The sequence below is a fragment of the Collimonas humicola genome (genome assembly GCF_018304945.1).
Taxonomy (GTDB): domain Bacteria; phylum Pseudomonadota; class Gammaproteobacteria; order Burkholderiales; family Burkholderiaceae_D; genus Collimonas; species Collimonas humicola.
Genome location: NZ_JAGQEE010000001.1, coordinates 913,469 through 971,139, shown reverse-complemented (window position 1 = coordinate 971,139; position 57,671 = coordinate 913,469). Strand labels below are relative to the sequence as shown.

Sequence of the window (57,671 nt, the reverse complement as noted above, 5' to 3'; positions counted from 1 at the left end):
TCCCGTCCGTCGCGCCGCAGCTGATCGGCTTTCAGTATAAGCAGCGGACCCTGGCACCCATGGTGATCGAGACCATCGGCGAGCCGATCGATGCCCCTATCAACCAAGACGGTTATTACACCGAAATCACCATTCCCTTAACGCTGGCGACCTTGACCGCGCTGGATCGCGACGACCTGAAGAAGTTCATGGCACCAGGTTTCTATTCGTCCAATTAACTAAGGATTATCGAATCATATGATTGCTTTCTCACCCCTTAGAACACGCCGCCTCGCCGTCAAGCTGCGCGAGCTCTCCATTGTGAACGCCGGCTTGCTGGCCGCCGTGCCACCCGAGCGTTTTGAAGAATCGACCACGACGTTCCTGCAGATGGTCATCGAGTCCGCTGACGCGCCTACCGAGCGCCATGTCACCGATCCGAAAAACTGGACGGTGCAGGAGCGCATGCTGGTGGTGGGTCACTACCTGGCCCATACCACAGGAGAAGAGGGCGGCGGCGCCAATTTCATGCTCGGCGACGGCCATTACATGGACTACCTAAATGCCAGCCGTGACACACCTGATTTCCCCATCGCCCTTGGCAGCCATGGTGGCGACGAATGGCAGATCTCGCCGGTGACGGGCGCAATGGCGGAAGCCATTGAGCAATTGCACGGACACATCCCGAAGGTGGCCGGCCAATTGCATTGGATGCTGGGTGCCATGGCGGCGCAACTGTTACGTGTGGGCGAGCTTGCGCCGGATCCTGCACTGGATTCGTTGAAGTATCTGGAGTGGCTGAAAAGCCGCATGCTGGTGATCAGCGAGTACCCGGAGTCGGAATTCTTGGGGTTATATGCGATGCGCCACCGCGGTAACAAGCTGATGATGCATTTCTTCGAGACAGTCGAAATTGACGAGGGATTTGTGGCATTGCCGCATAAGGAGTCGGAGGCGAAGTCGTTGCCTCCGGCCCGATTTCCAGTTTCAGCCTGTGTCAGTGAGTTCGCGAAGAGAGTTACTGGAAAACCTACGCAATATGGCAGTTAGCTTGAGTTTATATTCAAGCACCTCGTACCCGGAGGCGATGCACATGGGGATCTCGGATGCACGGGATTTCCTGGAGTCGAAAGCGTTTGATACCTGGGTGAAGCATCGGGAGCTGGAGCAGAAGGTGCAGCTTGCCTTAGTAGGACGCCTGGATGGGGTGATCAAGGGGATAGGGGCACTAGGTAAGGCAATCAGTCGATAGGGGCAATGTGGTTCTCCTGCCGGCGCAGATCATTAATGGGAAGAGGCATGGCAGAACCAACAAGCACGCTAGCGGCGATATGGCTGGCAATCACGAAATACCTATTGCCGCTGCTGCCCGGGGCGGTGGGATCGGCGGTTGCCCTGAAATTTCTGGGGGATGGTTTGAACTGGTGGCAGAAACTGTCCAGTTTTGCCGCCGGCCTGGCGTGTGCCGTCTACATTGCTCCGGTGCTGATCGATTGGTTCGTCATCACCGGCGCGCGGACCCATTCCGGTATCGAGTTCCTGGTTGGTTTGTTTGCGCTGGCTACGGCGCGCGAAGTATTTAAGGAAATTAACGAAGCGGACATCATCGGCACGTTGAAGCGCCGCTATTTGGGAGCCAAAAATGATCCAACTAATTAATACGCTGGCTAACCTGGTGTTGCTGGTGTTTTGTTTGTGGGCGGTGCTGAACAGGCATCTGGAAACGCGGGCACTGGGTACTTCCGCACTGTCCCTGGTGGCGATCACGTCCTTTGTGAACATCATGCGGCCGGATGTCTTGGGTTTCTGGAGCGAGCAATCTGAGGTGGTGTCAAATGTGGCTGTCGCGATTCTGGCTGTCTGGTTCTGGCGCCGGTGGCGTCAATGCAACTACCTGAGGAAGCGATGAATCTCTCCGCTTTCCAGCTCTCGACTGCTTTGCTTATACCTACCGCGCGTGCCACGGATTGGGCGACACCGATCAATGCGGCAATGAGTGAGTTCGGCATCAGCACGCCGGCACGATGTGTGGCTTTCATTGCGCAGATCGGTCACGAAAGTGCTGGGCTGTCTCGCTTGTCCGAGTCGTTTGACTATTCGGTGCAGGGATTGATTGGCACCTTTGGCAAGCGCATTGCTGCCCACGCCGCCGTGCTCGGTCGCCAACCAGGAGAAAAGATGGTGCCGCTAGAACGCCAGATCCGGATCGCCAACATCGTCTACGCCAATCGCTACGGCAATGGCGACGTCGCCTCCGGCGATGGCTGGCGCTATCGAGGTGGTGGTCTGAAGCAGATCACGTTTCGCGATAACTACGCAGCGTGCGCGGCGGCACTGGGTATTGATTGTGTCGCGGCCCCGCAGCGGCTTTCCACGGACTGGGCGCTGGCGGCTCGCTCGGCGGGTTGGTTCTGGCTTTCGATTGGTGGCAATGCCTATGTCGATAGAGGGGATTTTGATGGGCTGTCGACGCGGATTAATGGTGCCGGCATCACAGCTGAGAGCCTGTCCGCGCGGCACGCGCGTTGGGTGGCGTGCAAAAGCGGCTTGGGAGTCGTATGAATCTATTGAAAGAAATATTGCCCTGGTGGGTGCGCTGGTTGGCGCTGGTTTCGGTCGCCGCCGTGTTCGGGACGATCTGCTACAACAAAGGCAAGCAACACGAGGGTGAAAAACACATTGCCTACGTCAATCAACAGGCCGAGCACTCAATCAAAATCGCCAAGGCACAGCAGATTGTCGTCACGAAAACGCAAATCAAGTACGTCGATCGCATCAAGACCATTTACATCAAAGGAGAAACCATTGAAAAACAAGTGCCGATCTATATTACGCAAACGGATAATGTTCGCTTTGCTGTTAATGCTGGCTTTGTGCGCTTGTACGACGCCGCCTGGTCAGGTGAGGATCCCGGACCTGCCGCCGATTCTGACCGAGAACCCGCCGGCGTTTCGCTTGCTCAGGTCGCTGCCGTTGAGGCCGGTAATGCCGCCAGTTGTCGTGCCTGGCGAGAGTTGGCGTTAGGGCTGCGCGAGTATTACGCACATCTGCAAGTGACTACAAATATAACCAATCAATTTTAGTGGTTGTTAGACGTAAATCGATTCCTGGAATGGCTATCAACAGGAGCGGGCGGCGACGAGGCGCTCCGGATGCGCCGATGTTTGACGCATCTGCTTCATCGCTCTTGCCACAGTCAATGCGACGTGATATGCATTGTTATACATTGTTAAGCTATTGTTAACTAGACATCTATTTCACCAAACTTTATACTGAACTGTCTGTATTTACTCTCCCGGGTTAATTTGGTCCGCTGCCACGGGTTTGCGGCTTTTTTCCTATTTACGTTCACGACTACGGTTATCCACGCCCGCCCTGGAAGTTAAATGCGCTGCTTTAACGCAGTTCGCAAAAACGTCAAGTCCTCAGCTGGCAAGGGTTCGCGAGGAAATTGGCCGCATCAACACGACGCAAAATAATGCGGTTTACATTTTAAATTGAATGTATTACATTGGTCCAACCATTAAACCAGTGCGCAAACTATCTGTTGAGTATTGGTGTTAAAAATGCAATGTTTTCGGGCAGTCATGAGTCTGGATGAAACACAAAATTTCCTTGGTATGGCAATTCATGTTTTTTGTACACATTCATAATTTTTGCTGCAGCGGGTATCGCAATAACGAAACGGGCACTTAGGACAATAACGGAAATACTCTCGCCCCCATTACTCCGACAACCGAAAAGGAGGCACAGGCCAGATTAATCCTGAATAACTTAGAAGCTGCAATTAAGAATGAGGCAGCATTCGATGCAAAATTTGGGGCAGCATATAATGCATGACGACAATATCCAAAAACTTCACCAATCAGATGTTATAACGGGATTCACGTCTAGTGGTTTTGTACGTTTACTATTTGAATATCTGGAAAAGCAAGATATAGACCCTGAGGCTCTTCTCGGCATCCCACCTCCTGAGCCACTTGATCGCGGCTTGCAGCGCTATCCGATGGTGCAATGGCGGGCGATGCTGCAACTTGCTTCCGACCGATTGGATGATCCTCTTTTAGGTCTGCGACTCGGCAAGAATATTACGACTGCTCATTTGGGAGTAATGGGATATATATTGTCATCCTGTCAGAATTTGGCTAGTGCTATGATAAGGATGAGAGAATATGAGCGTTTGATACATGAAACGAGCCAACTTCACATTAACGTTCTAGATTTTGATTTGACTCTCACATGGGGTGCAGATCGCGGCCATCATGGGCCGCTTGTAGATGAATGTGGACTCGCATCATTCATTCAGATTGTCAGGAATATCGCAATCAAGACATCTCCATCAATTCAGGTTTGTTTTACAAACAAAACTCCACCGGATATTCAGCCCTATATCGATTTTTTTGGTTGCCCAGTGCTATTTGAACAGCCAGTGACTTCTATACGAGTCGGATTATGGCAGCTGGCCACAAAGCTACGTAAGCCTGATGAAATTTTGCTACAAATGCTTGAACAGTTAGCCGACATGATGTTAGAGGAGCTACCTCAAGTCAGTAGTAACATTGAACAGTTGGTCCGACAGTCTATAGCTCGATTAATCTACAATGGGGAGCCCCAATTAGAACAAATAGCTACGGAACTGAATATAACTCCGCGTACTCTTCGACGTCGTTTAGATGAAGAGGGGCTAAATTATCGGGCATTGCTAGACGATGTACGTAAGCATCTCGCTGAACGTTATTTATTGGATCCTCGCCTACGATTGGGCGAAATTGCCCAATTGCTTGGCTATTCCGAGCAAAGTGCTTTTACTCGAGCGTTCCGTCGTTGGACGGGATACACACCTCATGAAAGGCAGCAACAACTTTTACATGGGTATAAGCGGCAGTAGTCACGATCTGATCTGACATCCCTCCAGCAGACACTGGAGGTGCTCACCGATGTATTGAGAGCCTTTGTATGGCACAGCTCGAGAGCATCCTCTGAGAAAGACGGCAATCAGCAATGCATCCATCACCAGCCGTGCCGTCATTGTCGACTGCACCGAGCAGCCTACGATATGCCTCGAATGTCAGCCCAGTACGACCGCGATAAACAGCCAGCCTTCGCCATCGTACCTATCGAAAGTGTTTGTTGCATTGGAGGCATCAGGTTCATGTGCAATTGCACAACACTGAAAGTGTCATCACACCTATCGAAAGCATCCGTCACTCTGGGAGAGGGGTGCTAGGCTAATGTGCAGCCGCACAACACTAAATGTTAAATTATGTCATATGTAGTTTTTCTACATTTTAGAGCATTATTATTTCTCTTGGGAGTCTGCCGTGGAGAATTAATGTGAAAAATATTAACTTGAAATTAAATGCTATTAAGAAACAAAATCTCCTGGTGGAGAAGAAGAGCCGCGACCAACGCTTAGCCCTTGTGTTTGAATCTGAACAATATTTGCTAGGTATCGGTGCACCTGTCAATTATTATCGCTATGGCATTCTTATGCTACAAAATGTTCCTAATGGCCAAAATAAGAGCGGGGATGAAATAATTCCTAAATCTGCCTATAATTTTAAAGATTTAGTTGCTTTTCTCGCCAAAACATAAGTTTTGGAAATTCAATTATCCATCATATATATTGAGTTTCGCGCATTAATGAATATTTTGAGAGTTTCCGATTTTTCACGCATCGGCCCAATTTGTTTTTAGGCAGGACACGGTGTTTGGCGTGGCGACATGGTAGGCCACCGACTTGCTTTGATTCTCTTCACGCTTCTCGACGCCCGGTCGTGGGTCTCCAACAGGCGCCGAAATTTCAGCAACGTCCTCGCATCAGGCACCGACTCACGATTCAGAGCGAGTCAAGCAAAGCCCCGAATGGCCTGACTGTCGCAGATCGCATCTTTCATATCCATATCGGACAGGTCGAAACACTGTCGCACCACGTACATCCACAATACCCGCGCTAGCCCAATCGGCGGCAGGTCAGCGTCTTCTGTTTTCGGCTGAAGCGGCGCAATTCCTTCCTCAGTGCCGCCCACATTTTCACAGCATCAATCTCTGCGAAGAAGTGGTCGCGCCGTATCAACTTTTTCTTCGAAACATATTCAAGATCCAAAAAACTCCTTCACATGCTCATCCTGCTTGTTGTCAATTGTAGACAATTTTTGTAGCTATTGTCCAAATTGAAAATTTGACGCTATCGGAGAAATCAGAGTCTCCCTGGGGATTTTATAAACGAACGACCGTTAGGTCAAATATGGTAATTATTTGTCCGTTAATGTCAATGTTAAAGAATGACATTTCTTTAGAATTTGTTCGCAGGGGATTCCGTTGATAAAAAATTGAATCAATTATTTAATTTCTCTGAGGAAATGAAAAAAGATGTCGGGTAATTGTGGTTCGTGCATATAGGAATATTTATGTTTATTCGAGATGACCAATGGTCGCAATTAAATCCATTGCTATTGGGAAATAAATTCAGCGGAGGAACCATTGCTAAAGATAATCGGCTTTTTGTAGAGGCCATATTGTGGCACGTCAATAATCAAAGGCGGTGGACTGATTTGCCAATTGAATATGGTAGTTGGAGTACGTGTTATGTGCGGTTTAGGCGCTGGAACGAGAGCGGTGTTTGGAAAGATTTGGTTATTGCGATGAGCGATTTTCCTGAATTGGCGCGTGAATTTCAAAAAATTGCCGATTATGGTGCTCTATATGATGCTTTGGCTATAGCAAGATTGAAGCGTAAAGAGAATCGAAAAAGACGAGTAGATCAAATTCTTTCACCAACGAAAACTAAAAAAAATACTGTCGATTGATAAATATTTTTGATTCGCCGTTGAATTAATTTATATGGAAAATTAAGAATTTAAATATTGCAACGCACTATCTTTCCCAATATAGCGACGGGTTATGGCCATTCTTTTTAGACAGAAATTTGATTTTAAAATATAAAACCGAGGATATATATTATGAATAGAATTTACCGTGTGGTCTGGAGTAAGGTAACAGGTCAGCTATGTGTGGTTGGAGAGTTGGCAAAGAATTCCGGGAAAAGTAAAAAAAATACAAGTTGCAGCATCGTGATCGCGTCGATTTCGGTTTTGATCGGCATGGGAGCGTGTCACGATGTTCTTGCCGGCATAGCTGGAACGAATTGGGGAATGACCACAACGGATGGTAATGCGAACAGTCCTTCTGTCCGCGGTTCGTCTGTCGCTTCATCGTTTAATGGCATTGCCTTATCTGGTGCGGCTGATTGCGGAACGATATCTCCCATGAACGCCGCTGCTGTTTACGGCACGGGCACAAATAATACTGGTGGTTTCTACGGTTTTGGTACACAGACTTCAGCCGCCAGTTGGGGCACCCCACAAGGTGCTGGTGCTGGTCAGCCAGCAGGTTTAGTTCCTTGGCCAGGCGGTGGTACGTTTGGGAACGTTACGGTTTCAAGCGGTGATGTCGCGGGGATTACTACGCAAGCATATGGGATGAATTCGTTTGCGACAGGATGTGGTTCGCAAGCAAACGGAATGGGCTCTACAGCGTTGGGCTGGAATGCTTCCGCCTTGGGAGCCGGTGGTATTGCAATGGGTGTGAATGCGAATGCCGCAGCGCAAGGTGGAATTGCGCTAGGGACGCAAACTACTGCGGCGGCAATGGACTCCATTGCCCTGGGAGCGCTTGCCAATTCGGCTGCAGTTTCTGCTGTTGCCATCGGTGCCCAAGCTAACGCGTTGTATGCAGGCAGCGTGGCAATAGGCTCTGGTTCGACGACCGGCGCCGCAGCACCGACAGGCGCAGGGTTTCTTACTGGTCAAGCCGCGCCGCTGTCAGAAGTGTCAGTCGGTAGTGCGACGGCGCTACGTCGCATCACCAACGTGGCCGATGGTGCTGCTCCGCAAGACGTGGCGACAGTCGCGCAGTTATCAACTGGTGTGAGCACAATAAACAGCAATGTGAAATCGTTGTCAACTTCTACTTCTACTGGCCTGAGCACCGCCAACAGTAGTGTGTCCTCGTTGTCGACTTCTACCTCAACTGGTCTGAGTACAACGAAAAGCAACGTTACTTCGTTGTCTAGCGGTCTCAGTACCACCAACAGCAGCGTGTCGTCCTTGTCGACTTCGACTTCGACGGGCCTGAGCACGACGAACAGCAACGTTACGTCGTTGTCCAGCGGCCTCAGCACGACCAACAGCAGTGTGTCGTCCTTGTCGACGTCGACTTCGACTGGCCTGAGCACGACGAACAGCAACGTCACTTCGTTGTCCAGCGGTCTCAGCAGCACCAACAGCAGCGTGTCGTCCTTGTCGACCTCGACTTCGACGGGCCTGAGTACGACGAACAGCAATGTCACTTCGTTGTCCAGCGGCCTCAGCAGCACCAACAGCAGCGTGTCGTCCTTGTCGACCTCGACTTCGACGGGCCTGAGCACGACCAACAGCAACGTTACGTCGTTGTCCAGCGGCCTCAGCAGCACCAACAGCAGCCTGTCGTCCTTGTCGACGTCGACTTCGACGGGCCTGAGCACGACGAACAGCAACGTCACTTCGTTGTCCAGCGGCCTCAGCAGTACCAACAGCAGTGTGTCATCCTTGTCGACCTCGACTTCAACGGGTCTGAGCAGCACCAACAGCAACGTCACTTCGCTATCCAGCGGTCTGAGCAGCACCAACAGCAGCGTATCCTCGCTGTCGACGTCGACTTCGACAGGCCTGAGCACGACGAACAGCAACGTCACTTCGCTATCCAGCGGTCTGAGCAGCACCAACAGCAGCGTATCCTCGCTGTCGACGTCGACTTCGACAGGCCTGAGCACGACGAACAGCAACGTCACTTCGCTGTCCAGCGGCCTCAGCAGCACCAACAGCAGTGTGTCGTCATTGTCGACGTCGACTTCGACCGGTCTGAGCACAACCAACAGCAACGTTACGTCGCTGTCCAGTGGTCTTAGCACCACCAACAGCAACGTCGATTCTTTGTCGACTTCGACTTCAACTGGTCTGAGCACAACCAACAGCAACGTTACGTCGCTGTCCAGTGGTCTTAGCACCACCAACAGCAACGTCGATTCTTTGTCGACTTCGACTTCAACTGGTCTGAGTACAACAAACAGCAACGTTACTTCGCTGTCTAGTGGCCTCAGCACTACCAACAGTAACGTCACTTCGCTGTCCAGCGGTCTCAGCACCACTAACAGCAGCGTATCCTTGCTGTCGACCTCGACTTCGACGGGCCTGAGCTCGATAAACAGCAATGTTATTTCGCTGTCTAGCGGCATTAGCACCACCAACAGCAACGTCGCTTCCTTGTCGAGCGGTCTGAGTTCGACGACTAGCGGTATTGCTTCCCTGTCAACCTCGACCTCAACTGGTCTGAGCACAGTCAACAGTAGCCTGCATTCGCTGTCGGCCTCGACCTCGACTGGCCTGAGTACCACCAACAGTAACCTCACATCGTTGTCGACTTCGACCTCGACCGGCCTGAGCACTACCAACAGCAGCGTCACATCGTTGTCGACTTCGGCCTCGACGGGCCTAAGCACTACCAATAGCAACGTGACTTCGTTGTCGACCTCGACTTCGACGGGCCTGAGTACTACTAATAACAGTGTGGCTTCGTTGTCGAGTTCAACTTCAACGGGAATCTCATCGTTGTCGACGGGCTTGAGTCAATTAACATCTCTCTCCACTGGTCTGAATGGCATCCTGACATCATCAACATCTCTGAAGCCAATCGTGGATGCATCGGTAGCCGCCAGTGGAAATGGTGCGACCGTTGGAGTGACAACAATTGGCGGTGCCAACGGTGATGGTACAGTACAGACGCGTGGTGCTAGCGGCACTGGCATCAGCAGTGTAGTTGCAGCTACATGTACCACCGTCAAGGGGGTGGACGCTACTGGCTCCGGCTTGTGTGCTCAGGCGACCAAGGATGGCGCGACGGCATTTGGTTCTAATGCGCAAGCGACCGATGCCAATACCACCGCCGTCGGTTTCCGTGCTTTAGCTTCGCAGGCAGGATCAGTGGCGATTGGTAATAATGCGCAGGCTACCGGAGATCCTACTGTAGCGATTGGTCAAAATTCGCTGGCTTCAGGGAATAATTCGGTCGCGACTGGTGCGGGGGCGCAGGCCACCGCAAGCAACTCGGTAGCCCTGGGCGCCGGTTCGATAGCGGATCAAGCCAATACCATGTCTGTAGGATCTCCCGGCAGCGAGCGTCGCATCACCAACGTTGCTGCTGGTGTCAATCCGACCGATGCCGTCAATGTCTCGCAACTCAACAATGTGCAAAATCAACTGGGCAACGTTCAGCGTATCGCTTACTCCGGTGTTGCTATGGGCGCAGCGCTTTCGGGTGTGGTGATGCCGACTGTGAATCCTGGGAAAAGGGGGGTAGGGGTAGGATTGGGTTCGTATCAGGGCTATAACGCGCTTGCATTGCAATTTAAACAGGTTAGTGCAAGCGGCAATAGCGCGTGGGGAGCGGGTGTCAGTACCACAGGTCAAAACACCGTCCTCCAGGTTGGATACGGTTTCACCTGGTAAGTTTTGCCGGCAGCACATCATATTGATGTGCTGCCGCCGTTATTCTCAATTTTCGTGCTTAGATCTCGATAGACGTCGGGCGTAGAAGGCGGCGGACTCGAACTCGCGACAGCAGGAATCACAATCCTGGACTTTACAAACTGTACATGGTTTAGCGCCAGTCGCATCGGCAGCAGGTTTATGGGCGACCCGAGCGCACATGGATAAGCAACGCGAGCGACGTTTTTGCGGAGCAAACCTAGGATTGCGGAGCGCAATAAAAAAGGCTCTCATCGCTGAGAGCCTTTTAGTAATTGGTGCCCGAGGCCGGACTTGAACCGGCACACCCTTACGAGCGAGAGATTTTAAGTCTCTTGTGTCTACCGATTTCACCACTCGGGCAAGTTTGCGGGTTTGCATGAAAACCGCAAAAAGTATCGACAGAAACCGCCTGCGATACTGGGCAGGGCCGAATTTTAACAGGTTCTCCCTGCCAAGGCCATCTTCTCGTAAGCAGTTGCTTTGACAATAAATTGTCTGCCTAGCCTAGACGACGAAACTGACCTCAGCCGTCGCCACCGCCGTGATTTTCGGCCCAAAACTGTCGACGTTTTGCAATGTCGCATTTTCATGCGTGCGTATCTGCAGTCCTGTAGCGTGCGGTTTGTCATGGGTGGTGTGGGCATCGGACACCAGGGTGACCGGGTATCCCAGCGCGGCGGCGCGCCGGACGGTGGTGTCGACGCAGAATTCCGAGGCGTAGCCGCAGATCACCAGGCGATCGATGTTCCATGAGGTCAGCAGATCCTGCAACTCGGTACGGAGGAAGGAATCGCTGGTCTTCTTGCGCAGCTTGGTGTCGCCTTCTTTTATCTGCAGGCCAGCTTGCAGTTGCCAGCCCGGGGAATCGTACTCAAGCGGACTGGCGGGCTCCTCATGCTGGATAAAAACCACCGGGGCGCCGGCGGAGCGCGCCTTGGCGGCGAGGGCGTTGATACGTTCGACCACTGCATCGGCTTCAAGCGGCCGCCTGGCGCCTTCAAAAAGATCGTGCTGGACATCGATGATTAACAGAGCGGATTTCATATTGTCCTGCTGATGAAAGATGGGTGATTCCGTCAGATTTTCATTGTGCGGCATCCGCCTGGGTGGAAGGCGGGCGCCGTTGTTCGCCGGATTTTCAGGTTTCCGGCAGTGCCTGGCTGGCCGGTGCCGAACCGAATCTGTTCGGTTCTTTCGGTTCCTGGATCAGGAAGTAGATTTCGATGATCCAGCCCAGGACCGGGACAAATCCCAGCAACTGCCACCAGCCGCTACGATCTGTGTCGTGCAAGCGGCGTGTTGCCACAGCGATGGAAGGCAGCAGCGTGGCGAGCGAAAAAAGCCCGCTCAGCTTATTGCTGACGACGCCTGTGGCAACCGTCCCCAGTACGAGAAAAAGAATAAACCACCAGTATTCGGAGCGCGATGCTCTGCCATTGAAATCGACATACTTGGAAAAGCAGATCTTGATTGATTCTGTAAATGTCATGTTTATCCCCTGAAGTTGTGCCGGCATGGGCGAGACCTCCGTTTGTGACGGTGCCGATGCCCATGGAGTTCGGTAAGGTTACCGGGGAGTAATAATAACAAAAGCTGCCGCAATTCTCGTAAAAAGTTAGTTGATCGTAAATTTGGCGGCTTCGTCATATTTCATCCATTCCCCTCGTCAAGACTTCTCTCGCGCCATCTGCTTTGTGTGGTTATCTGGCCGCATAAATGTATCCATGTAGAAATATTTCTGTGAAGTAATGAAATGTAGGAAAAAGGCGCGCATACTTTAATTGCCCAATGGAAACAATGGGACTTATTACTATAGATGCACGACTGAGTATGTGAATGCAGCAGGCCGATATACCGATCGCTGATCGGGTTGAAGTTAATGCACATATATGTGGGAGGCGTTATGGGAAAAGAATTGTCTCGCCAGAATTCGCTGTCGATCATCTCGGTTGCTGTATTGCTAATGATTTCAGGTTGCGGCGGAGGCGGGGGTGGCAGCAGCAACCCGAATCCGGTCGCAACCCCCGTACCCAGCGTCCCTCCTGCTCCAAGTCCTGCGCCAGCCCCTGCTCCTACCCCGCCCGGCAATACCAGCTCCGTAACTCCACCGCCAGTCGCGCCGCCGCCAGCCATGCTGAATGTACTTGACCCCAGCAATGTCGCTGCCGCCCGCGCGCAGGGAATCACAGGCGCAGGCATTACCGTAGGGGTGATCGACACCGATTTCGATGTCAGCAATCCACAGTTTGCCGGACGCATCAGCAAGACGGTGTATAACGCCAGCGGCGCGGACGGCAATATGCACGGCACTGAAGTGGTGGAAGTGCTGGCCGGCAACACCCTGGGCGTGGCTTCCGCCGTGCGGATACAGGCAGCCGCAGCCGGCACCACGGACAATAACGTGCTGTTCAGCAGCCAGATGTACCAGGACATGTTCGCCAAGGGCGTGCGGATTTTCAACCAGTCCAGCGGCATCAGCAGCAGCGGCGCGACAGTCGGCCAGGCGCTGGCCTTGCACGCCATGTACCAGCCGCTGGTGGCGCAGCAGGGTTTGTTCGTCTGGTCCACCGGCAACGATGGCGGCGCGCAGCCGAACCTGAACGCCAGCCTGCCCAAGCTCTTTCCAGACCTGCAAGCCGGCTGGCTGGCCGTGACGGCCGTCAATGCCGCCGGCGGCAGCAACGGCTACAGCGCCAGCGATACGGTGCCGGGCATGATTTCCAGCTACGCTAACCGCTGCGGCGTCGCCGCCAATTGGTGCCTGGCGGCGCCCGGCGACTTCATTTCCAGCAGCAGCGGCGGCCGCGTCTTCGGCACCTCCTTCGCCGCACCTGCCGTGACCGGGGCGGCGGCGCTGGTGCAGCAAGCCTATCCCTGGATGAATGCCGACCTGATCCGCCAGACCATCCTGTCGACCGCGACCGACATGCACGATACCGCCACCTATGGCTGGGGCTTGCTGAACGCCAGCAAGGCGGTCAACGGCCCGGCCTTGTTTGCCCAGAGCCTGGCGCTGGGGCCCAACGTCAATGTCCAGTTCGACAGCGCCTCTTCCGTCTTCAAGAACGATATCGGCGGCGATGCCGGCCTCAACAAGAGCGGCAGCGGCCGGCTGACCCTGGCCGGCAACAATACCTATGCAGGCGACAGCAATGTGCTGGGTGGCAGCCTGAACATCACCGGCGCGGTTGCTTCCAATGTGAATGTTGCCAGCCTGGGCCGGCTCTCTGGTGTCGGCGGCACGGTACATGGCAATGTCAGCAACAGCGGCCGCCTCGACAACAGCGGTGCCGGACTGACGATCGGCGGCAACTATGTGGCCACGCCAAGCGCAATACTGGCCAACCAGCTCAACAGCACGCTGACAGTAGGCGGCGCGGCCATCCTCGGCAACTCGCACCTGATCGCCACCACGCCGGCCGGCAGCAGCGATCCGTCCGGCTATATGACGCAACAGGCGGGCGTGGCCAGGGTGCTGACGGCTGCCGGCGGCGTCAGCGGCCAGTTCGGCACGCTCAGCTTCGAAGCCGATGGCGTCAGCTTTACGCCGGGGGTGTTCATCGCTGCGAACCTGTCGTACCAGGCCAAGGAAGTTGACCTGCTCATCAGTCGCACCAATGTCGCCGCCATGGCGGCGCAGTCTTTCGCCGGCGACGCCACCCGCAACAATGCCGCCGCGGCCCTGGAGAGCGGCTTGCAGGCGGCCGACCGGATGGTCGCCAGCGGCAATGTCAGTGGCGTGAACGGGCAATTCCTGGCCAGCGCCGCCGCCGTGCAGAAGAGTGCCAGCGTGGCGGTCGCGGGACAGGTGCTGGACAGCCTGTCGGGCCAGATCCACGCCTCGGCGCAAGCCTTGACCTTCCAGCAATCGCAGGCCATCAACCGCGACCTGGCCAACCGCTTGTCGCTGCTGGGTAACCAGCCTGGCGGGCATGACGGCACAGGCCTGTGGGTCAGCGCCATCGGCGCCTCCGGCAAGCTGAGCCAGAGCGGCTACGCCAGCGGCGATACCTCCCTGTGGGGCGGCCAGTTCGGCGTCGATACCCGGCTGGGCGCCAATACCATTGTCGGCGTCGCCATCGCCTATTCGGACAGCAAGGCCAGCTTCGACCGTTTCGGCGGGCAATCGAAAAGCCGCGATACCGGCATTTCGCTATACGGCCGCCAGGCGTTTGGCGCGCAGGGCTGGTATGTCTCGGGACGGGCCGGCGTAGCGACAGTCGACAGCACGGTGACGCGCGAGGCGTTGATCGGCAGCAGCACGCAGAAGCTTGACGCCGAGCATACCGACAGCCTGTGGTCGGCCTATGCCGAAAGCGGTTATGTTTTGCCCTTATCCGGCAGCACGCGGCTGACGCCCTATGCCGGCCTCGCCTATGACCGCCTCAAGCGCGGCGGCTTTACCGAAAACGGCGGCGTGTTCGGCCTGTCAGCGGATAGCCGGGCTTACCGGCAGACGGCGGGCTTGCTCGGCGTGCGCGGCGACACCAGTTTCCAGTGGGCGGGCGGCGACAGCATGCTGCAAGCTTATGCGGCCTGGCAGCATGCCTTCAACGACGGCAATCTGGATTTCAATGCGGCTTTTGCAGGCGCGCCGGGGGCGGGCTTTACGGTGCAGGGAATAGGCTTGGCGCGCAGCAGCGGCTGGCTCGGACTGGGTTTGAATACGGCGGTGGATAAGCGCTGGGGCTGGTATTTCAACTACGATGCGCAACTGGGGGGCGGCGGCTTGCGCAATAATGTCTTTGCGCTGGGCTTGCGTTTTGCGTTGGATTGACATCAGGCGGTTGCCGTCGAAGGCGACCGCCTGATGTCAATCGCAGCCGTCAATCACATATCGCTGCCGGCGGGCGTTTCTTCAGCTGCAGGCGTCATTGCCGGCGCTTCGTCTGCCATCGCCGGGGAAGTTTTCATGACGCGCTTCTTGCCCATCAGACCCAGGTCCGCACCGGTAATGCCATATTCCTGCATCTTGGTTTTAATTTCGGTGATCACGTCAGCGATTTCGGCCTGACGCAATTCTTCTGCCTGTTTCCTCAATTGCTCGATTTGCGCTTGCAGTTCTTTGTAGGTCGTCATTTCTATTGCTTTCTTTCTGCGTTTTGGACGAGCAAGTATACCGTAAGCGGAGTGCGGCATGAAACGTCCGCCGGCGCCCGGTCTTGCCCCGTATTTTTTGCGTCCTGATACATGCTGTTGCAAACATTACTGAATTGTATCGACCATTCGGTTGCCGCAAACTATATTGAATACAGGGAGACACTGTTGTGGCGCCGCCCGGGGCGGCGGCATGGGAAGTAAGAGGTCTTGCTATGAAAAAGTTTTTGATTTTTTGGTTGGCTACGCTTGCGCTGCTCTTGTCCGGCGCCGCCGGCCCGGCGTTTGCCCGCAACGGTGACGGTTTCCATGGCGGCGGCATGCACAGCAGCGGCGAATTTCATGGCGGCTTCCATGGCAATAACGGCGGCCAATTTCATGGCAACGGCCCGCAAGCGCGCCACGGATTCCACCGGTTCAGGGATTTCCATGGCCGCGCCGTGATCGTGATCGGCGGCCCGTTCTTCTGGGGGCCTTACTACTACGATCCGGCGCTTTATCCGATGGGCACTGTCTATACTGCGCCTGACGGCAACTACAGCTACTACTGCAACGATCCTGTCGGCTACTATCCTGAGCTTTCCAGTTGCCCGAGCGGCTGGTTGCGCGTGGTTCCGGGAGAGCCTCCTGGCTATTGACGACCGGCGGCTGCCTTGAGCGCCATCGAGCAAAAAACGCTGCCCAGAAATTGGGTGGCGTTTTTTGTATGTCGAGGCAGAAAGCTTCAGCGAATTTCTCGGCGCGTATCTTGCTGCCAGCTAACATGGCAGGTAACATGAAGCTCTGAATAACCAGACCTTCTATCCCGGAGAAATACATGTCGATTCATATGATTGAAGCAGTGCGTTTTAATGTCGAAGGCGACCGGGTCGAAGAAGTGCGCTGGGGACGGGCCAAGCCGCAGGACGATGGCTCTATCGGCTGGGAACACAAGACGTCGGAGCAGGACGTCAGCCTGGTGGTCGACGCGCTGCACTTCGGCGATGAAGTGGCGACAGCATTTTCCGTGGATGGCAAGATTGTGCGTGGCCCCAGCATCGCGCTGGTGATCCATGAGCACGGCATCGAAGGCATCGGCATAGCGGAGCGCGACGCCTCCGGCCGCACCCTGGCCGATTTGCCGCGCTTTTAACCCTTGGCTGGCGGCGTCAGAAGCTGTTGGATGAGGCCGGATCCTGGCTTGTGCCGGTGTTGAGCGGATTGCCGGCGGTCGTTGCTTCACCGCGGTTTTCCCGCCACTGCTGGCGCTGCCATTCGAGTTCGCTCCACTGATCTGTGCGCCGTTTTGCCCAGTCGTTGCGTTCACGCCAGGCCGGCGCTATTCTCACCGACGGCGGCGCCATGAATAACGGCTGCACATGCATGTCCGCGCCATACGGAGGCGGCGCAAACAGCGGCGCCTGGCCCGCAATCGGCAGGCCGGTGCCATTGTCGGCAATGGCCTGGCCGGGCATGCCGGCCGCGATCCCGCCCAGGAGTAGTGCCAGCAGTATTTTTTCCATATCCTCCTCCGCTTGACCAGCCTGCATGAAACAAGCCGGCGGTAAAGTGTTGCGACCAAATCTTCAGGATTTCATTCTAGGAAACAAAGCCGCGCTAAGCTAATAGAGAATCGCTTGCTTGCCCGCTTTCCCCCCATCTTTGGCGATCGCCTGCATTGATTAGTTGCTGGTGGTAATGTTTATCGTCTGCTGTCCGTAAAAGTTGTTTTGATGTATCAATAACCGCAGGGGATTTTTCCAGGAAAAATCTTCCGGCACGATTTCATATTGGAGAGATTGAATGCCATCCCAGATCGAGAAAGCCAAGGTTTTCCAGCAGCTCCACGCGCGCGAGGGTGCTTTCATCATTCCCAATCCCTGGGATATCGGCAGCGCCAGGCTGCTGGCTTTGCTGGGATTTGAAGCACTGGCCAGCACCAGCGCCGGTTATGCGTTTTCCCGCGGATTGCTGGATGGCGCCATCGGCCGCGAGCAGATGATGGCGCACCTGACCGAACTGGCGGCGGCCACAGGTTTGCCGCTCAGCGCGGACCTGGAAAACGGCTTTGGCGATTCGCCCGCAACGGTGGCGGAAACTATCCGGCTGGCGGCGGCCACCGGCATCGTCGGCGGTTCCATCGAAGACGCCAGCGGCCGGCGCGAGGATCCGATTTACCCGCTGGCGTTTGCGGTTGAGCGGATACGCGCCGCCGCCGAGGCGGCACGCGCGCTGGATTTCCCGTTCACGCTGACCGCACGGGCAGAAAATTTCCTGGTCGGCCGCGCCGATCTGGCAGACACCATCAAACGGCTGCAAGCCTATCAGGAAGCCGGCGCCGACGTGCTGTACGCGCCCGGCCTGAAAAGCAGGGAAGATATTGCCGCCGTGGTCAGTGCGCTGGACAAGCCGGTGAATGTCGTCATGGGATTGCAAGGCGTGCAGCTCAGCTTGCAAGAGCTGGCGCAGATCGGCGTCAAGCGGGTCAGCGTCGGCGGTTCTCTGGCGCGCGCGGCGCTCGGCGCCTTCCTGCGGGCAGCCGAGGAAATGCGCGAGCATGGCACTTTCACCTACGGCAATGAAGCGGTCGGCATGCGCCAGATCAGCGAGATGCTGCAGGCCGCAGACAAGCTTTAAGCGGCAAAGAGCTTAATTAAGTTCTATGCTGGTTAGTGTAAGATCCCTGCTTTTCCGCGCCGACGAATGCCGCATCATGAAAGTCTACAATTTAGCTTGTGAACAGAATCATCGCTTCGAGGGCTGGTTCGGCTCGGAGGATGATTTTCTTTCTCAGTCGGCGCGGCAGCTGATCGTCTGTCCGATCTGCGACAGCGTCAAAGTGGGCAAGCTGCCGTCAGCGCCGCATTTGAACCTCTCTACAGCCAAGTCCGCAACCGCCGCGCGCAAGGAAGTCGGCCCGCATTCGCCGGTAGCGGCGCAGATGCAGAAACGCTTGCTGGACATGGCGCGCCATGTCATGGAAAACACGGAAGACGTAGGGGAAGGTTTTGCCGAAGAAGCGCGCCGCATCCACTACAAGGAAGTGCCTGAGCACGGGATTCGCGGCGTTGCCACGGCGGAGGAGTGCGATGAACTGGCGGACGAGGGCATCGACGTTTTCCAGCTGCCTTTGCCCGCCTTGCACAAATCGACGCTGCAATAAGCCGCCGCGGCGGCCGTATGCAGGTCCATCAGGACTATCAGTTACGGTCGCGCAAGATCCTGGTGACGCCGCGGATGCGGCGCACATTGCGCATCAGGCGCGCCAGGTGCACCCGGTCTTCTACCTGGATGGTGAACACCAGCTGCGTCATCAGCTGGTCCTTGTCATCGTCCATGTTGACATAGATGATGTTGGCGTCGGAATCGCCAATTTCAGCCGCTACCCGCGCCAGGATGCCTTTGTCGTTATGGACCAGCACCTTGATGCGGCAGTCGAAGCGGCGGTTCAGGTCCTCGCCCCACAGCACTTCAATCCAGCGGTCCGGATCCTTGTTGCGCTGGCGCTTGGCGATGTTGCAGTCCTCCGCATGCACTACCAGTCCCTGGTCGCGCTTCAGCTGGCCGGTGATGTGGTCGCCGGGAATCGGCTGGCAGCATGGCGATAGCTGCACCGAGATGCCTTCGCTGCCGTAGATCACCACCGGATCCATTTTGGCCGGCGCGCTGACGCCGTCCATGTCGAGCAGCGGCGTCTGTAAAGGTTCGTTTTCCAGCAAGCCCATGATATGGCGCGCCACCAGGGTCGCCATGCGCTTGCCGACGCCGATGTCGGCGTAGATTTCATCCAGCGATTTGGCGCTGGATTCGTTCAGCAGGCGGTCGACCACCACCGGCGCCAGCGCCGGATTGAGGTTGAGCGTGGCCAGGGCTTGCGACAGCAAGCGTTTGCCCAGTTCTACCGATTCGCCCAGGTTGATGGTGCGCAGGTGATGGCGGATGGCCGAGCGCGCCTTGCCGGTGCGTACGAAGCTGAGCCAGTTGGGGCTGGGGCGCGAGCTGGTCGAGGTGATGATTTCAACGATGTCGCCGTTATGCAGTTCGGTGCGCAGCGGCGCCGGTTCGTGGTTGATCTTGGCGGCGATGGTCTGGTCGCCTACGTCGGTATGGATGGTGTAGGCAAAATCCAGCGCGGTGGCGCCGCGCGGCAGGGCGATGATCTTCGATTTCGGCGTGAATACGTAGACCGAATCGGGGAACAGGTCGACCTTGACGTGTTCCAGGAACTCGGCCGAATCGCCGGTCTGCTTCTGGATATCCAGCAGCGACTGCAGCCAGGCGTGGGTGCGCTGCTGCAGGTCGCTCAGGTTGCCTTCTTCGTCCTTGTACAGCCAGTGCGCGGCAACCCCGGATTCAGCGACGCGGTGCATGTCCTGGGTGCGGATCTGGAATTCGACCGGCGTACCGTAAGGGCCGATCAGGGTGGTGTGCAGCGACTGGTAGCCGTTCAGTTTGGGAATCGCGATGTAATCCTTGAACTTGCCCGGCATCGGCTTGTACAGCGCGTGCAGGGTGCCGAGCGCCAGGTAGCAGTTGGCGAAGGTGTCGACCACGATGCGGAAGCCGTACACGTCCAGCACCTGGGAAAACGACAGGTGCTTGTTGTGCATCTTGCGATAGATGCCGAACAGGCTTTTCTCGCGGCCGTCTATCTGCGCGTTGATGCCGGTGGCGGCCAGCGTGGTGCTGACCGATTCCAGGATCTTGCTGACGACTTCGCGGCGGTTGCCGCGTGCCGCCTTGACCGCTTTCGCCAGGGTGCGGTGCCGCAGCGGATACAGGTGCGAGAACGCCAGTTCCTGCAGTTCGCGGTAGATATTGTTGAGCCCAAGCCGATGCGCGATCGGAATGTAGACCTCCATGGTCTCGCGCGCGATGCGGCGTTTCTTTTCCGGGATCATCACGCCCAGCGTGCGCATATTGTGCAGGCGGTCGGCCAGCTTGACCAGGATCACGCGGACGTCGCGCGCCATCGCCAGCAGCATCTTGCGGAAATTCTCGGCCTGTGCCTCGATCTGGCTCTGGAATTCGATCTTGTCCAGCTTGGAGAGGCCATCGACCAGGGTCGCCACCGGCGCGCCGAAGCGTTCGATCAGCTCGTCCTTCTTGACGTCCTGGTCTTCCATGACATCGTGCAGCAGGGCGGCCATGATGGCTTGCGCGTCCAGCTTCCAGTCGGCGCAGATTTCGGCGACGGCAATCGGGTGTGAAATATAGGGTTCGCCGGATTTGCGCATCTGACCCAGATGCATTTCATCCGAAAAGCGATAGGCTTCCTTGACCTTCTTCAGCTCGGCTGGGGTCAGGTATTCGGCAAGCTTGGTGGTCAGGTGCGTAATCGAGGCGACGCCGGGCTGGAGGGCGGGCTGAGGATCTGGCAAGGGGGGCGTATTAGCAGGTTTTCTGGCTGAGCGGGGGGAGGCCGCCCGTTTTTTTGTGGTTGCGGCTGATGACATGCTTGAATCCGGAGATGTCAGGTTCATACTTGGTCGATAGCAGCCGCATGAGTTTTATCAATTGCAGGACAGAGTCGTGAAGTCGCCAAGGCGTACCGCATCAGTTACGTAACAACGCTGCCCTCAATTCATCAAAATTAACCAGGTACCTTCTTGAGCATTTCAATGCCGATCTTGCCGGCAGCGATTTCGCGCAGGGCGATCACGGTCGGCTTGTCCTTGGCGTCGATCTTCGCTGTGTGGCCTTGCAACAGCTGGCGTGCGCGATAAGTCGCGGACAGCGTCAGTTGAAAACGGTTAGGGATCTGTTTCAGACAATCTTCGATAGTGATGCGGGCCATAAAATTCTCCAGAATGCGGTACTGCCAATTGGTGGCTTAATACCAGTTGGCTAAATATTAACTTAAATTTGCGTGGATGCCCAATTGGGCAAATAAAGACGCGTTTCGCACTGCCTGTTGCGAAAAGCGGCAGCGAGTAGCTTTGACAATCGCTGTTAATTCCGACAGAGCAGATGCAAACTCTTGATTAATAATAACATATTCAAACTCAGGGGCGTGCGCGATTTCGCCGCCGGCGGCAAGAATCCGCCGCGTGATGACCTGCGGTTCGTCCTGGCCGCGCTTTTTCAGGCGTTCTTCCAATGCCGCGATCGATGGCGGCAGGATGAAAATGCCGACCGCATGCGGGAATTGCTTCTTGACCTGCTGCGCGCCTTGCCAGTCGATCTCCAGCAAAACATCGGTGCCGGATTGCATCTGCTCGGCGATCGCCAGGCGCGAGGTGCCGTAGTAATTGGTGTGCACTTCGGCCCACTCCAGGAATTCACCCTGCTTATGGCGGGAGCGGAAGTCTTCCACCGTGGTGAAGTGGTATTCGCGGCCATCCTGTTCACCCGGGCGCGGCGGCCGCGTGGTGTAGGAGATCGATAGTTTGATCGTTTGCTCTTGCGCCAGCAGCGCATTCACCAGCGTCGATTTGCCGGCGCCGGACGGGGCGACCACCATGAACAGGCTGCCCGACATCGGGTGCTCATCGGGCATGGCCGCGCTGTTGACCAGTTCGGCTGATGGAGTAGTTAGTGGAGGTGTCATAGCAATTGAAAGATGTGCAGGCTCTCAGGCATGCAAAATGCCTGAATACTAAGTGTGACATTGTATCAGCGTGGCAATAAGGCTGCAGCGAGGATTTGTATCTTTTATGAATGGCGCGTACGCCAAGTATATTGGTGTAGTGATAACGGCCGGCCAGGGCTTGGTGTACATTTATGGGTTTCCCAAAAAGCGCAGGCATTGCTGGCGCGCTTTGATGATGTACAACAGACAAGGACCAAAGCAGTGGCGATCAAATTGCAGCAAGCGGAACAGAAAGACCTGGCCGGCGCCATTCAGCGCTACTTCAAGGAAAACATGGAAGAGCCTATCGGCGACCTGAAGGCTGCCATGCTGCTCGATTTCTGCCTGCAGGTGATCGGCCCGGCCATCTACAACCAGGCGATCGCCGATGCGCAAGCCCATATGGAAGCGAAAGTCGCCGACCTCAGCGTCGAATGCTACGAAGAGAGCGGCAACTACTGGAAGAAAAAATAAGCCCGGACTATCCCGCCTGCGCCGCCAAAGCTGACAGCAGCAGGGTAGCGGACGCTATAATGCATGCAGCAGCCCATCTTCATCCGCCAATTACCTACGCCATCCACACTATGCATTATGTTTCGACTCGCGGCCACGCAGCCGCACAAAACTTTTCCGAGATCCTGTTAGGCGGCCTGGCGCCGGATGGCGGCCTGTATCTGCCGGCCGAATATCCGCAAGTTACCTCAGCCGAACTGGACCACTGGCGCACGCTGTCCTACGCCGACCTGGCGTTCGAAGTGCTGAAGAAGTTCGCCACCGATGTGCCGCAGGCCGATCTGCGTAAGCTGGCGCACCAGACCTACACCGCCGAGGTCTACCGCAATGTGCGGGCAGGCGAGGATGCAGGGCAGATCACGCCGCTCAGCGTGCTGGAAGAAAAAGACGGCTGCAAGCTGCTGCTGCAAGCCTTGTCGAACGGCCCGACGCTGGCCTTCAAGGACATGGCGATGCAATTGCTCGGCAACCTGTTCGAATACACCCTGGCCAAGAACGACGCCAAGCTGAACATCTTCGGCGCCACTTCCGGCGATACCGGCAGCGCCGCGGAATATGCGATGCGCGGCAAAAAAGGCATCCGTGTGTTCATGCTGTCGCCGCACAAGAAGATGAGCGCATTCCAGACCGCGCAAATGTTCAGCCTGCAGGATCCGAACATTTTCAATATCGCGGTCGAAGGCGTGTTCGACGATTGCCAGGATATGGTGAAAGCGGTATCGAATGACCACGCCTTCAAGGCCAGCCAGAAAATCGGCACGGTCAATTCGATCAATTGGGCGCGCGTGGTGGCGCAGGTGGTGTACTACTTCCGCGGTTACCTCAGCGCGACCACCAGCAATGAACAGAAAGTATCGTTCACTGTCCCCTCGGGCAATTTCGGCAATATCTGCGCCGGCCACATCGCGCGCATGATGGGCCTGCCGATCGACAAGCTGGTGGCGGCCACCAACGAGAATGACGTGCTCGACGAGTTTTTCCGCACCGGCATCTACCGCGTGCGCAAGTCGGCCGAGACTTACCACACCAGCAGCCCGAGCATGGATATCAGCAAGGCCTCCAATTTCGAGCGTTTCATCCACGACCTGCTGGACGGCGACAGCGAACGCGTGCGCGCCTTGTTCCACAAGGTCGAGACCGAAGGCGGGTTCAGCCTGGCAGGCGGCCCCGGCAGCGATGGCGACGAATTCACCCGGATCGGCCGTTTCGGCTTCCAGTCCGGCAAATCCACGCACCAGGACCGGCTAGCCACCATCCGCGATATCCAGCAACGCTACAACGTCACCATCGATACCCATACCGCCGACGGCGTCAAGGTCGCGCGTGAATACATGGTGCCGGGCGTGCCGATGATTGTGCTGGAGACCGCCTTGCCGGCCAAGTTCAACGAAGCCATCCGCGAAGCATTGGGGCGCGATGCGCAACGGCCGGCCGGTTTTGAAAACATTGAAGCGCTGCCGCAGCGTTTTGAAGTGATGGCGGCCGACGTCGCCCAGGTCAAGAGCTTCATCGCCACTCACACCGGCCTGTAAGCGCAACGAAAGCGGTAGAGAAAATGATGCAAAAGCCATCGATGTTAACTGTCGCCGAAGCCCTGGCGCTGCTGCTGGCCGCCGACCGCCCGCTGCTCGACAGCGCCGCGGCCGAACTGGTGCCGACGCTGGAAGCGAACGGCCGGGTGCTGGCCGTCGCCCAGACTTCGCAGCTCAATGTGCCGCCGGCGGACAACACGCAAATGGACGGCTACGCGGTGCGCGCCGCCGATTGCGCCAGCGGCGCGGCGCGCTTGCCGGTATCGCAAAGAATTCCGGCCGGACACGTCGGCGCGCCGCTGGCGGTTGGCAGCGCGGCGCGGATCTTTACCGGCGCCATGATTCCGGCCGGCGCCGACGCCGTGGTCATGCAGGAAATGTGCGAAGCCGACGGCGATGCGGTGGTGATCAGGCACGCGCCGAAAGCCGGCGAATGGGTGCGCCGCGCCGGCGAGGATATCCGGAGCGGCAGCGTGATCCTGGCGGCCGGCACGCGCCTGCGGCCGCAGGATCTTGGCCTGGCGGCATCGGTAGGCCTGGAAAGGTTGCCGGTGCTGCGTAAGCTGCGGGTGGCGATGTTTTTCACCGGCGATGAACTGGCCATGCCCGGCCAGCCGTTGAAGCCGGGCGCTATCTATAATTCCAATCGTTTCGTCCTGCGCGGTTTGCTGGAAAATCTCGGTTGCCAGATTACCGACTACGGCATCGTGCCGGACAACCTGGAAGCTACCCGCGAAGCGTTGCGGCGCGCAGCGCAGGAACATGATCTGATCCTGACTTCGGGCGGCGTCTCGGTGGGCGAAGAAGACCATGTGAAGCCGGCGGTGGAAGCAGAAGGACGCCTTAACATGTGGCAAATCGCGATGAAGCCTGGCAAGCCGCTGGCCTTCGGCGAGGTGCGCCGCACCGCTGGCGGCAACGCTTTCTTTATCGGCTTGCCGGGCAATCCGGTTTCCAGTTTCGTCACCTTCCTGATCTTCGTGCGGCCCTTCATCTTGCGCCAGCAAGGCGTGGCGGCGGACGCTGCGGCGCCGCAGGCGCTGGCCATGCGCGCCGATTTCGACTGGCCCAAGGCCGACCGCCGCCAGGAATTCCTGCGCGCAAGAATCAATGCCAACGGCGGCCTGGATCTGTTCCCGCATCAGGGCTCCGGGGTGCTGACTTCTGCCGTCTGGAGCGATGGCCTGGTCGACAATCCGGCCGGACAAACGATTACCCGCGGCGACATGCTGCGCTTCCTGCCGTTTTCTGCTCTACTGCAATAAGCAGTTAGCCGGCTGAGACTGATCAATAACGAGAATGCAATGAAAATCGAACTGCGTTTTTTTGCCAGCCTGCGCGAGACGCTCAAGCTGTCGCAGGAAGTGCTGGAGTTGCCGGAGCCGGTGACTACCGTTGGCGCTGTGCGCGCGCATTTGCGCGCCCGCGGCGGCGTTTGGGCCGAAGCGCTGGCGGACGGCCGCGCGCTGCGGATGGCTTTCAATCAAGAGTTGGCGCACCCCGATACTGTCGTTACCGACGGTGGCGAAGTCGCATTTTTCCCGCCGGTCACCGGCGGCTGATATATTGCCGGCAATGAGGTACTGACTATGCCAATCCGCGTCCAGACTGAAGATTTCGATTTCGCCGCCGAACTGGCGCAACTGCGGCTGGGCAATCCCCGGATTGGCGCCGTTGTCAGTTTTCTGGGCACCGTGCGCGATCTGAACGACGGCAGCAGCGTCGCCCAGATGGAGCTTGAGCATTATCCCGGCATGACCGAAAAGGCGCTGGCCGCTATCGTCGCCCAGGCCAAGCAGCGCTGGGAAATTTTCGACGCGCTGGTGATACACCGCATCGGCCCCTTGCTGCCGCAGGACCAGATCGTGCTGGTGGCGGTCGCCTCGGCGCATCGCGGCGACGCCTTCGCCGCCTGCGAATTCATTATCGACTACCTCAAGACCGAAGCGCCGTTCTGGAAGAAAGAGCACACCGAGCAAGGCGCGCGCTGGGTCGACGCGCGCAGCAGCGACGACGAAGCGCTCGCCAAGTGGGAGCAGGACAGCTTGCCTTTGCCTATGCGTGAAAGCAAGAAATGAGCTGACAGGCCTGGCAGCGAGGGCGTTGGAATCGCACCCGCACTGCCTGTGGAATGGCGCTTGCCGGTGATAGCCGGCTTGCTTGGCGGCCTGATCATTTTTTCCACTTTTTCCACCTTTTCAGCCGAATCGATGGCGTTGCTGCAACATGGCGAATATGGCTGGTTCCTGGACCATACTTAGTTTGCCAGCGCGCGCTTGAAATCAGCCAGCATGTCCCAATTTTCTATCTATCAGATATTTTGGAGGAACCATGCGTTTCGATAAATTAACCACGAAGTTGCAGGAAGCGATTGCCGACGCGCAGAGCCAGGCGGTCGGTAACGATAATCAATATATAGATCCGGTGCATGCCTTGATCGCGTTGCTGAACCAGGACGATGGCAGCGCCACTTCGCTGTTGCAGCGCGCCGGCGTCAACGTGGCGGCGCTGGGCGCCGGGCTCAAGGCTGCGCTAGGCCGTCTGCCCAAGGTCAGCGGCAGCGGCGGCGAAGTGCAGATCGGCCGCGAGCTGCTGGCTTTGCTCAACCTGGCCGACAAGGAAGCGCAAAAACGCGGCGATCAGTTCATCGCCAGCGAAATGCTGCTGCTGGCCCTGCTCGACGATAAATCCGATGCAGGCCGTCTGGCGCGCGAAAACGGCCTCACGCGCAAGGCGCTGGAAGCGGCCATTACCGCAGTGCGCGGCGGCGCCAATGTCGCTTCGCAGGATGGCGAAGGGCAGCGCGAAGCCTTGAAGAAATACACGCTGGACCTGACCGAACGGGCGCGCCTCGGCAAGCTCGATCCGGTGATCGGCCGGGACGATGAAATCCGCCGCGCGATCCAGATCCTGCAGCGCCGCAGCAAGAATAATCCGGTGCTGATCGGCGAACCCGGCGTCGGCAAGACCGCGATCGTGGAAGGCCTGGCGCAACGCATTGTGAATGGCGAAGTGCCTGACAGCCTGAAATCCAAGCGCGTCTTGTCGCTCGACATGGCGTCCTTGCTGGCCGGTGCGAAATTCCGCGGCGAGTTCGAAGAACGCCTGAAAGCGGTATTGAAGGAAATTGCCAAGGACGAAGGCCAGACCATTGTCTTCATCGACGAGCTGCACACCATGGTCGGCGCCGGCAAGGCGGAAGGCGCGATGGATGCCGGCAATATGCTGAAGCCGGCGCTGGCGCGCGGCGAGCTGCATTGCGTCGGCGCCACCACCTTGGACGAGTATCGCAAATACATCGAAAAGGATGCGGCGCTGGAACGCCGTTTCCAGAAAATCCTGGTGGACGAGCCTAGCGTCGAAGCCACGATTGCGATCCTGCGCGGCTTGCAGGAAAAATACGAAGTCCATCACGGCGTGGAAATCACCGATCCGGCAATCGTCGCGGCGGCGGAATTGTCGCATCGCTACATCACCGACCGTTTCCTGCCCGACAAGGCGATCGACCTGATCGATGAAGCGGCAGCCAAGATCAAGATTGAAATCGACTCCAAGCCGGAGGTGATGGACAAGCTCGATCGGCGCTTGATCCAGCTCAAGATCGAGCGCGAGGCCGTGCGCCGCGAGAAAGACGAAGCGTCGCAAAAACGCTTCACCCTGATCGAAGAGGAAATCGAGAAGCTGTCGCGCGAATATGCCGACCTGGAAGAAATCTGGAAATCGGAGAAAGCCAACGCCCAGGGCAGCAAGCATCTGAAAGAGGAAATCGAGAAGCTGCGCCTGCAGATCGACGAGGCGACCCGCAACAGCGACTGGCAAAAGGTATCTGAGCTGAAATACGGCAAGCTCAACGAACTGGAGAAAGCGCTGGAGGCGCAGTCGAAGCAGGATGCGCTGGCTGTGCAGCACCCGGATCCCGAAGGCAAGCCGCAGCTGGTGCGGACCCAGGTCGGCGCCGACGAAATCGCCGAGATCGTATCGCGCATCACCGGCATCCCGGTGTCGAAGATGCTGCAGGGCGAGCGCGAAAAGCTGGTCAATATGGAGGCGGAACTGCATCGCCGCGTGGTTGGCCAGGACGAGGCCATCGTCGCCGTCTCGGACGCCATCCGCCGTTCGCGTGCCGGCCTGAGCGATCCTGACCGGCCCTACGGTTCCTTCATGTTCCTGGGCCCCACCGGCGTCGGCAAGACCGAGTTGTGCAAGGCGCTGGCCAGCTTCCTGTTCGACAGCGCCGATTCGATGATCCGCATCGACATGAGCGAATTCATGGAGAAGCATTCGGTGGCCCGCCTGATCGGCGCACCGCCGGGCTATGTCGGCTACGAGGAGGGCGGTTATCTGACCGAACTGGTGCGGCGCAAGCCCTACAGCGTGATCTTGCTCGATGAGATTGAAAAAGCCCATCCGGACGTGTTCAACGTGCTGCTGCAGGTATTGGACGACGGCCGTATGACCGATGGCCAAGGCCGCACCGTGGATTTCAAGAATACGGTTATCGTCATGACATCGAATCTCGGTTCGCACCGGATCCAGGCGATGGAAGGCAGCGATCCGGCGGTGGTGAAAATGGAAGTAATGGCAGAAGTAAGGAACCATTTCCGTCCGGAGTTTATCAACCGTATCGATGAAATCGTGGTGTTCCATGCGCTCGACGAGAAAAACATCGGTGCGATCGCCCTGATCCAGCTGAAGATACTGGAGCAACGCCTGGCGAAAATGGACATGGGCCTGGAAATCTCGGAAGCCGGCCTGCAGAAAATCGCCGAGGCTGGTTTCGATCCGGTGTATGGGGCGCGGCCGCTGAAGCGGGCGATTCAGCAGCAGATAGAAAACCCGCTGTCGAAATTGATCCTGGAGGGGAAATTCGGTCCTAAGGACATTGTTCATGTAAATGTTAACAATGGTGATATAGTTTTCAAAGTAACAACTTAAGCCTGAATTTCGCAGGCGCAAAAGAGTAAAATCGCAACAAGCTTCATCCTGTTGCTTTATAAAGGTCACATGGCGTCGCCGTGTGGCCTTTTTTCGGATTGATGCCGTTTACACTGCTGTCTTGGTGCTGTAATAATCGAATGTTATAAATTGTGCATCTAAATCTGCTGGAAAGCAGCATTCGTGTTGGTAACGCCAAGGTGCAGGAGTAGTTTCTTTAAGTCGGATATTGCCGATTCTTGTGTTATTTCGAGGCAATTTTGAAGCGAACTTCACTGCAACGCTTATTCATTTTGCCGTTTGCAGCGCTATTGTTATGTCTGGCCGTGTCAGTCGGCTGGCTTCTTTATCAGGCTGGCCAGGATGCTACCGATGCGTTATCGGTAAAGGTCCTGGCAGACATGATGGGAGGCATCAACAGTGCAATCAACAGGCAACTTTTCGACGCCGGCGCGGCGTTGCGGGTAGTCGCGCCCGATCAAGTCGCCGATGCCGCCGACAAGACGCCGACGCCGATTCCGTTTCCTGCCAATGTGCGCAGGCTGGAAGAACGCATGTGGATTGCCAGCGGCCTGTTTCCGGCGGTCGGCGGCTTTATCGGTTTTGCCGGCACGGACGGGCATTTCGTCGGCATCCGCCGCACTGCCGCCAATGAATTCCGGGTCCGACTGAGAGGCGCCGGCGACGAGCCCAGCCATTTATATCGCAGTCGCGGCCCGGCAGTTGAAATGACCTTCCTGGAGACGGAAGAGTACGAGCCGCGCGCGCAAAGCTGGTACCTGAATGCCGTCAGCCAGAAAAAAGATGCCTGGTCGCCGGTGTTTGTCGAGGCCGCCAGCAACGAGCCGGTCCTGATGCTGGCGCGGCCGGTGTTTGACGCCAGCCGCGATCTGATCGGCGTGGTCGCGAGGGAACTGTCGCTGAAACCGCTGCGGGAATACCTGCAGGCGCTGCCGATGGACAGGAATGGCGTGGCCTATATTGCCGAGCGCAATGGCGACCTGGTTGCCGCTTCCAATGGCGAAAATGTCTTCATCCCTGATGCCAGCGGCAAGAGCCTGCGCGTCAGGAACGGGCTCACGGGCATCGCTTCGCCGTTCATGCGCCAAAGCTGGCAGCTGGTGCAAACCTATCTGCAGAAGCACCCCGGGGTGGCGCCGATCATCGACCCGGTCATTCCCTCGACGCTCAATCCGCCCAAGCCAGGCAAGCTGATCATTGGCGCCTTTCCCAGCGCCTCCGGACAGATCGAGGTGGCCGCGCAGCTGCATCGCGATGCAGCCGGACTGGAATGGGTCGCGGTGGTGGCTTTGCCGCGCTCCGATTTCTGGGGCGCGATCAACTCCAGCGTCTACAAAAGCCTGTATCTCGGCCTGCTGGTGATCCTGCTGGCTTTGCTGGCCGGCTACGGGATCTTGCGCTGGGCCTTGCGCGATATCCGCAAGCTGACGCTGGCGGTGCGCAGCATAGGCAGCGGGCGGCCGTTTGCCAAGCTGAATATCGACCGCAAGGACGAGATCGGCGAACTGGCCGAAAGCTTTCAGGAGATGGAACGCCATCTGCGCACCGACCGCCTGACCAGCCTGCTGAACCGCGATTCGCTGATTGCGCAAATCGAATTTCGCCGCCGCACCGACGTCGAGCCGCAGCTGTTCCGGTTTGCGGTGCTGTTCGTCGACCTGGACAAGTTCAAGCAGGTCAACGATCACTATGGTCACGATGAAGGCGACCGGGTCCTGATCGAAGTCGGCCTGCGTCTGCAGAACGCCTTGCGCAAAGAGGATGAAGTAGCGCGTTTCGGCGGCGATGAATTCATCGTTTACCTGCCGGGCGTGGCGGATGAGGAATCGGCGCTGGCGATATCGGAAAAAATCTATGCGGTGCTCAACAAGCCGATCCTGATGACCAACGGCGACCACTGCCAGATCGGCGCATCCATCGGCGGTGCGCTGTATCCGGCCGACGGCCTTGATCTGGAAACCTTGTTGAAAGTCGCCGACAAGCGGATGTATAGTGTCAAGAAATTCGGCGGCCTGACATTTTCGGCCGAGCCGCCCGAAGAACCAACCTGAACAACACCGCCTGCAACGGAGATGCAATGACTTTCGCCACCTGTGATCTGTGCGACGCCAACGAAGACAAGCTCGGCAGCGCCGCCCTGGCGGTATTGCCGCCGGTGTTCATTTCTCTCGGCAAGCGCCAGGCGTTTTGCGGTCCGGCGCGCACCCTCAAGGTACATGAAGACAATGTGCTGGTGCGCAGCACGCTGGAAACCGCCGGCGACGGCCAGGTGCTGGTGGTCGACGGCGGCGGCAGCCTGCGTTGCGCGCTGGTCGGCGGCAACCTCGGCGTGCTGGCGCAGAAAAACGGCTGGGCCGGCATCATCGTCAACGGCTGCGTACGCGATTCGGCGGAGCTCAATGCCTGCGATATCGGCGTTCGCGCATTGGCGCTGCACCCGCAACGCAGTGTCCGCAAGGGAGTAGGGGAGCGCGACATCAGCGTCTCGATCGCCGGCGTGACCATCGCGCCCGGCGCCTGGATCTATGCCGATGCCGACGGCGTACTCGTGGCCGCGCAGAAACTCGACTGAACGGATAAGGTAAAACGGCCATGCGCGACAAGCCGCATGGCCGTTTTTCAAGCCGGCAGGGATCGGCTCTTGAGCCGGCCCTTGCGTCGGCTCTTGAATCAGCTCTTTTTCAGCTGGTCCCGGATCGGCAGGTTGCGGATGCGCTTGCCGGTCGCCGCGAAAATGGCGTTGCACAGGGCCGGCGCGATGGGCGGCGTGCCCGGCTCGCCGACGCCGCCGAGAGGCATGTCGTATTTGTGCGGCACCATGTGCACCCGCAGGTCGCGCGGGGCGCTAAAGGCGCGCAGCACTTCGTACTCATGGAAATTGCCTTGCTCCGCGCTGCCGTTCTTGAAGGTGATTTCCCCCGTCATCGCCAGGCTCAGGCCCATGATGCAGGCGCCTTCGACTTGCGAGCGGATGCGGTCCGGCGTGATCTGCGGGCCGCAATCGATCGCCATGTCGACCCGCGGAATGCTGATCTCGCCATCGGCGCCAACCGCCACTTCGATCACCGCAGCGACATACGACATGAAACTGTAGGCTACCGCCAGGCCCAGTCCATGCCCCTTGGGCAGCTTGCGGCCCCAGCCGGCTTCCTTGGTGGCCAGCTCCACCACCTGCCGCATGCGGCCGGTATCGAGCGGGTACAAGGCCGGCGATTCGCCATAGTTGGTGCTGTCCGACATCTCTTGCGGATTGATCTGGCGCGCCGGGCCGATCAGTTCCAGCAGGAACTCCCGGTGGTCGCGCTTGGCCGCCGCCGCCAGCTCGGCGACAAACGACTGCACCGCGAATGCGTGCGGGATGTTGTAGACCGAACGGAACCAGCCGATGCGCGTGTGGGCCTCGACTTCGGGCGCTTCGATGCGGATATTCGGAATCACGAAGGGGATATTGATCGCGCCCATGCCCAGTTCGCCCGGCTGTTCGCCCTTGGCGCCGGCGACGAAGGTGGAGGCGATGGTTGGCGCGGCAGTGCGGTGCAGCCAGGCCAGCGGCTTGCCTTTGGCGTCCAGCGTGCTTTCCAGGCGCTCCAGCGAGACGGTATGGAAATAGTCATGGCGCAAGTCGTCTTCGCGCGTCCAGGTGACCTTGACCGGCGCGCCGTCCATGGCTTGCGACAGCAGCGCCGCTTCGGCCGCGAAGTCAGGCTTGGATTTGCGGCCGAAGCCGCCTCCCAGCAAGGTCACATTGACCTTGACGGCGTCGATCTTCCAGCCCAGGCGGTCCGCCACCGTGTCGCGCGTGGCTTGCGGATCCTGCACGCAGGCCCAGACTTCGCACTTGCCGTTGGCGGTGCGGGCGGTGGCCGCAGGCGGCTCCATGGTGGCGTGCGCCAGGTGCGGGATGTAGTACTCGGCTTCGATGCGCTTGCCGGCCTGCGCCAGCGCGGCCATGGCGTCGCCGTTGCTGCGCACCACCTTGGCCGGCTTGCGCGCGGCTTCCTGCAAAGTCGTCTTGAAGGCGCTGGAATCGTAGCCGGCATGCGGGCCGTTGTCCCAGGTGATCTTCAATGCTTCGCGGCCCTTGATGGCTGCCCAGGTATTGCGGGCGATGACAGCGATGCCGCCGAGCGGATTGAACTTGGCCGGCGGCGGGCTGCCTTTCAGTTCGATCACGCGCAGCACGCCGGGGATCTTGAGCGCCTCGGCGCTATCGAAACTCGCTGTCTTGCCGCCATACACCGGCGGCCGCGCGATCACCGCATACAGCATGCCGTCGAGGCGGGTATCGATGCCGTAGTGGGTATTGCCGGTGACGATGTCATGGAAATCGACGCTGTTGAAGACGTCTTTGCCGATATAGCGGAATTGTGCCGGATCCTTGAGCTGCACCTGGGTTGCCGGCGGCACTTTCAGCTTGGCGGCGTCGGCCGCCAGTTCGCCGTAACCCAGCTTGCGGCCGCTCTTGGCGTGCCACACCTCATGGTTCTTGGTCGTGATCTCCGCTTCCGGCACGCTCCAGCGCGCCGCCGCAGCGGACACCAGCATCGCGCGCGCGGTGGCGCCGACCTGGCGCATCGGCGTGAAGAAGTGGCGCATGCTGCGCGAGCCGTCGGTATTCTGGTTGCCGTAGCGGCTTTCGTCGGCATTGGCTTGCACCACGCGTACGCGGCCCCAGTCGGCGTCGAGCTCGTCGGCCACCACCAGCGGCAGGCTGGTGCGGATGCCTTGTCCCATTTCGGAACGGTGGGCGATGATGCTGACGATGCCGTCGGCGCCGATGGCGACGAAAATCAGCGGATCGTTGACGGTGCCGCCCGGCATGCCGGCGCCGCCGTATTTTTTGGCGGGCGCGGCGGCGTCGGCGGCGCTGACCAGGCCGTTGACGCCGACCGTCAGCGCCAGTCCGGTAAACGCGCCGACGCCCTTAAGCCAGGTGCGGCGGCTCATGGAGGCGACCGCAGGCGTCTTGCCATCGCCAGCATTGGTGTTAGCGCTATCTTTATCGAAATCGAAAGCGGCGCTCATTTGGCAGCTCCTTTATCCGCGACCTGCTTGATGGCTGCGCGAATCCGGGTGTAGGTGCCGCAACGGCAGATATTGCCGCTCATAGCGTCGTCGATTTGCTTGTCGGTCGGCTTGGCGGTGGTTTTCAGCAGGGCGGTGGCGGACATGATCTGGCCGGCCTGGCAATAGCCGCATTGCGGCACGCCCAGGGCAATCCAGGCTTGCTGTACCGCATGGCCTACCTTGTCTTCGGCCATTGCTTCGATGGTTGTGACTTTTTTGCCGGCAGCGGCGCTGATCGGTGTGATGCATGAGCGGATCGGCTCGCCGTCCAGATGCACGGTGCAAGCGCCGCACAGGGCCATGCCGCAGCCGAACTTGGTGCCGGTCAGGCCGACGTGGTCGCGCAGGGTCCACAGCAGCGGGGTGTCTTCGGGCAGATCGATATCGTGTTGTTTGCCGTTGATGTTCAGGCTTGTCATGGCTTTTACCTTTCCGACTTGGGGTTGATAACCTAATTAACCTATTGAAGGATATTGAAGGACATTGAAAGAACTATTCGCTATGGCGTGGCTTTTTTGATAACGCGCATTTTTCAATCCTGAGCTGATTTTGTCTGGGCAGCTTCCTACCGGGGCATTGTAGACCGAAGTCAAATTTTTGGATGGAGAGCAACTGTTTCGAGGATAATTAGCGCATTGCAATTTTTAGTGATGGAGTTTCGATGTCCGATTTGCTTAGTAAAAATGGGCGCATAGCCGATAATGTTTCACTACCGGAATTGACGGTACGCGGCATCATCCTTGGCGCTTTGATAACCGTCGTCTTCACTGCCTCCAATGTCTACCTGGGCCTGAAAGTAGGCCTGACTTTTTCTTCCGCCATTCCCGCCGCCGTGATTTCCATGGCCGTGCTGCGCATGTTCAAGAGCGCCAACATCCTTGAAAACAATATGGTGCAGACCCAGGCTTCGGCCGCCGGCACCTTGTCTTCTATTATTTTCATCTTGCCGGGCCTGGTGATGATCGGCTACTGGCAAGGCTTCCCTTATTGGCAAACGCTGGCGATCTGCGCCGCCGGCGGCATGCTGGGCGTGATGTTTACGATTCCTTTGCGCCACGCGATGGTGGTGCAGAGCGATCTGCCCTATCCGGAAGGCGTGGCGGCGGCGGAAATCCTGCGTGTCGGCAGCGCCGATGTGGAAGCCGATGCGGCCAGCGGCAAGCCTGGCGTGAAAGCCGAAACCGGCATTGTCGACATCATGGCCGGCGGCGTGGTCGCCGCGGTCGTGACCCTGGCCTCATCCGGTTTCCGGATTTTGAGCGAGGGCATCAGCCTGTGGTTTGCGGCCGGCCCTGCCGTGCTGCGGATTTCCAGCGGATTTTCGCTGGCCTTGCTGGGCGCCGGCTACCTGATCGGCATCGTCGCCGGCATCGCCATGCTGATCGGCCTGCTGATCGCCTGGGGCATCGCCGTGCCGGTGTTGACATCAATGCATGCCATTCCGGACGGCATGACCCTGGCCAAGTACGCCACCGGCCTGTGGAGCAAGGATGTCCGTTTCATCGGCGCCGGCACCATCGGCGTGGCGGCGGTGTGGACGCTGATCACCTTGTTCAAGCCTATGCTGGAAGGCGTCAAGACTTCCTTCCGGGCCCTGAGCGGCGGCAACGGCCGCATCAACATCCCGCGCACCGAACAGGACATGTCGCCGGTGTGGATCGTCGGCATTACGCTGGTGCTGGTGGCGATCCTGGTCGTCACTTTCGGCAGCTTCCTCAGCGCCGCGCCGCTCAGCTCCGGCGTGATGTGGGGGCTGGTGGCTTACAGCGTCCTGTTCGCCGTGATTTTCGGTTTCCTGATCGCCGCCGCCTGCGGCTACATGGCTGGCCTGATCGGTTCGTCCGCCAGCCCGATTTCCGGCGTCGGTATCGTCGCCGTGGTGCTGGTGTCCTTGCTGATCCTGCTGGTCGGCAGCGCCGACGGCTTGCTGGCGACCGAGACCGGCAACAAGCTGGGCATCGCGCTGGCGATCTTCACCACTTCGGCCGTGATTGCAGTGGCCACCATTTCCAACGATAACCTGCAGGACCTGAAAACCGGCTGGCTGGTCGGCGCTACCCCTTGGCGCCAGCAAGTGGCCTTGCTGATCGGCTGCGTGGTCGGCGCAGTGGTAATTCCGCCTGTGCTGGAACTGCTGTACAACGCCTATGGCTTCGCCGGCGCCATGCCGCGCGCCGATATGGACGTTGCGCATGCCTTGTCGGCGCCGCAGGCGACCCTGATGACGGCGATCGCCACCGGCATCTTCACCCACCAGCTGAACTGGGACATGATCCTGATCGGCCTTGGCCTGGGCGTGGCGCTGGTGGTCGTCGATGAAATCCTGCGCCATCGCGGCGGCATGGCCCGCTTGCCGGTGCTGGCGGTCGGTATCGGCATCTACCTGCCGCCAACCGTGGCGTCGACTCTGGTGCTGGGCACCTTGCTGGCCTGGGGTATTGAACGCGTCCTCAAGAAGCGCGCGCAGCAGAAGGGCGTGCCTTACGAGCAGTACGCCGAGCCGTCCAACCGCCGCGGCGTGCTGCTGGCGTCCGGCCTGATCGTCGGCGAAAGCCTGGTCGGCGTGGTGCTGGCCGGGATTATCGGTTTCAGCGGCACGGACTCTCCGCTGGCGCTGGTCGGCCCGGCGTTTGAAGGCACCGCACAATGGCTGGGGCTGATCGTGTTCGTAGCGGTAGCCTGGGTCTTCGCACGCCGGGTCTTGAACGCCAAGCATCCGTAAGCGGGCGCGTTTCTCACTCTGACTGGATTGACTGTTGCAGCTAGCGGATGGCGCTGGCTGCAACAGGTTACTGCATGACCTTGTAATGCCCCTTGGGCTGCCAGATGCCCTGTCCGATCGGTTTATAACTCGTATCCGTATCCGAAGCGGTGGTCTTCTTGCCCCACAAGGCCTTGATTTTTTCGCCGAGGCCGCCTGACTGTCCCAGATTGCAGCCGTAGAGATTCACCTCGCCGCTGGCAGCAAATATTTCCTTCTTTACATTTTTCGCCTGGCTCTCTCCCCAAGTGTCCGTAGAGACCGACGGTGTTTTCGAGCTGTACTCCAAAAACAGGCCGTGGGGATTGGAGTGGCCAAAATACTCCAGTTTTTTCACCTGGCCGTTGGCGGCCGTATTCAGCAAAGGCGTCAGCTCGTCTGATTTTTTGATGATGATCAGCTGATAGCCGATTTTCTTCGCGCTTTCGCTCATTTTAGATTCGAAATAATCCTTGGATTTTCCATCGGCCACAGCTCTTTTTTGATAACTGAGATTGTCGGGCGAATACATGATGAGCGTTATTTTTGCGTCCTTGTCGGCCGTTTTGATGTTCTTGGCCCTCAGGCCGGCTGCCTGCAGGAAATTCCAGGGATCCTGGTCGTGGGCTTTGGGGTCATTGACGCTGGTGCCGCCTACCACCAGCACATAGTTGCCGGTGACATTGGCTACCGGCGCCGGCGCGGCGGGCGGTGGCGGAGCTGAGGTCGCTACCGGAGGAGGCGGTGGCGGCGGTGCAGGGGCCGGCGGCGGTGGCTGGTTGTTGTTGGAGTTGCAGCCGCTCATCGAAAAGGGGGTGAGCGCCCAGAGAATTCCGCCGATTCCTTTTAAGATTGCCATCGCGGTCGAGTCGCCGCTGGCGGCAGGAGCAGCAGGGGGCTCCGCGGTTGCTGGCGGCGGATTGTCCGGTTCGCAGGCCGCTGCTCCGGCGCCTTCGGCGCCGGCCAGCTCGGAACATTTGATGGTGCCGCTTGGATCGAAATTCTTGACCGGGTTGTTGCCGCAGTATTGGTAGACGTTGACCGCATCCTTGATGTCGAGCGGATCTGCATTCAGCCATCGCCCCAGCCACGGCAGGTAATATCTGGCGCCATGATATTCCAGGCCGCTCTCTTCATCGCGCTCCTTGCCTGTGTAGCGGTAGCGCTTCGGCGTCTTGCCCAGCAACGCCTGGTAAGAGCTGGCGCCGAAAGGGGTATATTCCTCGTACGAAATGACCTGCGCCGCGGCATCCAGCTCCAGGCTGACCGAGGCAAGATGATTGCCGCATTGATAGCGGATCAGCTGCTGCGGCGAGCCATCGTCGCCCGCGCTCCGGGTTTCCACCAGGGCCAGGCGCAGTGCGTTATCCATGATATGCAGCGTCTGCCGTTCAAGCGCGACAGTTTCGTCGTCGCCATGGTTGCCGTATTCGCGGTAGATCTCGAAGTTGCCGAGATACACGCGCTCTTTCAGGCGCATGCAGGCGTCGCCGTCGCAGGCATGGCTTTCGGTGATTTTCCGCACGCGCTTGCCATTGGCGTCATACACGTACCAGGTGGTTTCCGGCGCGCCGCGGCTGACCTGCTGCTGCGCAACCGCCTGCAGCTGGTCGCGGTAATCCCACTGCAGCATCGACAGCTGCGGCAAGCCGGTGATATCGCCATGCAAGCCGGCCGGACCCTGGTAGCGATAGTGCTCGGTGGCGGCGCCGATCTGCGTGCTGCTCAGGCGGTTGCTGGCCATGGCCGGCTGCAGCTGGCTGGCTTCCTGGTAAGCGTAAGTGCGGGTCCAGCCGGCATGGCTTGAATCGCTGCCGCGATGCTGCGCCGCCAGGATATTGCCAACGGCATCGTAGACGTATTGCTCGATGTAGCGGGCCATGGCGTTGCCGTCGCCAGGCTGCGGCAAGCCCACATGCGGCAGGTCGCTGCCGGAGTTGGGGGTCGGTGCTGCGCCGGCTTGCCCCAAATGTTCGCGGCCGCTGGCTTCGATCAGCCGATAGATGGCATCGTAGGTATAGTCGTTGTCCGGGTCGACCCGGCGGTTGCGGAAATAGACCGACTGCTGGGCGCTGTCGTGGATATGCGTGATGTTGCCGACCGGATCATAGCTATAGTGCAGGTTTTGCAGCTTGCAGCCAGGCCAGTCCGCATCCGCCAACGGCGGCGCCGGACAATCGCGCGCGAATCTGGCCGACGGACGTGCGGTCTGCAAGCACAGCAGACGGAAAGTCAGCGGGTCGTATTCATAATCGGTGCGTACGCCGTTGCCGTATTCGATCATGCTGCGCTGGCGCTTGGCGTTGTAGTCGACGGCGGCGATGAACAGCGTGGCGGCCCGGGCTCCGGCCAGGTTTGCCTCTAGCCGCTGCAGCAGGTTGATCTTGTTGTAAGCCGAGCGTATGGCGCTGCGGTCGGGACTGACATACTCGATTGCACGGTTGAGGGCGTCGTAGGCAATGCTGTTGTCGTACTCTCGCTGCTCGAGCGCAACTTCACCGGACCAGTCCAGGGTCTTCTTGTATTCGCGCGCCAGCCGATGCCGGCTGCACAGCAGGTTGCCTTTGAAATCGTAGGCACGGTTGACCGCGAGTCCGCTCTGGTCATGGATTTGCACTACCCTGCCGCGCAGGTTGGCGCTTAGCGGATCGATGCCTGGCTCCCGATTCTTATCGCCGGCCGGCGCGGCAAGGGAATCGCCGAGGGAGTCACCATACAGCGTGCGCCCGACCAGTTTTTCCGGCGCGCCGCCGTCGCTCAGATAGGTTCCGACATGTCGCCGCAAGCCATCGTAGGCGTTGCGGATATTGTGGCCGCGGCTGTCCCAGGCCCGTATCGGCTTGCCGCCGGCGTCCTCCAGCAGCCAGCGCTCGCCTGCCTCCATGCTGGCCTGGTGCAGCTGTTTGTTGGCGAGGTCATAGTCGTAGCGCATGATGACGCGGCCCTTGGCGTCGATCACCTCGCGGTGGTTGCCTTCGATGTCGAACAGGGTGCGGGTCGCGTAGAACTCGGCTTGCGGCTGCTGCCGGTCCTTATCCGCGCCGGCGGAATGGAAGCGGTTGTGGGCGATGCTCAGCACCATGCGGCCCATGACGTCGGTGAAGGCCAGGCTCGGGGTGCCGGCATGGACTGCGGCTTTGCGAGCAGCTTGCTGCTGCCACCGGCCGAGCGCTCCGGATATGCGGCTGTCATGCCAGCTCGGCAAATAGTCCGCCGGCGGCAGGCGCCGGAAAAAATCACCGAGGTCGGGATCGTCCTGCGGCTCGCTCGCCAGCACAGTGTCGTTGGCGTCCCAGATCGTCTGCCGCCAGGGATCAAATACGCTTTTCAGCCAGCTGTGGTCCGGGTTCAAGGTGCCGATGGCGCGGCCGACCGGATCGTAGAACAGAATCGGGCTGACGCCGTGCCTGTGGTCGAACCGGAAGTTGTGCGTGTCGTCGAAAAACGGCTCGTATTTGCGGACCGGCTTGCCCTTGTTGTTGAAAACCGTCCAGCCTTCGCCGATCCAGCGCGACTGGACGACTGGGCCGCCTGCCGCCAGCGGTCCCGGATCGGCCTCGGCCTTTCTTTGGACTTCGCGGGCGAAGCCGTCGGAATAACTGAAGCAGATCTGGATCTTGCTGGCTTGCCCCGGCGCCAGGTCGCTGACATGGGTTTCGCGCGCCAGCGCTGCGGCGCAGGCCGGCTGCCACAGGTCCGGGTTGGCGGGCGCGGCGGCGCGGGTCCGCGCGAAGCGGTGGATGTCATACAGCGTGCGGCTGGTGGCGTTGCCCAGCAGCGTCATGCCCGGCGCACCTTGCGGCGCATCGAAGAAGGCGTCGATTTCCGGACGCGTGAGGTCGGTGCGGAATCCCGCCAGCGAATCGCCGGCATGCTCTCCTGCCTTGCCCATGAGCGCGTTGCCGGCGACCAGTTCCAGCACATTGAAGGCCGCAGCGCTGCGATTGCCGTTCGGATCGGTCAGCATCTTGGGCTGCATGACGCGGTAGTCGTAGTCGACCGTGACGACGTTGCCGACGGCGTCCACGGTCCGGATGGTCAGCAGGTCATGGGCGTCGAAATCGACAGTGCTGGAATTGCCGAACGGGTCTTCAACCCGGCGCGGCAGGAAAAAATGCGCCGCGGCCTGTTTCAGTTCTTCATTCGAATCCGCGGATGGATCGCTGCTGTAAAACACGGTGCTGCCCGGCATCCACCAGTTGCCATCGTGATCCAGATCGAGGTAGGCGCCGCCATCCTGGGCGCGGCTGGCCAGCACCGTGGCCGGATCCGGCAGCAACGCCTGCGGCGGCTGGCCCGGGCCATGCCGCTGCAGGACCGTGGCCAGCAAGCCGGCTGTGAACGTGAGCCGATAGCTCTGGCCTGGCAATCCAAGCGATTCCAGCGAGCCCGGCGGCAACAGGCAGTCCAGGCGGTTGCTGCGATAGCGGTTGCGGTTGTGCTTGAGCAGGCGCCGATAGACGCCTGGCCCGCTCGCTCCCAGCGCCTGCCAGTCTTCGAATGGAAGGTCGTGCGCGCCGTCGCCGGCTTGCCGCACCTGCTCCAGCAGTTCATCGAACTGCAGCAGATTGGTGACGGCAGGCAGCCTGGCCGCGGGTTCCAGCCCGACCAGCTGGAACTGGCGGCTCTCGGCAGGCAAGGGCGTGCGGTAGGCGTCGCGCGCCGTCACCGCATTGGTATAGCTGTTTTCCGACAGGGTGATCAAGCTTTGCGACTGCAGCTTGCGGTCGCTCTCGAGCAGCAAGGGCGACGGCTCTGGGAACCTGCGGCCGTAGGCGATCGCGACTGACTTCAGCACATTGCCGAAATCGTCGGTTGCCAGCGTCACCTCATGCGTCACTCGCGGGTCGGCGCGCCGGCCAGCGTCGGTCGCATAGAGCTTGCGCTCGTAGTGAAAGCTGACCGCTTCGCGCGCATGCGTGAAGAACACGGCGTAGCGGTTGACCTGCCGCCGCTGCAGGATCCGGATCGTATAGTTATTCTCCGTCACGACATAGGGCCGGCACGATTCTTCCTTGCCGTCGAGCGCATAGACTTCCTGCCGCAGCATGCTGCCTTTCAGGGAGCGGCAGGCTTCGCGCGCTTCTTCCGCATGCAGATGCTGCGGCAGCACGGTATCGTTGAGCTGCATGGCCTTGAGCTGCTCTCGGCTCAGTCCGGATTCGCCGCAGCGCCTGGCGCCTTCCTGGTAGTACTCGTGCGCGAGATGGCGCGAAACATTTTCGTTGTGGAGGAAAATACCGGTGTGGAACCAGGTCTTGGTGAGTACCGGCGGCACGCTGGAGGCTGGACTGCAATTGCCGCCCGTGGGGAAGGCGCCGCTCGCGCCCAGGCTGGCGAGCTCTTCGGTATCGAGCTGCTCGACCCGGGCAAAGCCGCGGAACTCCCGTTCAACGCCGTCGTAGTAGCCGTGATGAAAAGTGTAGCTGGTGACGAAGCGGTTGCGGCTCACGTAATCGTAGGTTTCGATGCTCTTGACGACGTGGACCGGGAACGGCAGCTTGCTGATCCACGGTTTGCCTGCCGCCTTGTCGGCCAGGTAAAACTCGGTCGACGAAGCGTATTCGATGCTGGTTTCCGCGCCCAGGTTGTTGGCGACATGGCATAGCAGATGCGGCTTTTGGCCGCACATCAGGTCGACGTAGCGCAATTGCCGGCCGCCATCGCGCGGCAAGGGTGAAGACCACAGCAGGCAGGCGGTGCCGTGCCCGAGAAAGTCGGTGACGGAGACCGCCGCTGCATTGTCGATGGAAGGAAAGCCGCGCAGGTGGCGCGCGCTGCTCAAGCCGTTGCCGGCCAGGTTCAGGAAAACATGGACGCCGTCGCGCGCTAGGTAGAGCACATCGCTGGTGCCCGAGCCATCGGTGTCGGCCAGGCGGATGCGATCCTGCTCGAACAGGTCCGGCTGATCGAAGCGGGCGACATTGTCCATGCTGACCTTGGCGCCAAACCTGCCGTAGCCGAGATTGGGCCAGTAACAGACTTCACCATTGCGTATGCGCACCAGGTCGGACAGGCCGTCGCCCGACATGTCGGCCAGGTAGATCGATTGTTCGGGGTTGGCTAAGACGATGCGAGGGCCATGTTCTTCATCCAGTGCGATGCGCACCCGCAGCCCGGCGCCAAAACCCTCCGCCAGCAAGGAAGGGTGCCAGCTTATCGCTGCTTCCTCGGTCACCAGTATGTCGGCGATGCCGTCGCCGGTCAGGTCGACGAAACGCAGGTTGGGGTCCTTCCAGTCACGTACCGGCAGCGAGAGGAAGGCGCGGAAACCCTGCCAGCCCGAGTCCGCCGTGCGGGCGTGAAATCCGGCAAGCGGCGGCGAAAAATCGACCAGGCTGAGCGTGCCGTCGCCGGTCACGTCGGTGAGCAGCTGGGTGCCGGCATTCTGGTTCAAGGCGGACGCAGCGGGGAGCGACTGCACGGTTTCGGTTGCGCCGAAGCGGCCGTTGCCGTTGTTGGGCTTGTAGAACCAGGTGCCGCCCTGTTCGGTCAGCACGCCTGGAATCCCTTCTGCGTTCAGATCCAGCCAGCGATTGTTCTGGCCGTCGATGCCGCCCTGCAGATTGTCGAGGCTGTCCGGCGCCACCTCGGCCAGCTGGAATCCTTCGAAACCGGGAGTGTCAAGCGGGCTTGGGGTATAACCCAGGTCGAGCGGCGGCAAGGCTTCGCTGAGATAGCGGCCGTCATCCAGGCGTTTGTGGAAGCACTGCTCGGCGCGGCGGATAAACGATCCGCTGGCTTTTTCATCAAAGGCGAGCGCGGTGGAGCGCACCAGGCAAGGCGATCGGCCCAGCTCCTCCGGAAAGCAGTGGAACATCAATATCCGCCGGCATAGCCGGCAGGTGCGGATTTCAAAGCCGGCACGATAGGAGGAGAATGCGTCGGCGCGAGCCGGCCATGGATGCTGGCTGCCGGTGCCGGCGTCCGCCAGGATACGGCCTGCTGCGTCGGGCGGGTCTTGGCGGTAATGGCCTTCGCCGTAGTCGAATACGATTTCAAAGGCCCATGCCGCGGCATCGGGCCGGTGAAGACGGCAAGCCTGCTCGAGATGGGGGCTGCCGGCGTCGAAGAAAAGCGGCGTCAGGTTGCCGTAGCATATGCGTTTCAGATAGCGGTTGGCCGATCTTGTGCGGTGGCGTTCATTCGGCCGGGCAAGGTCGATGCCGCGCTCGTCTTCCGCGACATGGCTGTACACAATGACATTCCCCTTGTCGTCATAGCTCTGGCACATGAGCCAGCTGAAGACCTTCACAGGATCGGCCGGATCGGCAATCCGGGAAGCGCTATCTATGCCGTATAACGTCAGGACGTTGTCCTTGGAAATGCTGCGCCAATGGCTGTCGCCATCGCTCAGGCGGGTCCAGCATTCGATCCGCGCGAACAGGCCTTCGATACGGGGGCGGTAGCGCCGGATGCGGTATCCGTCTCGTACGCTGTCGTCGAAAACCTGCTGGCCGTCGCCGTTTTCCAGCCGTACCGGCACCAGGTCTTCCGACCCGGACAGCACAAAGATGTCGGACAGGGCGCCGCGCTCTTCCTGATCGTGATAGCGCGGCACGCCCTTGTCGGTGCGGCGCGTGATGGCAGGCAGCGAGAGGCTCCAGCCGAACCCGAAAATGCCGTTGCCGCCACCGGAATCGTATGACAGGGAGAGCGTCGGACCGAATCCCGATCGTCCCGCGCTGACAGCAACCGGAATATTGAGCATGCCGGTGCCTGTGGCCGGATTGGCGCTGAATTTTTCGTCTATGCCGCGGATCGCACCGCCGCCTTTGGGCAGGCTCAGTTGCGGAAGGGTCACTCCGCCCGGCTGCTGGGACGCCTTGGCGTCGTTCTTTTGAGATTCCGATTCAGCTGCCATTGAGCCTCCATCGCGTTGCGCATCGCCCGCGTGGCTGGAAATCGGCGCTTGCCTTCTTGCCAATTGCCGCGGTGATGTTGCTAGCCGTTTTCAGACAGGAAAACCATGTTCTAAAAACAAGATCCCGGAGCAAGACGCGCCGCGATTTTCACAACTGGACGTTTGATGAATCTCAGAGCCTGATTAATGCTTGCATTCCCGGGATGCAAATTCAACCTGTCAAAAATGACAGGTTGCATCAGGTGGTATTCAGTGGAAGAAGAGCTTGCCGATCCGCCGTCGTCAGCAACGCAAATAAAGCAGCCGGTTCATTGCTCTTGGCCCGGCAAATCTAGTGTTTGTGCTGATGATGGATGTCGGGATAGTGCGCATGGCTATGGCTGATCGGCAGGTGGCGGTGCGGATGGCTGTGCGGTTCGCGGCCGTCCCAGGCGAAATCGTGTTCATGCTGGTGATGCAGGTCATGGCTATGGCTGTGGCTGTGCTCGATTTCTTCGTGGGTATGCGGATGCTGGTGACGTTCCGTCAGGTGCAGCCAGATGCCCAATCCCATCAATGCGGCGGCCAGCCAGAACATGCCGCCGACAGCCTCATGCAGGACCAGCAGCGAAATCGCCGCGCCGATGAAAGGCGCCGCCGAGAAATAGGCGCCGGTGCGGGCGCTGCCAAGATGGCGCAGCGCCAGCACGAACAGCACCAGGCTGAGGCCGTAGCCGCTGAAGCCGATCAGCGCCGCGGCGCCTATCCTGGCAAGGTCCGGCAGGCTTGCCCCCAACAGCAAAGCCAGCGCCAGGTTCGCCAGGCCGGCCACCAGGCCCTTGAGCGCGGCGATCTGTACCGCATCGCTGGCGGAAATCCGCCGTGTCAGGTTATTGTCGATGGCCCAGCACAGGCACGCCGCCAGGATGGCCAGCGGCCCCCAGGGCAGGCCGAACTGCGGCATCTGTTGCCAAGACAGCAGCACGCCGGCGAGGACGATGGCAATCATGCCGAGCACGATGCGGCGGTCGAAATTTTCCTTGAACACGAACCAGGCCAGCGCGGCAGTCAGCACGCCTTCCATGTTCAGCAGCAGCGAAGCGCTGGAAGCAGGCGTCTGCGCCAGTCCGAACATCAGCAGCACCGGGCCGGCGATGCCGCCGCTGAAGATCGCTGCCGCCAGCCAGGGCAGGTCGGTTTTGCGCAAGCCGTCGGCAGCGCCCTGGCTGCCGGCGCGCAGGCGGCGCAGCCCGTACCAGAGCGAGAGGCCGACGCCGCTGCCGAGATACAGCAGGGCCGCCAGCATCACCGGCGGCACCTGGCCGACCAGCAGCTTGGCGAAGGGAGTGCTGGCGCCGAAGAAGGCGGCGGCCAGCAATGCGAACAGCACGCCTTGATGCATGGATTTGTTTCCCGATGGTTGATGGAGCCGAAACACGACGCTAGGCTTGGTCCAGCGTGATGCCGAACTCCGCCGTCAATGCGCTGCGGCCCGCTGCGGTGACGGCGACCACGCGCGAGTGCTTGCTGCGCGTCAGCCAGCCCAGTTCGATCATGCGCTTGGCCAGCGTCGCGCCCAGGGCGCCGGCCAGATGATCGCGGCGTTCGCTCCAGTCCAGGCAAGGGTAGGCGAACTGGCGCCGGCTTTTTTGCAACTCGTCGGTGTTGATGCCGAATTGCTTGAACCAGGTTTCACCGGACGCCGACAGCGCAAACAGGCCGTCATCGGCATTCAGCAAGCCGCGCGCAACCAGCGCTTCGGTCAGGCGGGTGCCCAGCTTGCCGGCCAGGTGGTCGTAGCAGAAACGCGCGGTGCAGATCGCATCGTTGCCGGTGGCCGGGCCGACCCGCTTGCGTTTCGGCGCGAACACCATCAGCGATTCAATCAGGCGCGCCACTTCCGGCGACGCCAGCCGAAAATACTTGTGCCGGCCCTGGCTGGTCATCTCCAGCAGGCGGTCTTCCATCAGCTGTTTCAGGTGGCTGGTGGCGGTCGCCGGCTTGATCTCGGTGCCGTAGGCCAGCTCCTTGGCGGTCAGGGCGCGCCCCTCCATCAGCAGCGCCAGCATCTGAATGCGGGTAGGATCGCCTATGGTGCGGGCCAGTCGGCTGAGGTCGGGTTCGTTGTCCATAGTTTGATGGTAACCGTACTGTTGTAGTGTGACAAGCGACCCGGACGCGCTCAGAATCAAGACTTGCTTACTTTGCGATTGGATGACTGCAATGACTTCTCCTCAAGCCGCGACCGCTCTCGAGCCGATGCCCGCCGTTGCGAATGAAACAACTGCTGCGGTCGGGTGGACGGTTGCCGCCAGCAGCTTCGCCTTCATCATCGTCCAGCTCGACGTCACCATCGTCAACGTCGCCTTGCCGCAGATCGGCGCCGATCTGGGCGCGCGCGTATCGGCCTTGCAATGGGTGGTCGATGCGTACACGCTGGGATTTGCGGTGTTTCTGCTGTCGGCTGGCGCCCTGGGCGACAAGTTCGGTTCCAAGCGCCTGTTTTTAGCCGGATTTCTATTGTTTGCGCTGGCTTCCATGGCCTGCGGACTGGCGCCGAACGCCGGCTTCCTGAATCTCGCCAGGGCGGTGCAGGGCATAGGCGCGGCATTGCTGGTGCCAAGTTCCCTGGCCATCCTGAATCGCGCCTGCGCCCATGACAAAAAGCTGCTCGCCAAAGCCATCGGCCTCTGGACCGCCGCCGGCGGGGTTTCTATCGCCGCCGGCCCGGTCATCGGCGGCCTGCTGCTGGCGACCGCCGGCTGGCGCAGCATCTTCCTGGTCAACCTGCCGATCTGCGCGCTCGGCTTTTTGCTGACCCTGCGCGTAGTGCCGGCGATCGCCGCCAGCGCGCATGCACGCTCCTTTGATCCGTTCGGACAACTGCTGGCGGTCATCGCGCTGACCGGGCTGGTCGGTGCGGTCATCGAATTCCATCCGCTAGGCGTGCAACATCCGCTGGTGATCGTCGGATTCTGCGTCGCCCTGGTCGCCGGCGCCGCCTTCATCATGGTTGAGCGCAAAGTGCTGCATCCCATGTTGCCGCTGAATTTTTTCCACCAAACCAGCTTTACGGCCGCGGTGCTGTTCGGCGTGCTGGTGAATTTTTCCTATTACGGCGTGATCTTCGTCATCAGCTTTTATCTGCAGAAGGTGCAGAACTACAGCGTGCTGCAAGCCGGGCTGGCGTTCCTGCCCCTGACCGGCACCTTCATTTTCTCGAACCTGGTCAGCGGCTGGCTGATCGGCAAGGCCGGCATCCGCCTGCCGATGGTGCTGGGCGGCCTGATCGGCGCCTCAGGCTATGGCTTGCTAGGCAGCATCGGCGTCGCCGAGCACGCCAGTTTCCTGCACATGCTGCCCGGTTTCGTGCTGATCCCGGCCGGGATGGGACTGGCGGTGCCGGCCATGACGACGTCGATCCTGTCGAGCGTGGGGAAGAGCAGGGCCGGCACCGCTTCGGCGGTATTGAACACCGCAAGGCAGGTCGGCGGCGCGGTCGGCGTCGCGGTATTCGGCGCGCTGGTGAGCGATGGCGCGGTCGGCGATATGAGCAGCGGGGTCAGGATCGCGCTGGCGACCGCGACTGTGCTGTTATTGATTGCGGCAGGGCTAGGTTATCTGGTCAAGCCGAAAGCTATGGCAAATTAAGCGGCTTTTGTTGCTGGCGTAATTTTTTTTCAAAAGAATGCGGTGGCTGCCCGAAAGCGCTTCTACAATTGCTGATCGCGCAATTGCCTGGATCGCGCTGTTTTCACCAAGGAGCCATGAATGAAGAAACGCCAGTTCATATCAACCGCTGCTGCCTCCATTGCCGGGGCTTTGGGAGTGTCCGCGCTGCCGGCATTCGCGGCCGCCGGCGCAGCACCGGATGCCAAAGCTTCCGGCCCGGCCGTGCTGACCATCGCCGGCGCCATCGAGCGCAGCAACCGCGGCCCGACCGATGCGGTGATCGACCAGATGCTGCACAAGCAGAACGTGCAATTCAAGCGCGCCTTCGCCTTTGACCTGGCCGCGCTCGGCAAGCTGCCCGCGGTGACCATCAATCCGACGCTGGAATACGACGGCAAGCCGCATCAGCTGCGCGGCCCGCGCCTGAGCGCGGTGCTGGACATGCTCGGCGCCAGCAAGGCGGCCGATACCCAGATCGTGTTCCATTCGGTCGACGGCTATATGCCGCAGCTCAGTTTTGCCCAGCTGCGGAAATACGACTACGTCCTGGCCACTCAGATTGACGGCATGCCGCTGTCGATAGGCGGCTTTGGCCCCATCTTCGCCATTTATGACGCCGACCGCATTCCTGAACTGGCGCAGAAGCCGCTGGCGCAGCGTTTTGCGCTCTGTCCTTGGGGTTTGTATTGCATTGAGGTTGTCGCCGGCAAGTAATGCGGCGTCTTTGCACAAGCAATATGTCATTGCAAGACGCATTCCATGGTTTTCTGTTCAACAGCATTCGACGGCGTCTGATTTGACAAATTGCCAAGGCGGGGATAGGTTGCAGGCCTTGTACCCATTTCTTTTTTCATGCAACGTAGGTTGACGGAGCAAATATGTCTGGCATCTCCTGTGGAATATTCAATGATTTGTATCTCAGGCTGGTTGAAAAAATCGCCCCTAAGACCCTGCTGGACATCGGCGCGGGACAGGGAAAATACGCCGACCTGACACGGCAGGCAGGCGTTCAGGCGCGTATGACCGCCACCGAAATCGTCCCTGACTATGTTGATCGTTTCGGATTGCGCGAAAAATACGACGAAGTCTTGATTATGGATGCCGCGCAGATGGTGATCGACAGCTCGTGCAGAAATCGTTTGTACGACGTCGTGACGATCGGCGACTGCATCGAGCATATTCCCAAATCGCAGGCGCTCGACCTGCTCAATTTCCTGGCTTACCGCAGCGCCTACACCATCGTGATAGCCCCGGAATTTCTGTACTACGATGTCAGCGGGATGGAACATTCGGAAGCGCATATCTCGGTATGGTCCGAGTACGATTTCCAGTGGCATGATCGTTGGGCGTTCATGCGCAGCGAGTTCATGCAGATATTCATATTGCGTGGCTATCAGCCTCATCCGGTATCGCTGGAGGAGCTGGTCGGAAATATCAATACCAAACCGGTTTCCGTACACAAGCAAGATGGCAGCGTGCATAAGGCCGCGCATCTTGAACTGCGGGTGCGGCAGCGCGCCGAGCTGGTCGACGGGGCGCCTTATACATTCAGGAATGCTTGAGTCAGGGGTAAGGACAGGCAAGGAGACCTGCACGGGCATTCTTTGCCGTCTCATCCGGCACGAAAGATAAATTGCGGGAGAATTGTTTTTTTCCGGTACTCGCAAGTACAAATTGCTATGATGCTGCAATATTCTTTCGATGATCTTCAATGAATCCAAGCCCCGTTTCCTTTCATTCGATCCTGCTCGCCGCCGCTTGCGATGAAATCCTGGAAAACCATCGCGCCTATTGCCGGCTGCATGGCTACGCTCATGCCACGCACGCGATCGCCAGCCCGGACAATGGCGCCCGCACGCTGCTGCTTTACAAGTACAGCCTGATCCGGAAAATCCTGGCCGCAGCGCCGGCGGACACGACCCTGGTTTTTGCCGATGAATCGGCAGCCGTGTACATGCCGCTGCCGATCCAGGAAGTGATCGGCGATGAAGCGCAGTGGTTCGCGCAGTGCGAATTCCATGATCGCCCCGAGGCCTGCTTTTTCGTGATGAAGTCCGGCCCGCAAGCGCTGCGCCTGGTCGACAGCGTCCTGGATCAGATGCGCAACATCCCGGACAAGGGCGCAGACCGCTGGAATCATTCCGAACTGGAGGGCATCTCGGCCCAGCCTTGCGATCAGCCTATCGGCGCCGTCGATCGGCCCATCCTGCTGTTCACGCCATTCGGCCATCACTTGCCAGGCCTGTCCGCCTTTGTGCTGTCATTCAATCCCAGCGTTCATCAAAACACGCACGACGCCCGTTTGGTCGCGCTATTCGTGCGTTACCTCAACGAAGTGCGGGCGCGCAATGGCGTACTGTTCGACGACATTGACGCCGACCTGCCGGTGAAGCCGGCGTACGAAGTCGTCAATCCGGGGAAGGCCGTTGCGCTGGTGACCTGCTACACGCCGAATATTGCCCGGTATGCGGTCATTTCGGAACGCAACATCACGGCATATTGCCTGCGCCACGGTTATTCGCATTACATTTACCGGGATCTGCCGCAAGACCTAGGGGCGCAGGTCAGCGGCAACTGGATCAAGGCGGCCTTGCTGTTGCGTCATTTCGACGCGCATGAACAGCTGGCCTGGGTCGATGCCGACATCCTGATACACGACCTGGCGCGGCCGCTGGCGGCTATCACGCAAGGCCGGCCGGTGACGCTGGCGCGCGATGTTTCCGGCCATGCTTTCAATAGCGGCTTCATGGTATTTGGCAATACCCCGGCCTGCCGCGCCTATCTGGAACGGGTTCAGTCATTGATAGACGCCGTGCCTGACAAGAGCGGCGTCTATGCGTCGGGCGGCGACCAGCGGTTTTTCATCTCGGCGTGGGAAGAAGCCGGCGGGGCGGCGGCCATGCCGCTGTCGGATTGCGTGTCCTTCAATTCGCACCCCGCGCTCTACGATGCCGACAGTTTCATGCTGCATTACATGGGCTACCCGGATCGCTTGCGGGCAGTGGTGATGCGCAGCGATGCCCGGCGCGCCGCCCAGCGCGCAGTCGCCGTGCAGGCATCTGGCGAGCAGTCGGTCTTCATCCAGGCGGAAGGACGGCATGGACGCTTTTTCGTCAACCGCAACGATACGCACGTGGGGCGCAGCCTGCAGATCTATGGCGAATGGTCGGAGCCGGAGGTTGCGCTGTTCCAGCAGATTATCAGGGCCGGAGACGTCGTGATTGAGGCCGGCGCCAACCTCGGCTCGCATACGATTTGCCTTTCCAGGCTGGTCGGCGATGGCGGCAGCGTCATTGCTTTCGAGCCGGCGCGCCATACCTTCCAGCTGCTGTGCGCCAATCTGGTCGCCAACGGCTGCATCAACGTCATGGCCATGCAAAAAGCCGTCAGCGCTGAAAGCGGCGAGGTCGAGTTCCCGCTGCTGGATCCACGCCAGGGATGGAATTTCGGCGGCGCCTCGCTGAAATGGCCGTGGGCGGATAAAACGGAGCGTGTATCTTGCACGACACTGGATGCGCTGGGACTGGAGCGGCTCGATTTCATCAAGGCCGACGTCGAAGGCTGCGAACTCGAACTGCTGGCCGGCGCCGGCGCATCCATCTTGCGCCACCGTCCGGTGGTGTACGTGGAAATCAACAATGCCGAGGTGCGCAATCAAACCGTCGACAAGTTCGAGAAACTGGATTACTCCTGCTGGTATTACATCACGCCTCTCCACAGCCCCGACAATTGGCGCGGACATGAGCACGATATATTGAAGGGTTACTCATTCGATATGGTTTGTGTGCCGAATGAACGGTTCGAAGTGAGCGGCATGCTGCGCGCCGGCATCGACGACGATGTTGTGAAATATCCGGAGGGGCAGATTCAATGGATCACCTCTGACTGGCGGCTGGCCCGTATTTCCCGCCGATAGCAGGCGCCGCGCCGGCTGATTTGTAAGCATGCAATCGATCGATACCTTGCCATCCTCGCGGCCGCCCACGAAAACTAATCGTCGTTGAACAGCTCTCCCTGGACAATTGCCGGAACGCTGTCAGCCAGTTCTTTCCTCGACAGCGCCGTAACCCGCACCCCCAGCAACCTTAAGCGCCGGTCCAGGGTAACCCGGCGCAGGCATTCCCCGGCGGCCTGGCGGATTGTCGCCGCATCGTCCGTCGCATCCGGCAAGGTCAGGTCGCGCGTCACGCCGCGGAAATCAGAAAACTTCAATTTGATCCCGATGGTGCGCCCGACATAACCCTTTCTTTGCAGGTCGCCGGCAAGGCGCACGCACAGATCGGTGAATATCGGCGTCAACGTATCGCGATCCAGCTTGGCATGCAGGTCGCGCTCAAAAGTCGATTCGCGGCTGATCGACTTGGTTTCCGAACTGGTGACCACCGGGCGCTCATCCTGGCCGTGGGAAATGCGCACCAGCCATTCGCTGTAGGTGCGTCCGAAATTGTCTTGCAGCAGAGCGGGGTCGGCGGCGGCCAGGTCGCCGATGGTATGCAGTCCAAGCGCGCTCAGTTTTTCCGCCGCCTTGGGGCCGATGCCGTTGACTTTTTTCGCTGCCAGCGGCCAGATGCGCGCGGGGATGTCGGCCTCGGTGATGACGGTGATGCCGTCCGGCTTTTCCAGCTCCGAGCAGATCTTGGCGAGCAGCTTGTTGGGGGCGATGCCGATCGAGCAGGACAGGCCGGTGGCAGCGCGCACGGCGTCCTTGATGCGTTGCGCCAGCGGCCGGATTTCTTCCTCGTGCTCGCTGAGGTCGATGTAGATTTCGTCGATGCCGCGGTCTTCTACCAGCGGCGCAATCGCGGCCACCGCGTTCTTGAACAGCCGCGAGTAGTGGCGGTAGGACTCGAAATCGGTAGGCAGCAGGATGGCGTCCGGCGCCAGCTTGGCGGCTTTCATCATGCCCATCGCGGAAAACACGCCGAGCGCGCGCGCTTCGTAGGTGGAGGTGGTGACGACGCCGCGGCCGACGTAGTCGCGCAGCTTATGGAATTGCAGTTTGCCGTCGGCGCCGGCAGTGGGCTGGTGGCGCGAACCGCCGCCGATGACGACCGCCTGGCCGCGCAGCTCAGGGTAGCGCAGCAGTTCCACCGACGCGTAGAAAGCGTCCATATCCAGATGTGCGATACGACGAATTGGTGCTTCCATGGGGCATATGAAATGTAATATCCGATACGGCCATAGGATAGCACTACTGTATGTAAATACAGTGCGCGAAGTCAGTTTTTTGTTCTGTTTTGATGCTGTTGCAAATACATTAACTTTAGAGCAGCGGGCTCACCAGGCGCGCCACATGGATCAGCACCCGGTACGGATAAGGCAGCCTGGCGTAATCGGCGACGTCGATTTCTACGCCCTGGGCAAAGTCGGCCAGCAGCATCGTTTCGACCTCACCGGCAAATGCGCGGTCGATGTTGAGGGAGGTGATTTCAAAATTCAGCCGTAGCGAACGGTTATCGAGGTTCATGCTGCCGATGGAGGCGGTGTCGTCATCGATCAGCATCACCTTCTGGTGCGTGAAGCCAGGCTGGTAGCGGAATACGCGCACGCCGGCGCGCACCAGTTCGTGCGCGTACAAGGTCGACGCCAGGAACACGGTGCGATGGTCGGGAATGGCGGGAATCAGGATACGTACGTCGACGCCGCGGAACACCGCCAGCTGCAAGGCGGCGTTGACTGCCGAGTCGGGCACCAGGTAGGGCGTGGTCAGCCACAGCCGGTGGCGCGCGGCGTGGATGGCCTGGATGAAGAACAGCGAACAGGTTTCCTGGGCATCGGCCGGGCCGGTAGCGGCAACCAGGCTGGTGGCCTGGCCGTCGGCCGGGCGCGGCGCCGACAGCTTGAGCGGCTGGCCGGTGATCCATTGCCAGTTTTCGTCGAACGCCAGCTGCAGGTCGGCTACCGCCGGTCCCTGCAGCTCCATATGGGTATCGCGCCAGGGCGCCAGCGGCGGCTTCTTGCCGAGATATTCCTCGCCGACATTGAGGCCGCCGACAAAGCCGCGCCAGCCGTCCACCACCACCACCTTGCGGTGATTGCGGAAGTTGAGCTGGAAGCGGTTGCGCCAGCGGCGCGTGGCGAAACGATGGATCTCGACGCCGCCGGCGCGCAGGATGGCGCCATAGGAAGCAGGCAGGTCGTGGCTGCCGACGCCGTCGTACAGCACGTACACGCGGACCCCGGCGGCGGCGCGTTCCAGCATTGCAGCCTGCAGTTTGCGGCCGAGCTCGTCGTCATGGATGATGAAAAATTGCACCAGCAGGTAGCGCTCGGCGCTGGCGATGGCGGCGAAGATCGCTTCGAAACTGGCGGCGCCGTTGACCAGCAGCCGCAGGCGATGGCCGCTCAGGAAGGGCACGCCGAGCATCTTGCTGATGGCCTGGTAGCGCTGGGCGCCGGGGTGCGGCGGATACTCCGTCGACAGGGCCAGCTGGGCCGGGTCATCCAGCTGCTGCAGGCGCGCCTGGCGCGAGTGATGCAGTTCGGCGTAGCCGGAAAAGCGTTTGCTGCCGAGGAACAGGTAAGGCAGCAGGGTGAAGTAGGGGAGCAGCACCAGGCCGAATACCCAGGCCACTGCGCCTTGCGGCGTGCGCGTATGCATCAGGGCGTGGATGGCGGCGACGATGCCGGCGGCATGCAACAGCAGAACGGTGGCGGAAATCAGTGCAAACGGCAAATGCGGCATTCAGGCGACTCCGGATTTGTGGGGCAGCTTGCATCTTAGCCAATAATTGGCGATTTGGCGCTTACGCCCTCCTTATTTCTTTGCCTGCAAGGCAATCCGCACCGCCAGGCCGGCCAGCACCGTACCCATCAGCCAGCGCTGGATCAGCAGCCAGCTAGGGCGGCTGCCGAGGAAGCCGGCAATGCTCCCGGCCGCCAGCGTCACCATCGAATTGACCGTGATGCTGATCAGGATCTGGACCACGCCCAGTCCCAGCGACTGCACCAGGATGCTGGCGCCGTTCGGATCGATGAACTGCGGCATCAGCGCCAGGTACATCAGGGCCACCTTGGGGTTGAGCAGGTTGGTGAACAAGCCCATGAAGAACAGCTTGCGGTTGCTGTCCATTGGCAGGTCGCGCACCGCGAAAGGCGAGCGGCCGCCCGGCTTGACCGCTTGCCATGCCAGGTAGAGCAGGTAGGCAGCGCCGCCGAAGCGCAACACATCGTAGGCCAGCGGCACCGCGAACAGCAGGGCAGTGATGCCGAAGGCGGCGCACAGCATGTAGAACACGAATCCGGTGGCGACCCCGGCCAGCGAAATGAAACCGGCTTTCGGTCCCTGGCAGATCGAGCGCGAGATCAGGTAGATCATGTTGGGGCCTGGCGTCAGCACCATGCCGAAGGCGACCAGCGCAAAACCCATCAGTAAATTAAGATTCGGCATAGATGATTTGAAGAGACTTGGGGTGGGGCCGATTGCGGCCAGGCCCCGTATTCTGACGTAAAACATGCGTCTCTGCATGGCCGGGGTCGATGGGGCGGCCTCTGTCTTGCCGGTGGTTTGATAGTATGATCGTTTAGCCAAGCCCAAAAAAAACACAAGGAAGCAACAGATGAAGCTATTGCGAGTAGGTCCCAAAGGGCAGGAAAAGCCGGCCATGCTGGATAGCGGCGGCAAGCTGCGCGATCTGTCCGGCGTCGTCGCGGACATCACGGCGCGGCAGCTGACGCCGGACGGCCTGGCGCAGCTGCGCGCGATCGATGCCGCCGGCCTGCCGGAAATCAGCGCGCCCGGCCGCATCGGCGCACCGTTCAGCGGTCTCGGCAAATTCATGTGCATCGGCTTGAACTATAGCGACCATGCCGCCGAATCAGGCTTGGCGGTGCCGGCCGAGCCGGTGCTGTTCAACAAGTGGAACAGCTGTTTCGGCGGTCCCAACGATCCCATCGTGATGCCGAAGAATTCGCTCAAGACCGACTGGGAAGTCGAGCTGGGGGTGGTCATCGGCAGCAAGGCGCGATACGTCGAACTGGACCAGGCCTTGTCGCATGTGGCCGGCTATTGCGTCGTCAACGATGTCTCCGAACGCGAATACCAGATCGAACGCAGCGGCACCTGGGACAAGGGCAAGGGCTGCGATACTTTCGGTCCGGTCGGCCCCTGGCTGGTGACGGCCGATGAAGTCGGCGATCCGCAAAATCTCTCCATGTGGCTGGAAGTCAACGGCAAGCGCTTCCAGAACGGCAGCACCAGGACCATGATTTTCAACGTCGCTTTCCTGGTCCACTACATCAGCCAGTTCACCACGCTATATCCGGGCGACCTCATTTCCACCGGCACGCCGCCCGGCGTCGGCATGGGCCAGAAGCCGCCGCTGTATCTGAAGCATGGCGACGTCGTCCGGCTGGGCATCGACGGCCTCGGCGAGCAGCAGCAGACGGTGCATGCCTGGGACGAGAGCCTGCTGGATTGATTTGATTGATTCATACTGCGGGCTTCACTCGTCATCGCGCTATGGCGTAAGATCTGGCGGCTGCCCATTGTTGTCCATCGCTGTCCGTCGTTGTTCGCCGTTTTTGCTCAGTAATAGTTGGTTCTAGGAGAATGCCAATGTCTTTCGATGTCGATCTGTTCGTAATTGGAGCAGGCTCCGGCGGTGTGCGCGCCGCCCGTTTTGCCGCCGGTTTCGGCGCCCGCGTCGCCGTGGCGGAAAGCCGCTACCTGGGCGGCACCTGCGTCAATGTCGGCTGCGTGCCAAAGAAATTCCTGGTGTACGGCGCCCATTTCAGCGAGGATTTTGACGTCGCCTCCAGTTTCGGCTGGACCGCCGGCAAGCCGCAGTTCGACTGGGCTACCCTGATCGCCAACAAGAACCGCGAAATCCATCGTCTCAACGAAGTCTATCGCGGCCTCCTGCTGAACAGCGGCGTCGCCCTGCATGAAGGCCACGCCAGGCTGGTGGATGCGCACACGGTGGAAATCAACGGCCAACGCATCAGCGCCGCCAACATTTTGATCGCCACCGGCGGCTGGCCGCAGGTGCCTGAGATTCCCGGCAAGGAACACGCGATCACGTCCAACGAAGCTTTCTTCCTGAAAGAGCTGCCGCGCCGCGTGCTGGTCATCGGCGGCGGCTATATCGCAGTCGAGTTCGCCTCGATTTTCCATGGCCTCGGCGCCGAGACCAGCCTGCTGTACCGCGGCGACCTG

48 protein-coding genes, 1 tRNA gene and 1 pseudogene (2 of these 50 running past the window's edge) are annotated in these 57,671 nt (G+C 59.4%); 33 read left to right on the top strand and 17 right to left on the bottom strand.

The window, feature by feature from the left end; all coding sequences use genetic code 11:
* The 8 genes from KHU30_RS04355 to KHU30_RS04320 all read left to right on the top strand — a co-directional run.
* On the top strand, window positions 1–218 hold the 3' portion of the coding sequence (locus tag KHU30_RS04355; protein WP_211441382.1) for a hypothetical protein. Its footprint begins 601 nt before the window's first position; 218 of the gene's 819 nt are visible here — the last part of the coding sequence; the start codon falls outside the window, past its left edge; the stop codon is at window positions 216–218.
* Window positions 219–237: 19 nt separating this feature from the next.
* Window positions 238–1,029, top strand: coding sequence for a hypothetical protein (locus KHU30_RS04350; protein ID WP_211441381.1), 792 nt, complete (start codon window positions 238–240; stop codon window positions 1,027–1,029).
* Between the two features lie 249 nt (window positions 1,030–1,278).
* Window positions 1,279–1,638 carry a holin gene (locus KHU30_RS04345; protein WP_211441380.1) on the top strand — a complete coding sequence of 120 codons (360 nt, stop codon included), beginning with the start codon at window positions 1,279–1,281 and terminating at the stop codon, window positions 1,636–1,638.
* On the top strand, window positions 1,622–1,888 hold the full coding sequence (locus tag KHU30_RS04340; protein ID WP_211441379.1) for a hypothetical protein: 267 nt from the start codon (window positions 1,622–1,624) through the stop codon (window positions 1,886–1,888). Before KHU30_RS04345 ends, KHU30_RS04340 begins: the two co-directional genes overlap by 17 nt.
* Complete coding sequence (locus KHU30_RS04335; protein WP_211441378.1) at window positions 1,885–2,541, top strand: glycoside hydrolase family 19 protein; 657 nt, start codon at window positions 1,885–1,887, stop codon at window positions 2,539–2,541. The genes KHU30_RS04340 and KHU30_RS04335 overlap by 4 nt, the downstream gene beginning before the upstream one ends.
* A complete protein-coding gene (locus tag KHU30_RS04330) occupies window positions 2,538–3,062 on the top strand; it encodes a hypothetical protein (RefSeq protein ID WP_211441377.1) in 525 nt (174 codons plus the stop codon). Before KHU30_RS04335 ends, KHU30_RS04330 begins: the two co-directional genes overlap by 4 nt.
* Window positions 3,063–3,811: 749 nt before the next feature.
* On the top strand, window positions 3,812–4,867 hold the full coding sequence (locus KHU30_RS04325; protein ID WP_211441376.1) for an AraC family transcriptional regulator: 1,056 nt from the start codon (window positions 3,812–3,814) through the stop codon (window positions 4,865–4,867).
* Between the two features lie 446 nt (window positions 4,868–5,313).
* On the top strand, window positions 5,314–5,574 hold the full coding sequence (locus KHU30_RS04320) for a hypothetical protein (RefSeq protein ID WP_211441375.1): 261 nt from the start codon (window positions 5,314–5,316) through the stop codon (window positions 5,572–5,574).
* Window positions 5,575–5,932: 358 nt separating this feature from the next.
* Here KHU30_RS04320 and KHU30_RS25645 read toward each other — a convergent pair whose 3' ends face one another.
* Window positions 5,933–6,085, bottom strand: coding sequence for a hypothetical protein (locus KHU30_RS25645; protein WP_211441374.1), 153 nt, complete (start codon window positions 6,083–6,085; stop codon window positions 5,933–5,935).
* 304 nt (window positions 6,086–6,389) lie between these two features.
* Here KHU30_RS25645 and KHU30_RS04310 point away from each other — a divergent pair, with 304 nt between their 5' ends.
* From KHU30_RS04310 to KHU30_RS25635, 3 genes and pseudogenes are all read left to right on the top strand, one after another.
* On the top strand, window positions 6,390–6,788 hold the full coding sequence (locus KHU30_RS04310; protein ID WP_211441373.1) for a transposase: 399 nt from the start codon (window positions 6,390–6,392) through the stop codon (window positions 6,786–6,788).
* Window positions 6,789–6,941: 153 nt separating this feature from the next.
* Window positions 6,942–7,049: pseudogene (locus tag KHU30_RS25640) on the top strand (ESPR domain-containing protein); the annotation flags it as partial.
* 33 nt (window positions 7,050–7,082) lie between these two features.
* Window positions 7,083–10,523 (top strand): YadA-like family protein, encoded by a 3,441-nt coding sequence (locus KHU30_RS25635; RefSeq protein ID WP_456236961.1) that lies wholly within the window; start codon window positions 7,083–7,085, stop codon window positions 10,521–10,523.
* 294 nt (window positions 10,524–10,817) lie between these two features.
* On the opposite strand, the gene KHU30_RS04300 is transcribed toward KHU30_RS25635, so the two are convergent.
* From KHU30_RS04300 to KHU30_RS04290, 3 genes are all read right to left on the bottom strand, one after another.
* Window positions 10,818–10,904: transfer RNA gene (locus tag KHU30_RS04300), tRNA-Leu, on the bottom strand.
* Window positions 10,905–11,048: 144 nt separating this feature from the next.
* Window positions 11,049–11,588, bottom strand: a complete 540-nt coding sequence (locus KHU30_RS04295) for a cysteine hydrolase family protein (RefSeq protein WP_211441372.1) — start codon at window positions 11,586–11,588, stop codon at window positions 11,049–11,051.
* A 94-nt stretch (window positions 11,589–11,682) separates the two neighbouring features.
* Complete coding sequence (locus KHU30_RS04290) at window positions 11,683–12,060, bottom strand: DUF805 domain-containing protein (RefSeq protein ID WP_230411431.1); 378 nt, start codon at window positions 12,058–12,060, stop codon at window positions 11,683–11,685.
* Window positions 12,061–12,675: 615 nt separating this feature from the next.
* Here KHU30_RS04290 and KHU30_RS04285 point away from each other — a divergent pair.
* The gene (locus KHU30_RS04285; RefSeq protein ID WP_230427178.1) at window positions 12,676–15,321 is read left to right on the top strand and encodes an autotransporter serine protease; all 2,646 of its coding nucleotides are present in this window, start codon (window positions 12,676–12,678) and stop codon (window positions 15,319–15,321) included.
* A gap of 53 nt (window positions 15,322–15,374) precedes the next feature.
* Here KHU30_RS04285 and KHU30_RS04280 read toward each other — a convergent pair whose 3' ends face one another.
* Complete coding sequence (locus KHU30_RS04280) at window positions 15,375–15,746, bottom strand: H-NS histone family protein (protein ID WP_230427177.1); 372 nt, start codon at window positions 15,744–15,746, stop codon at window positions 15,375–15,377.
* A 110-nt stretch (window positions 15,747–15,856) separates the two neighbouring features.
* Here KHU30_RS04280 and KHU30_RS04275 point away from each other — a divergent pair, with 110 nt between their 5' ends.
* Both KHU30_RS04275 and KHU30_RS04270 read left to right on the top strand, forming a co-directional pair.
* Window positions 15,857–16,279: a hypothetical protein gene (locus KHU30_RS04275; RefSeq protein ID WP_211441370.1), complete on the top strand. Its 423-nt coding sequence runs from the start codon at window positions 15,857–15,859 to the stop codon at window positions 16,277–16,279.
* 179 nt (window positions 16,280–16,458) lie between these two features.
* The gene (locus KHU30_RS04270) at window positions 16,459–16,773 is read left to right on the top strand and encodes a hypothetical protein (RefSeq protein WP_230411434.1); all 315 of its coding nucleotides are present in this window, start codon (window positions 16,459–16,461) and stop codon (window positions 16,771–16,773) included.
* Between the two features lie 16 nt (window positions 16,774–16,789).
* Here KHU30_RS04270 and KHU30_RS04265 read toward each other — a convergent pair whose 3' ends face one another.
* Complete coding sequence (locus KHU30_RS04265; RefSeq protein ID WP_211441369.1) at window positions 16,790–17,143, bottom strand: hypothetical protein; 354 nt, start codon at window positions 17,141–17,143, stop codon at window positions 16,790–16,792.
* A 280-nt stretch (window positions 17,144–17,423) separates the two neighbouring features.
* Between KHU30_RS04265 and KHU30_RS04260 the strand changes: the two genes are divergently transcribed.
* Both KHU30_RS04260 and KHU30_RS04255 read left to right on the top strand, forming a co-directional pair.
* Window positions 17,424–18,257, top strand: a complete 834-nt coding sequence (locus KHU30_RS04260) for an isocitrate lyase/PEP mutase family protein (protein ID WP_211441368.1) — start codon at window positions 17,424–17,426, stop codon at window positions 18,255–18,257.
* Window positions 18,258–18,333: 76 nt separating this feature from the next.
* On the top strand, window positions 18,334–18,783 hold the full coding sequence (locus tag KHU30_RS04255) for a DUF1178 family protein (protein WP_211441367.1): 450 nt from the start codon (window positions 18,334–18,336) through the stop codon (window positions 18,781–18,783).
* 37 nt (window positions 18,784–18,820) lie between these two features.
* Here the strand turns inward: KHU30_RS04255 and KHU30_RS04250 are convergent, their stop codons facing one another.
* From KHU30_RS04250 to gmk, 3 genes are all read right to left on the bottom strand, one after another.
* Window positions 18,821–21,103, bottom strand: coding sequence for a RelA/SpoT family protein (locus KHU30_RS04250; RefSeq protein WP_211441366.1), 2,283 nt, complete (start codon window positions 21,101–21,103; stop codon window positions 18,821–18,823).
* A 110-nt stretch (window positions 21,104–21,213) separates the two neighbouring features.
* Window positions 21,214–21,417, bottom strand: a complete 204-nt coding sequence (gene rpoZ, locus KHU30_RS04245) for a DNA-directed RNA polymerase subunit omega (protein WP_092351791.1) — start codon at window positions 21,415–21,417, stop codon at window positions 21,214–21,216.
* 57 nt (window positions 21,418–21,474) lie between these two features.
* Window positions 21,475–22,119: a guanylate kinase gene (gmk, locus tag KHU30_RS04240; RefSeq protein ID WP_211442200.1), complete on the bottom strand. Its 645-nt coding sequence runs from the start codon at window positions 22,117–22,119 to the stop codon at window positions 21,475–21,477.
* Between the two features lie 294 nt (window positions 22,120–22,413).
* Between gmk and KHU30_RS04235 the strand changes: the two genes are divergently transcribed.
* The 9 genes from KHU30_RS04235 (at window position 22,414) to rraA (ending at window position 31,764) form a co-directional block, all read left to right on the top strand.
* Window positions 22,414–22,665, top strand: coding sequence for a DUF2164 domain-containing protein (locus tag KHU30_RS04235; RefSeq protein ID WP_211441365.1), 252 nt, complete (start codon window positions 22,414–22,416; stop codon window positions 22,663–22,665).
* A 110-nt stretch (window positions 22,666–22,775) separates the two neighbouring features.
* Window positions 22,776–24,236: a threonine synthase gene (gene thrC / locus KHU30_RS04230; RefSeq protein ID WP_211442199.1), complete on the top strand. Its 1,461-nt coding sequence runs from the start codon at window positions 22,776–22,778 to the stop codon at window positions 24,234–24,236.
* Window positions 24,237–24,277: 41 nt separating this feature from the next.
* Window positions 24,278–25,501: a molybdopterin molybdotransferase MoeA gene (locus tag KHU30_RS04225; protein WP_211441364.1), complete on the top strand. Its 1,224-nt coding sequence runs from the start codon at window positions 24,278–24,280 to the stop codon at window positions 25,499–25,501.
* Between the two features lie 39 nt (window positions 25,502–25,540).
* A complete protein-coding gene (gene moaD, locus KHU30_RS04220) occupies window positions 25,541–25,798 on the top strand; it encodes a molybdopterin converting factor subunit 1 (RefSeq protein ID WP_211441363.1) in 258 nt (85 codons plus the stop codon).
* A 27-nt stretch (window positions 25,799–25,825) separates the two neighbouring features.
* Window positions 25,826–26,314 (top strand): molybdopterin synthase catalytic subunit MoaE, encoded by a 489-nt coding sequence (gene moaE, locus KHU30_RS04215; RefSeq protein ID WP_211441362.1) that lies wholly within the window; start codon window positions 25,826–25,828, stop codon window positions 26,312–26,314.
* 60 nt (window positions 26,315–26,374) lie between these two features.
* A complete protein-coding gene (locus tag KHU30_RS25060) occupies window positions 26,375–26,497 on the top strand; it encodes a CrcB family protein (RefSeq protein ID WP_407928019.1) in 123 nt (40 codons plus the stop codon).
* Window positions 26,498–26,567: 70 nt separating this feature from the next.
* Window positions 26,568–29,171, top strand: coding sequence for an ATP-dependent chaperone ClpB (gene clpB, locus KHU30_RS04210; RefSeq protein WP_211441361.1), 2,604 nt, complete (start codon window positions 26,568–26,570; stop codon window positions 29,169–29,171).
* Between the two features lie 401 nt (window positions 29,172–29,572).
* Window positions 29,573–31,243 carry a sensor domain-containing diguanylate cyclase gene (locus KHU30_RS04205; RefSeq protein ID WP_211441360.1) on the top strand — a complete coding sequence of 557 codons (1,671 nt, stop codon included), beginning with the start codon at window positions 29,573–29,575 and terminating at the stop codon, window positions 31,241–31,243.
* Between the two features lie 26 nt (window positions 31,244–31,269).
* Window positions 31,270–31,764 (top strand): ribonuclease E activity regulator RraA, encoded by a 495-nt coding sequence (rraA, locus tag KHU30_RS04200; protein ID WP_211441359.1) that lies wholly within the window; start codon window positions 31,270–31,272, stop codon window positions 31,762–31,764.
* Window positions 31,765–31,862: 98 nt separating this feature from the next.
* On the opposite strand, the gene KHU30_RS04195 is transcribed toward rraA, so the two are convergent.
* Window positions 31,863–34,217: a xanthine dehydrogenase family protein molybdopterin-binding subunit gene (locus KHU30_RS04195; RefSeq protein ID WP_211441358.1), complete on the bottom strand. Its 2,355-nt coding sequence runs from the start codon at window positions 34,215–34,217 to the stop codon at window positions 31,863–31,865.
* Window positions 34,214–34,678 (bottom strand): (2Fe-2S)-binding protein, encoded by a 465-nt coding sequence (locus KHU30_RS04190; RefSeq protein WP_211441357.1) that lies wholly within the window; start codon window positions 34,676–34,678, stop codon window positions 34,214–34,216. The genes KHU30_RS04195 and KHU30_RS04190 overlap by 4 nt, the downstream gene beginning before the upstream one ends.
* Window positions 34,679–34,920: 242 nt before the next feature.
* Between KHU30_RS04190 and KHU30_RS04185 the strand changes: the two genes are divergently transcribed.
* Entirely contained in the window at window positions 34,921–36,981 is a 2,061-nt protein-coding gene (locus KHU30_RS04185) for an OPT family oligopeptide transporter (RefSeq protein ID WP_211441356.1), read from the top strand.
* Between the two features lie 67 nt (window positions 36,982–37,048).
* Here the strand turns inward: KHU30_RS04185 and KHU30_RS04180 are convergent, their stop codons facing one another.
* On the bottom strand, window positions 37,049–44,863 hold the full coding sequence (locus tag KHU30_RS04180; RefSeq protein ID WP_211441355.1) for a SpvB/TcaC N-terminal domain-containing protein: 7,815 nt from the start codon (window positions 44,861–44,863) through the stop codon (window positions 37,049–37,051).
* Between KHU30_RS04180 and KHU30_RS04175 the strand changes: the two genes are divergently transcribed.
* Entirely contained in the window at window positions 44,863–45,198 is a 336-nt protein-coding gene (locus tag KHU30_RS04175) for a hypothetical protein (RefSeq protein ID WP_211441354.1), read from the top strand. The two genes, KHU30_RS04180 and KHU30_RS04175, sit on opposite strands and share 1 nt — an antisense overlap.
* On the opposite strand, the gene KHU30_RS04170 is transcribed toward KHU30_RS04175, so the two are convergent.
* Entirely contained in the window at window positions 45,195–46,244 is a 1,050-nt protein-coding gene (locus KHU30_RS04170) for a DMT family transporter (protein WP_211441353.1), read from the bottom strand. The two genes, KHU30_RS04175 and KHU30_RS04170, sit on opposite strands and share 4 nt — an antisense overlap.
* A gap of 40 nt (window positions 46,245–46,284) precedes the next feature.
* Window positions 46,285–46,974, bottom strand: coding sequence for an ArsR/SmtB family transcription factor (locus tag KHU30_RS04165; protein ID WP_211441352.1), 690 nt, complete (start codon window positions 46,972–46,974; stop codon window positions 46,285–46,287).
* 91 nt (window positions 46,975–47,065) lie between these two features.
* Here KHU30_RS04165 and KHU30_RS04160 point away from each other — a divergent pair, with 91 nt between their 5' ends.
* The 4 genes from KHU30_RS04160 to KHU30_RS25055 all read left to right on the top strand — a co-directional run bounded on the left by KHU30_RS04160 (window position 47,066) and on the right by KHU30_RS25055 (window position 52,430).
* Window positions 47,066–48,493 carry an MFS transporter gene (locus KHU30_RS04160; protein ID WP_407928018.1) on the top strand — a complete coding sequence of 476 codons (1,428 nt, stop codon included), beginning with the start codon at window positions 47,066–47,068 and terminating at the stop codon, window positions 48,491–48,493.
* A gap of 120 nt (window positions 48,494–48,613) precedes the next feature.
* Window positions 48,614–49,228: a molybdopterin-dependent oxidoreductase gene (locus KHU30_RS04155; RefSeq protein ID WP_211441351.1), complete on the top strand. Its 615-nt coding sequence runs from the start codon at window positions 48,614–48,616 to the stop codon at window positions 49,226–49,228.
* A 164-nt stretch (window positions 49,229–49,392) separates the two neighbouring features.
* Window positions 49,393–50,076 (top strand): methyltransferase domain-containing protein, encoded by a 684-nt coding sequence (locus KHU30_RS04150; protein WP_211441350.1) that lies wholly within the window; start codon window positions 49,393–49,395, stop codon window positions 50,074–50,076.
* 149 nt (window positions 50,077–50,225) lie between these two features.
* Window positions 50,226–52,430, top strand: a complete 2,205-nt coding sequence (locus KHU30_RS25055) for an FkbM family methyltransferase (RefSeq protein ID WP_230427176.1) — start codon at window positions 50,226–50,228, stop codon at window positions 52,428–52,430.
* A 74-nt stretch (window positions 52,431–52,504) separates the two neighbouring features.
* Here the strand turns inward: KHU30_RS25055 and dinB are convergent, their stop codons facing one another.
* The 3 genes from dinB to KHU30_RS04130 all read right to left on the bottom strand — a co-directional run bounded on the left by dinB (window position 52,505) and on the right by KHU30_RS04130 (window position 55,904).
* Window positions 52,505–53,662 (bottom strand): DNA polymerase IV, encoded by a 1,158-nt coding sequence (dinB, locus tag KHU30_RS04140; RefSeq protein WP_211441349.1) that lies wholly within the window; start codon window positions 53,660–53,662, stop codon window positions 52,505–52,507.
* A gap of 115 nt (window positions 53,663–53,777) precedes the next feature.
* Window positions 53,778–55,199: a cardiolipin synthase gene (cls, locus tag KHU30_RS04135; RefSeq protein ID WP_211441348.1), complete on the bottom strand. Its 1,422-nt coding sequence runs from the start codon at window positions 55,197–55,199 to the stop codon at window positions 53,778–53,780.
* 72 nt (window positions 55,200–55,271) lie between these two features.
* Complete coding sequence (locus KHU30_RS04130) at window positions 55,272–55,904, bottom strand: LysE family translocator (RefSeq protein ID WP_211441347.1); 633 nt, start codon at window positions 55,902–55,904, stop codon at window positions 55,272–55,274.
* A 169-nt stretch (window positions 55,905–56,073) separates the two neighbouring features.
* Between KHU30_RS04130 and KHU30_RS04125 the strand changes: the two genes are divergently transcribed.
* On the top strand, window positions 56,074–56,934 hold the full coding sequence (locus KHU30_RS04125; protein ID WP_211441346.1) for a fumarylacetoacetate hydrolase family protein: 861 nt from the start codon (window positions 56,074–56,076) through the stop codon (window positions 56,932–56,934).
* Window positions 56,935–57,071: 137 nt separating this feature from the next.
* On the top strand, window positions 57,072–57,671 hold the 5' end (the start) of the coding sequence (gene gorA, locus KHU30_RS04120) for a glutathione-disulfide reductase (protein ID WP_211441345.1). It continues 765 nt past the right edge of the window; the window shows 600 of its 1,365 coding nt (coding positions 1–600); the start codon lies at window positions 57,072–57,074; its stop codon lies off the right edge, out of view.

Coding starts and splice junctions, on each gene's coding strand:
- KHU30_RS04350 (WP_211441381.1), top strand. CDS start 238: ATGATTGCTTTCTCACCCCTTAGAACACGCCGCCTCGCCGTCAAGCTG.
- KHU30_RS04345 (WP_211441380.1), top strand. CDS start 1,279: ATGGCAGAACCAACAAGCACGCTAGCGGCGATATGGCTGGCAATCACG.
- KHU30_RS04340 (WP_211441379.1), top strand. CDS start 1,622: ATGATCCAACTAATTAATACGCTGGCTAACCTGGTGTTGCTGGTGTTT.
- KHU30_RS04335 (WP_211441378.1), top strand. CDS start 1,885: ATGAATCTCTCCGCTTTCCAGCTCTCGACTGCTTTGCTTATACCTACC.
- KHU30_RS04330 (WP_211441377.1), top strand. CDS start 2,538: ATGAATCTATTGAAAGAAATATTGCCCTGGTGGGTGCGCTGGTTGGCG.
- KHU30_RS04325 (WP_211441376.1), top strand. CDS start 3,812: ATGCATGACGACAATATCCAAAAACTTCACCAATCAGATGTTATAACG.
- KHU30_RS04310 (WP_211441373.1), top strand. CDS start 6,390: ATGTTTATTCGAGATGACCAATGGTCGCAATTAAATCCATTGCTATTG.
- KHU30_RS25635 (WP_456236961.1), top strand. CDS start 7,083: ATGGGAGCGTGTCACGATGTTCTTGCCGGCATAGCTGGAACGAATTGG.
- KHU30_RS04295 (WP_211441372.1), bottom strand. CDS start 11,588: ATGAAATCCGCTCTGTTAATCATCGATGTCCAGCACGATCTTTTTGAA.
- KHU30_RS04290 (WP_230411431.1), bottom strand. CDS start 12,060: ATGCCGGCACAACTTCAGGGGATAAACATGACATTTACAGAATCAATC.
- KHU30_RS04285 (WP_230427178.1), top strand. CDS start 12,676: ATGCTGAATGTACTTGACCCCAGCAATGTCGCTGCCGCCCGCGCGCAG.
- KHU30_RS04275 (WP_211441370.1), top strand. CDS start 15,857: ATGAAAAAGTTTTTGATTTTTTGGTTGGCTACGCTTGCGCTGCTCTTG.
- KHU30_RS04270 (WP_230411434.1), top strand. CDS start 16,459: ATGTCGATTCATATGATTGAAGCAGTGCGTTTTAATGTCGAAGGCGAC.
- KHU30_RS04265 (WP_211441369.1), bottom strand. CDS start 17,143: ATGGAAAAAATACTGCTGGCACTACTCCTGGGCGGGATCGCGGCCGGC.
- KHU30_RS04260 (WP_211441368.1), top strand. CDS start 17,424: ATGCCATCCCAGATCGAGAAAGCCAAGGTTTTCCAGCAGCTCCACGCG.
- KHU30_RS04255 (WP_211441367.1), top strand. CDS start 18,334: ATGAAAGTCTACAATTTAGCTTGTGAACAGAATCATCGCTTCGAGGGC.
- KHU30_RS04250 (WP_211441366.1), bottom strand. CDS start 21,103: ATGAACCTGACATCTCCGGATTCAAGCATGTCATCAGCCGCAACCACA.
- rpoZ (WP_092351791.1), bottom strand. CDS start 21,417: ATGGCCCGCATCACTATCGAAGATTGTCTGAAACAGATCCCTAACCGT.
- gmk (WP_211442200.1), bottom strand. CDS start 22,119: ATGCCCGATGAGCACCCGATGTCGGGCAGCCTGTTCATGGTGGTCGCC.
- thrC (WP_211442199.1), top strand. CDS start 22,776: ATGCATTATGTTTCGACTCGCGGCCACGCAGCCGCACAAAACTTTTCC.
- KHU30_RS04225 (WP_211441364.1), top strand. CDS start 24,278: ATGTTAACTGTCGCCGAAGCCCTGGCGCTGCTGCTGGCCGCCGACCGC.
- moaD (WP_211441363.1), top strand. CDS start 25,541: ATGAAAATCGAACTGCGTTTTTTTGCCAGCCTGCGCGAGACGCTCAAG.
- moaE (WP_211441362.1), top strand. CDS start 25,826: ATGCCAATCCGCGTCCAGACTGAAGATTTCGATTTCGCCGCCGAACTG.
- clpB (WP_211441361.1), top strand. CDS start 26,568: ATGCGTTTCGATAAATTAACCACGAAGTTGCAGGAAGCGATTGCCGAC.
- KHU30_RS04205 (WP_211441360.1), top strand. CDS start 29,573: ATGATGGGAGGCATCAACAGTGCAATCAACAGGCAACTTTTCGACGCC.
- rraA (WP_211441359.1), top strand. CDS start 31,270: ATGACTTTCGCCACCTGTGATCTGTGCGACGCCAACGAAGACAAGCTC.
- KHU30_RS04195 (WP_211441358.1), bottom strand. CDS start 34,217: ATGAGCGCCGCTTTCGATTTCGATAAAGATAGCGCTAACACCAATGCT.
- KHU30_RS04190 (WP_211441357.1), bottom strand. CDS start 34,678: ATGACAAGCCTGAACATCAACGGCAAACAACACGATATCGATCTGCCC.
- KHU30_RS04185 (WP_211441356.1), top strand. CDS start 34,921: ATGTCCGATTTGCTTAGTAAAAATGGGCGCATAGCCGATAATGTTTCA.
- KHU30_RS04180 (WP_211441355.1), bottom strand. CDS start 44,863: ATGGCAGCTGAATCGGAATCTCAAAAGAACGACGCCAAGGCGTCCCAG.
- KHU30_RS04170 (WP_211441353.1), bottom strand. CDS start 46,244: ATGCATCAAGGCGTGCTGTTCGCATTGCTGGCCGCCGCCTTCTTCGGC.
- KHU30_RS04165 (WP_211441352.1), bottom strand. CDS start 46,974: ATGGACAACGAACCCGACCTCAGCCGACTGGCCCGCACCATAGGCGAT.
- KHU30_RS04160 (WP_407928018.1), top strand. CDS start 47,066: ATGACTTCTCCTCAAGCCGCGACCGCTCTCGAGCCGATGCCCGCCGTT.
- KHU30_RS04155 (WP_211441351.1), top strand. CDS start 48,614: ATGAAGAAACGCCAGTTCATATCAACCGCTGCTGCCTCCATTGCCGGG.
- KHU30_RS04150 (WP_211441350.1), top strand. CDS start 49,393: ATGTCTGGCATCTCCTGTGGAATATTCAATGATTTGTATCTCAGGCTG.
- KHU30_RS25055 (WP_230427176.1), top strand. CDS start 50,226: ATGAATCCAAGCCCCGTTTCCTTTCATTCGATCCTGCTCGCCGCCGCT.
- dinB (WP_211441349.1), bottom strand. CDS start 53,662: ATGGAAGCACCAATTCGTCGTATCGCACATCTGGATATGGACGCTTTC.
- cls (WP_211441348.1), bottom strand. CDS start 55,199: ATGCCGCATTTGCCGTTTGCACTGATTTCCGCCACCGTTCTGCTGTTG.
- KHU30_RS04130 (WP_211441347.1), bottom strand. CDS start 55,904: ATGCCGAATCTTAATTTACTGATGGGTTTTGCGCTGGTCGCCTTCGGC.
- KHU30_RS04125 (WP_211441346.1), top strand. CDS start 56,074: ATGAAGCTATTGCGAGTAGGTCCCAAAGGGCAGGAAAAGCCGGCCATG.